General features: G+C 41.6%; 56 protein-coding genes and 2 tRNA genes (2 of these 58 cut by a window edge). 11 read left to right on the forward strand and 47 right to left on the reverse strand.

Annotated features, from left to right (window positions below; all coding sequences use genetic code 11):
• From myaer_RS15825 to myaer_RS21375, 4 genes are all read right to left on the reverse strand, one after another.
• Nucleotides 1–644 carry the 5' portion of an EF-hand domain-containing protein gene (locus tag myaer_RS15825; RefSeq protein WP_046662804.1) on the reverse strand. Its footprint begins 1528 nt before the window's first position, so only the first 644 of its 2172 coding nucleotides appear in the window; its start codon is at nt 642–644; its stop codon lies beyond the left edge, outside the window.
• Nucleotides 645–690: 46 nt separating this feature from the next.
• Nucleotides 691–870 carry a hypothetical protein gene (locus tag myaer_RS15830; protein ID WP_046662805.1) on the reverse strand — a complete coding sequence of 60 codons (180 nt, stop codon included), beginning with the start codon at nt 868–870 and terminating at the stop codon, nt 691–693.
• Nucleotides 871–1142: 272 nt separating this feature from the next.
• Nucleotides 1143–2378 (reverse strand): zinc ribbon domain-containing protein, encoded by a 1236-nt coding sequence (locus tag myaer_RS15835; RefSeq protein ID WP_046662806.1) that lies wholly within the window; start codon nt 2376–2378, stop codon nt 1143–1145.
• Between the two features lie 209 nt (nt 2379–2587).
• Nucleotides 2588–2749, reverse strand: a complete 162-nt coding sequence (locus myaer_RS21375; protein ID WP_158524806.1) for a hypothetical protein — start codon at nt 2747–2749, stop codon at nt 2588–2590.
• A gap of 431 nt (nt 2750–3180) precedes the next feature.
• On the opposite strand from myaer_RS21375, the gene lepB reads away from it, so the two are divergent.
• Nucleotides 3181–3783: a signal peptidase I gene (lepB, locus tag myaer_RS15840; protein ID WP_008201884.1), complete on the forward strand. Its 603-nt coding sequence runs from the start codon at nt 3181–3183 to the stop codon at nt 3781–3783.
• Nucleotides 3784–4069: 286 nt separating this feature from the next.
• Here the strand turns inward: lepB and myaer_RS15845 are convergent, their stop codons facing one another.
• The 6 genes from myaer_RS15845 to myaer_RS15875 all read right to left on the reverse strand — a co-directional run bounded on the left by myaer_RS15845 (nt 4070) and on the right by myaer_RS15875 (nt 10847).
• Nucleotides 4070–4942, reverse strand: a complete 873-nt coding sequence (locus tag myaer_RS15845) for a hypothetical protein (RefSeq protein WP_235614756.1) — start codon at nt 4940–4942, stop codon at nt 4070–4072.
• Entirely contained in the window at nt 4908–5582 is a 675-nt protein-coding gene (locus tag myaer_RS15850; protein ID WP_046662807.1) for a helix-turn-helix domain-containing protein, read from the reverse strand. Before myaer_RS15850 ends, myaer_RS15845 begins: the two co-directional genes overlap by 35 nt.
• Nucleotides 5579–6394, reverse strand: a complete 816-nt coding sequence (locus myaer_RS15855) for a TIGR04255 family protein (protein ID WP_046662808.1) — start codon at nt 6392–6394, stop codon at nt 5579–5581. Before myaer_RS15855 ends, myaer_RS15850 begins: the two co-directional genes overlap by 4 nt.
• A 274-nt stretch (nt 6395–6668) precedes the next feature.
• A complete protein-coding gene (locus myaer_RS15865) occupies nt 6669–7640 on the reverse strand; it encodes a ribose-phosphate pyrophosphokinase (RefSeq protein ID WP_002783137.1) in 972 nt (323 codons plus the stop codon).
• A 557-nt stretch (nt 7641–8197) separates the two neighbouring features.
• Nucleotides 8198–9991 carry a translational GTPase TypA gene (gene typA / locus myaer_RS15870; protein ID WP_046662809.1) on the reverse strand — a complete coding sequence of 598 codons (1794 nt, stop codon included), beginning with the start codon at nt 9989–9991 and terminating at the stop codon, nt 8198–8200.
• A 151-nt stretch (nt 9992–10142) separates the two neighbouring features.
• A complete protein-coding gene (locus tag myaer_RS15875) occupies nt 10143–10847 on the reverse strand; it encodes a DUF1997 domain-containing protein (RefSeq protein ID WP_046662810.1) in 705 nt (234 codons plus the stop codon).
• A gap of 124 nt (nt 10848–10971) precedes the next feature.
• On the opposite strand from myaer_RS15875, the gene myaer_RS15880 reads away from it, so the two are divergent.
• On the forward strand, nt 10972–11631 hold the full coding sequence (locus tag myaer_RS15880) for an SDR family oxidoreductase (RefSeq protein ID WP_046662811.1): 660 nt from the start codon (nt 10972–10974) through the stop codon (nt 11629–11631).
• 327 nt (nt 11632–11958) lie between these two features.
• On the opposite strand, the gene myaer_RS15885 is transcribed toward myaer_RS15880, so the two are convergent.
• From myaer_RS15885 to rimO, 3 genes are all read right to left on the reverse strand, one after another.
• Nucleotides 11959–12393 (reverse strand): DUF4332 domain-containing protein, encoded by a 435-nt coding sequence (locus myaer_RS15885; RefSeq protein WP_046662812.1) that lies wholly within the window; start codon nt 12391–12393, stop codon nt 11959–11961.
• A gap of 225 nt (nt 12394–12618) precedes the next feature.
• The gene (locus myaer_RS15890) at nt 12619–14058 is read right to left on the reverse strand and encodes a DEAD/DEAH box helicase (RefSeq protein WP_046662813.1); all 1440 of its coding nucleotides are present in this window, start codon (nt 14056–14058) and stop codon (nt 12619–12621) included.
• A 41-nt stretch (nt 14059–14099) separates the two neighbouring features.
• Nucleotides 14100–15413 (reverse strand): 30S ribosomal protein S12 methylthiotransferase RimO, encoded by a 1314-nt coding sequence (gene rimO, locus myaer_RS15895; RefSeq protein WP_046662814.1) that lies wholly within the window; start codon nt 15411–15413, stop codon nt 14100–14102.
• A gap of 181 nt (nt 15414–15594) precedes the next feature.
• Here rimO and btpA point away from each other — a divergent pair, with 181 nt between their 5' ends.
• The 5 genes from btpA (at nt 15595) to myaer_RS15920 (ending at nt 21144) form a co-directional block, all read left to right on the forward strand.
• A complete protein-coding gene (gene btpA / locus myaer_RS15900; RefSeq protein WP_046662815.1) occupies nt 15595–16446 on the forward strand; it encodes a photosystem I biogenesis protein BtpA in 852 nt (283 codons plus the stop codon).
• A 178-nt stretch (nt 16447–16624) separates the two neighbouring features.
• Entirely contained in the window at nt 16625–17611 is a 987-nt protein-coding gene (locus myaer_RS15905; protein ID WP_046662816.1) for a vitamin K epoxide reductase family protein, read from the forward strand.
• Nucleotides 17612–17720: 109 nt separating this feature from the next.
• Entirely contained in the window at nt 17721–18905 is a 1185-nt protein-coding gene (locus tag myaer_RS15910; protein WP_046662817.1) for a DNA methyltransferase, read from the forward strand.
• 16 nt (nt 18906–18921) lie between these two features.
• Nucleotides 18922–19833 carry a Bpu10I family restriction endonuclease gene (locus tag myaer_RS15915; RefSeq protein ID WP_039899603.1) on the forward strand — a complete coding sequence of 304 codons (912 nt, stop codon included), beginning with the start codon at nt 18922–18924 and terminating at the stop codon, nt 19831–19833.
• Between the two features lie 72 nt (nt 19834–19905).
• Nucleotides 19906–21144 (forward strand): DNA cytosine methyltransferase, encoded by a 1239-nt coding sequence (locus myaer_RS15920; protein ID WP_046662818.1) that lies wholly within the window; start codon nt 19906–19908, stop codon nt 21142–21144.
• A gap of 195 nt (nt 21145–21339) precedes the next feature.
• Here myaer_RS15920 and myaer_RS15925 read toward each other — a convergent pair whose 3' ends face one another.
• The 27 genes from myaer_RS15925 to myaer_RS16060 all read right to left on the reverse strand — a co-directional run bounded on the left by myaer_RS15925 (nt 21340) and on the right by myaer_RS16060 (nt 47883).
• Nucleotides 21340–21753 carry a PIN domain-containing protein gene (locus myaer_RS15925; protein ID WP_046662819.1) on the reverse strand — a complete coding sequence of 138 codons (414 nt, stop codon included), beginning with the start codon at nt 21751–21753 and terminating at the stop codon, nt 21340–21342.
• A complete protein-coding gene (locus myaer_RS15930) occupies nt 21750–21971 on the reverse strand; it encodes a hypothetical protein (RefSeq protein ID WP_002776915.1) in 222 nt (73 codons plus the stop codon). The genes myaer_RS15925 and myaer_RS15930 overlap by 4 nt, the downstream gene beginning before the upstream one ends.
• Nucleotides 21972–22422: 451 nt before the next feature.
• Nucleotides 22423–22881, reverse strand: a complete 459-nt coding sequence (locus myaer_RS15935) for a hypothetical protein (protein ID WP_046662820.1) — start codon at nt 22879–22881, stop codon at nt 22423–22425.
• Between the two features lie 42 nt (nt 22882–22923).
• On the reverse strand, nt 22924–24537 hold the full coding sequence (locus myaer_RS15940) for an ABC transporter substrate-binding protein (RefSeq protein ID WP_046662821.1): 1614 nt from the start codon (nt 24535–24537) through the stop codon (nt 22924–22926).
• 144 nt (nt 24538–24681) lie between these two features.
• Nucleotides 24682–25602, reverse strand: coding sequence for an FTR1 family iron permease (locus myaer_RS15945; RefSeq protein WP_046662822.1), 921 nt, complete (start codon nt 25600–25602; stop codon nt 24682–24684).
• Nucleotides 25603–25636: 34 nt separating this feature from the next.
• Nucleotides 25637–26071, reverse strand: coding sequence for a ferritin-like domain-containing protein (locus myaer_RS15950; protein ID WP_002731529.1), 435 nt, complete (start codon nt 26069–26071; stop codon nt 25637–25639).
• A 128-nt stretch (nt 26072–26199) separates the two neighbouring features.
• Nucleotides 26200–27060 (reverse strand): tetratricopeptide repeat protein, encoded by an 861-nt coding sequence (locus tag myaer_RS15955; RefSeq protein ID WP_046662823.1) that lies wholly within the window; start codon nt 27058–27060, stop codon nt 26200–26202.
• Nucleotides 27061–27263: 203 nt separating this feature from the next.
• Complete coding sequence (gene ilvD, locus myaer_RS15960) at nt 27264–28949, reverse strand: dihydroxy-acid dehydratase (protein WP_046662824.1); 1686 nt, start codon at nt 28947–28949, stop codon at nt 27264–27266.
• A gap of 619 nt (nt 28950–29568) precedes the next feature.
• Nucleotides 29569–31428 (reverse strand): AAA-like domain-containing protein, encoded by a 1860-nt coding sequence (locus tag myaer_RS15970; RefSeq protein WP_046662825.1) that lies wholly within the window; start codon nt 31426–31428, stop codon nt 29569–29571.
• Nucleotides 31429–31435: 7 nt separating this feature from the next.
• A complete protein-coding gene (locus myaer_RS15975) occupies nt 31436–32374 on the reverse strand; it encodes a hypothetical protein (protein ID WP_046662826.1) in 939 nt (312 codons plus the stop codon).
• A gap of 11 nt (nt 32375–32385) precedes the next feature.
• A complete protein-coding gene (locus tag myaer_RS15980) occupies nt 32386–33483 on the reverse strand; it encodes a hypothetical protein (protein WP_046662827.1) in 1098 nt (365 codons plus the stop codon).
• A 37-nt stretch (nt 33484–33520) separates the two neighbouring features.
• Nucleotides 33521–35515, reverse strand: coding sequence for a dynamin family protein (locus tag myaer_RS15985; RefSeq protein ID WP_046662828.1), 1995 nt, complete (start codon nt 35513–35515; stop codon nt 33521–33523).
• Nucleotides 35516–35783: 268 nt separating this feature from the next.
• Entirely contained in the window at nt 35784–35996 is a 213-nt protein-coding gene (locus myaer_RS15990) for a hypothetical protein (RefSeq protein WP_046662829.1), read from the reverse strand.
• A 986-nt stretch (nt 35997–36982) separates the two neighbouring features.
• Entirely contained in the window at nt 36983–37936 is a 954-nt protein-coding gene (locus myaer_RS15995; RefSeq protein WP_046662830.1) for a hypothetical protein, read from the reverse strand.
• Nucleotides 37937–38054: 118 nt separating this feature from the next.
• On the reverse strand, nt 38055–38393 hold the full coding sequence (locus tag myaer_RS16000) for a DUF4351 domain-containing protein (RefSeq protein ID WP_235614757.1): 339 nt from the start codon (nt 38391–38393) through the stop codon (nt 38055–38057).
• A 214-nt stretch (nt 38394–38607) separates the two neighbouring features.
• Nucleotides 38608–40098, reverse strand: coding sequence for an MFS transporter (locus myaer_RS16005; protein ID WP_046662831.1), 1491 nt, complete (start codon nt 40096–40098; stop codon nt 38608–38610).
• A 22-nt stretch (nt 40099–40120) separates the two neighbouring features.
• Nucleotides 40121–40903: a DNA repair protein RecO gene (gene recO / locus myaer_RS16010; protein WP_046662832.1), complete on the reverse strand. Its 783-nt coding sequence runs from the start codon at nt 40901–40903 to the stop codon at nt 40121–40123.
• Between the two features lie 467 nt (nt 40904–41370).
• Nucleotides 41371–41455, reverse strand: a tRNA-Leu gene (locus tag myaer_RS16015).
• Nucleotides 41434–42321 carry a M48 family metallopeptidase gene (locus myaer_RS16020; RefSeq protein WP_004163593.1) on the reverse strand — a complete coding sequence of 296 codons (888 nt, stop codon included), beginning with the start codon at nt 42319–42321 and terminating at the stop codon, nt 41434–41436. Before myaer_RS16020 ends, myaer_RS16015 begins: the two co-directional genes overlap by 22 nt.
• Nucleotides 42314–42733: a tetratricopeptide repeat protein gene (locus myaer_RS16025; RefSeq protein ID WP_004163592.1), complete on the reverse strand. Its 420-nt coding sequence runs from the start codon at nt 42731–42733 to the stop codon at nt 42314–42316. Before myaer_RS16025 ends, myaer_RS16020 begins: the two co-directional genes overlap by 8 nt.
• Before the next feature lie 119 nt (nt 42734–42852).
• Nucleotides 42853–43590 (reverse strand): sulfite exporter TauE/SafE family protein, encoded by a 738-nt coding sequence (locus myaer_RS16030; RefSeq protein ID WP_002782846.1) that lies wholly within the window; start codon nt 43588–43590, stop codon nt 42853–42855.
• A gap of 31 nt (nt 43591–43621) precedes the next feature.
• On the reverse strand, nt 43622–44389 hold the full coding sequence (locus myaer_RS16035) for a peptidase (RefSeq protein WP_046662833.1): 768 nt from the start codon (nt 44387–44389) through the stop codon (nt 43622–43624).
• Between the two features lie 149 nt (nt 44390–44538).
• A complete protein-coding gene (gene fabG / locus myaer_RS16040; protein WP_046662834.1) occupies nt 44539–45315 on the reverse strand; it encodes a 3-oxoacyl-[acyl-carrier-protein] reductase in 777 nt (258 codons plus the stop codon).
• Nucleotides 45316–45456: 141 nt separating this feature from the next.
• Complete coding sequence (locus tag myaer_RS16045) at nt 45457–46356, reverse strand: lysophospholipid acyltransferase family protein (RefSeq protein ID WP_046662835.1); 900 nt, start codon at nt 46354–46356, stop codon at nt 45457–45459.
• 105 nt (nt 46357–46461) lie between these two features.
• On the reverse strand, nt 46462–46947 hold the full coding sequence (locus tag myaer_RS16050; RefSeq protein ID WP_046662836.1) for a DUF29 domain-containing protein: 486 nt from the start codon (nt 46945–46947) through the stop codon (nt 46462–46464).
• Between the two features lie 228 nt (nt 46948–47175).
• Entirely contained in the window at nt 47176–47580 is a 405-nt protein-coding gene (locus myaer_RS16055; protein WP_046662837.1) for a type II toxin-antitoxin system VapC family toxin, read from the reverse strand.
• Nucleotides 47581–47586: 6 nt separating this feature from the next.
• Nucleotides 47587–47883: a hypothetical protein gene (locus myaer_RS16060; protein ID WP_045362253.1), complete on the reverse strand. Its 297-nt coding sequence runs from the start codon at nt 47881–47883 to the stop codon at nt 47587–47589.
• A 276-nt stretch (nt 47884–48159) separates the two neighbouring features.
• On the opposite strand from myaer_RS16060, the gene myaer_RS16065 reads away from it, so the two are divergent.
• Entirely contained in the window at nt 48160–48417 is a 258-nt protein-coding gene (locus tag myaer_RS16065; RefSeq protein ID WP_046663813.1) for a hypothetical protein, read from the forward strand.
• Entirely contained in the window at nt 48410–49186 is a 777-nt protein-coding gene (locus myaer_RS16070) for a class I SAM-dependent methyltransferase (protein WP_046662838.1), read from the forward strand. The genes myaer_RS16065 and myaer_RS16070 overlap by 8 nt, the downstream gene beginning before the upstream one ends.
• Here myaer_RS16070 and uvrA read toward each other — a convergent pair.
• Nucleotides 49143–52055 (reverse strand): excinuclease ABC subunit UvrA, encoded by a 2913-nt coding sequence (gene uvrA / locus myaer_RS16075; RefSeq protein WP_046662839.1) that lies wholly within the window; start codon nt 52053–52055, stop codon nt 49143–49145. The genes myaer_RS16070 and uvrA overlap by 44 nt on opposite strands.
• Nucleotides 52056–52104: 49 nt before the next feature.
• Nucleotides 52105–52932: a serine O-acetyltransferase gene (cysE, locus tag myaer_RS16080; protein WP_046662840.1), complete on the reverse strand. Its 828-nt coding sequence runs from the start codon at nt 52930–52932 to the stop codon at nt 52105–52107.
• 215 nt (nt 52933–53147) lie between these two features.
• Here cysE and myaer_RS16085 point away from each other — a divergent pair, with 215 nt between their 5' ends.
• Entirely contained in the window at nt 53148–54764 is a 1617-nt protein-coding gene (locus myaer_RS16085) for a choice-of-anchor I family protein (RefSeq protein WP_046662841.1), read from the forward strand.
• Here myaer_RS16085 and tsaB read toward each other — a convergent pair whose 3' ends face one another.
• From tsaB to myaer_RS16105, 4 genes are all read right to left on the reverse strand, one after another.
• A complete protein-coding gene (gene tsaB, locus myaer_RS16090) occupies nt 54765–55367 on the reverse strand; it encodes a tRNA (adenosine(37)-N6)-threonylcarbamoyltransferase complex dimerization subunit type 1 TsaB (RefSeq protein ID WP_046662842.1) in 603 nt (200 codons plus the stop codon).
• A 29-nt stretch (nt 55368–55396) separates the two neighbouring features.
• Nucleotides 55397–55468: transfer RNA gene (locus myaer_RS16095), tRNA-Lys, on the reverse strand.
• Nucleotides 55469–55531: 63 nt separating this feature from the next.
• Entirely contained in the window at nt 55532–56404 is an 873-nt protein-coding gene (locus myaer_RS16100) for an aldose epimerase (RefSeq protein WP_046662843.1), read from the reverse strand.
• A 169-nt stretch (nt 56405–56573) separates the two neighbouring features.
• Nucleotides 56574–57260, reverse strand: a complete 687-nt coding sequence (locus tag myaer_RS16105; protein WP_046662844.1) for a diacylglycerol/polyprenol kinase family protein — start codon at nt 57258–57260, stop codon at nt 56574–56576.
• A 55-nt stretch (nt 57261–57315) separates the two neighbouring features.
• On the opposite strand from myaer_RS16105, the gene yidD reads away from it, so the two are divergent.
• A complete protein-coding gene (gene yidD / locus myaer_RS16110) occupies nt 57316–57546 on the forward strand; it encodes a membrane protein insertion efficiency factor YidD (protein ID WP_004162269.1) in 231 nt (76 codons plus the stop codon).
• Between the two features lie 16 nt (nt 57547–57562).
• Here yidD and myaer_RS16115 read toward each other — a convergent pair whose 3' ends face one another.
• A protein-coding gene (locus tag myaer_RS16115; RefSeq protein WP_002800349.1) for a DUF2993 domain-containing protein crosses the window boundary here: on the reverse strand, nt 57563–57671 show its 3' portion. The gene runs 650 nt beyond the window's last position; the window shows 109 of its 759 coding nt (coding positions 651–759); its start codon lies off the right edge, out of view; its stop codon occupies nt 57563–57565.

Genomic DNA, 57671 nt, shown 5'->3' on the forward strand with positions numbered 1-57671 from the left:
GTGCTATTTAGTAAACCCCTTGGTTCACCGTAAATCCTCTGAACCGGACTCATGGGACAAAAATAATTACACCAAGATTTGCCCCCATACCAATAACCGACAAAGATCGCCGCTAGAATAGTAAAGGTTAAAAAGCTACCCAAGAATAAGCGATCGGAATTATAAAAGAGAATCCGTCCGCATAAACCCAAAAATAACAGACTGAATTGTAGATAGAGATAATTCTGGGCTAACCAAGAGTTTTTCGGCACTTTATAGATTTCAGAGCGGACTTTTCCCGATTTATCGGTCTGTTTTTTCTGACGCTGTTTACCCAAAGCGCGTGGTATTTGAGAAAGAAAGGATAAAGGACAGATACGCCGCCAGAGTTCGTGACCGAATACTAATAAGATAAAAATGCCACTAGGAACCACTATTCCCCAAAAAATCGGCGCACCTAACTGATAGGAGGATTGGGGTAGGCAAACTCCCTGGACTTTAATGCACACATCGGGATCAACTCTCAGGGGACTAGAAAGATTGTTAGGATCGGTTAATTTTGCTGAAATAGGGTCAAAAAACAGAGAAAATATCAGAATTAACCAAGCGATGGTCACAACCCATCGCAGATAGTGCATTGAGCGTTCGGGAATTTGTGCAAACATAGACCTAAGTAGTGATGTAGAAGCGACTTTTAAGGGAGATAGGTGTCTAATTGTTGAATTCTAACGCTTTTCCAGGAATGGCGGCGAAAAACTCTCCTTTTTGATAGACTATATTACCATTAACAATAGTTACTGCTGGCCATCCCGTCAAACTCCAACCCTCAAAAGGACTCCAATCAGATTGAGATAAATTGATGGGTCTGGTGGAAGCAAGGAAACCCGACACAAACCTCTTATTTGTTTACTTAGTACAAATGCTTGCTTATTCCTAGTGCGCTGAGGAAATTTGTCTAGAGGATTCTGAGTCAGCATTTCCAACCAAAACGCAATAGCTTTCTTATTCAACTAATTTCTCTGGCGAGTAGAGAGAGTTTCGTTAACCAATGCGTCGGGAAGCATACCCTACAGTTTCCATTCAACTAATTTCTAAGCGCGAGTAGAGAGTCAATTGCAAGAGTGTCTACCCTCACCTGTAAACTTAAATGCGTCCTAACTTATTTAAGAAGGATTAATATTTTGTGGCGTGCCACAATGATAACAATAGGGCATAAATTTATAAGTTAAATTATGACAATGAGGACATTCGACATATTGAGCATAACCACAATGAGGACAATGTGAATGATCATTATGAATTTTTTTACCGCAATTTAAACAACGAGATTTTTCGACTCTTTTACTAGCTTGAGTTTTAGGATTAAAAACAATTTGTTGGAAAAATTTGATGATACCAAAACCAATGGCAGGGATTAAAAATATATATAAATAATTAATTAAAAATACTAAACCACCGAAAATAACGGTAATAATATCAAAAATAAATTCAAAAATAACTCCTACCTGCAAAAATTCAAATATTTTAATTAGTAATGGAATAAAAAAGATAACTAATAAATGCCAACTCATTAAAGAAAGCAATCCATATCCCTTTTCTATGGATAATTTATGGACAAATAAACTAATAAAGATTAGAGGTAATAAGAAGATAAGTTGGAAAATAATTTGAATAGATGGATACCAAAATGAAGCTTTTTCATAACCTTGTTTAACTTCACTAAATTTAACCTCTGAATTTAATAAAGAAAGAAAACTGACGGTTTCAGAAGTGGCTAATAATTGTTGTTTTAATTCCTTAATTTCTGTCTTGAGATTATTAATATTAAGGTTATTTTTATCTAATTCTTGCTTTGCTTTTTGGGCTTCAACTTCATTGATGGATAAATTACTAGGTTGACCTACAATTTGTTCTAATAAACTAGAGTCATATTGACTGCGAATAGTACGATTTTTTTCTTGAAGGGAAGTTACTTGTTTTTGCTTATCTTCTATGGTAGTGAAAATTAGCTTATTATTCGGTTGATTTATATTATTTTTAAGACTGGCAAAATTAACACAAATAGGAGATACTTTTCCTAAGTGTCTTTCTGGAGATTGGTCATAATTTTCGGGGATATAGGGAACTCTATTTAAATTTAAGATTTCACTTACTATTAAAAAATCTCGATCGCTATTTTTATTTTGTTGATAACTTTGCCATTGATCATAACAAGGATAGGCTTGAGAAGGACTTAAATACCATCTACTAATACTATCTAATCCTAAAAAAACGTTAATGAGAATAAACAAATCAATAACAATAATAACCGTTAAACTGATTTTATTAACTGGTTCATTATTAATGTTTCTTGATTTTGTAAAAAATAGATCAATAAAATTTCTTATTTTTCTGAACATCTTGAGTTTTTAATATGGGTTACATCCAACTAATTTCTCCAGCGAGTGGAGAGATTCCAGCCTTCCAGTAGAGAGCAACATCTCTATTTTGTTTCCATTCAATTAGTTTCTCCAGCGAATGAAGAGGTCAATAAAGCGATTGAAGAAAAAGGAGCTAGACTAATTTATTTACCCCCTTAATCTCCCGATTTTGCCCCGATTGAAAATTTTTAATCAAAAATCAAGTCAATCTTGAGAATAGGACTTTCCTTGATTTGTAAATCTCTTACATCTGCAACCCCCTCCCTTTTAGCAATTTCTTCAATAATATCTTTAACAAAATCGGGTTCTAGGCTGACAATTTCGGCTTCGCTGTTCCCAAAAATACCCAAGGTTATATTCTTCCTTTTTTTACAAAAAATAAGTTTCCATTCAACTAATTTCTAAGCGCGAGTAGAGAGAATGAATATTTACCCTTTGGGGGACATTTGGCTAGAGTCTTTATCCTGCCTACCTTTAAACCTCTTTGTCACCCCTTGAGTCTATTAACACATCTCCCTGACTAAATTCGCCATCGGGGAAGAGTATACGGGCTTGACAAATTAGTAGTGATTTGGTAGACATAGGAAAATTGCCCGAAAAATATTGTTGACGTTGCCAATATAACTATAGCAAAGATCGGGGTGGTTAGGACAATCAATCGCTGAAACCCTTGACCGATAAGAGTTTGAAAATTGAAAGCGTCCTAAATAACCCATTTTTTGCTATAAACTAGAAAATTAAAGAGCGCATTAGCTTAATCCTTCTCAAAAGTTAAAATTCTATGGCTGAAAGCTTGAACCATAAATCCGAAAAACCTTCTCCCCCTCCCGTCCCCCAAGAAAACCCTTGGCTAGAAGCAGTTAAAACCATTGTCACGGCTGGAATTTTGGCTTTTGGCATCCGCACTTTTGTGGCCGAGGCCCGTTATATTCCCTCTTCTTCCATGGAACCTACTCTCCAGATTAACGATCGCCTAATTATCGAGAAAGTTAGCTATCATTTTCATAAGCCAGAACGGGGTGATATAGTGGTTTTTAGTCCGACAGCCGCTCTGAAAGCTCAAAATTTTCAGGATGCTTTTATTAAACGGGTGATTGGACTGCCGGGGGATAAGGTGGAAGTCAAAAACGGTCTAGTTTACGTCAACGGTAAAGTTTTAGCGGAAAAGTATATCGCCGAAGAACCTAATTATGCTTACGGACCGGTGACAGTTCCCCCCGATCAATATCTGGTTTTGGGCGATAATCGCAATAATAGTTATGATTCCCACGCTTGGGGCTTCGTTCCCCGGGAAAACTTAATCGGTCGCGCCGTGGTGCGTTTTTGGCCCTTCAATCGTCTGGGAGGACTTGACAACCCCGACGCTGCCACAAATCAGAATTAATGTCAAGAAAATTTAGTCATTCTCAATAAATTCTAGACATTCTTGACCGGTGAAAGCCTCCACTGGTCTAATATTGGTCTTCTCAATTGCGATCAAAATGACTAGAGATTTTTCAGTATCATGAGGTACAGTAGCTAATATCAGTTATCAGTTTTTTAGCCATCAGACTTGGGCGTGAGCTTTTGTCGAACGCTTGTTTCTCCCCCTTCCCTAAAACTGGAGACTTTGTATCTCACCAGTATCAGAATTGCGACAATATTTGGAAAACTTTTGTAACTCTAGTTTTCTATAAATCTAAATTTTCAATATTGCTTTGGGCCATAGACAAATGATCAAGATCCAGTGGATCACTGTCAACATAATCTTTTGCGGTCATATCTTCTAAGCTTACTACTAAACCATCAGACTGAAAACGTCCAGAGTTAGGTAATAAATTTAACCACTTATCTAGCCATTTGTCCCATCCAATGTCATTATAGTCCTCTTGTTCTTCTTCACGAATAAAATAAAACATAAGTTCAGGATTTTCATCATTCCACGAAGGTCTTGCACTAACTCTAATTTCCCGCAAAGCTCGTAAGGCTTCCCCTTCATCACTTTGTTTAGTATGCTTATCTTGCATCCGTTTTTGAAGTTTACTGACAAATTGAACAAAATCATCTGGAAAAGCAAAACGGATTCTTTTTCTTGCTATCGCTTGTGCTAAGAGTCTTTTTTCTTGATCAGTTACACAACCCTGTTGACGATTCCATTGTAAGATCAATGCTTTTTCGACTGTCATTACCCTATCGAGATCAGCTACTAAGTTTAGTTTGGCAACTCCTTCAATGTAAACGTATTGAGGTCGTCTGCCTTTTTTTATCTCACTAATTTTTTCAGCTTCAATTTCTACCAGAGGAACAACTTCTAGAAAAGGACGTTCACAACAATAACGGACAATATCGCAAGTTTGTGTAACAACAACTAGACCTTTTACTTCCGATTTTACAAGATCATTTTCTTCAGCATCTTGCTTTGTAGAATCAGGTGTAAGAGGAAATTGAGGATTAAATCGATGAACAAACCGCTGTTCTCCTAAAACAAAATCCCCTTGACACCATGTTTGTAACTCATTGTTAATGAGATCAATCTGTTTGCTTTCCACTGCGATTTTGACCACTACTCAATGTTTTAGCAGGTCTAGAACGTCCAACATCATGATGAATAGAATCTTGTAAAGCATCAATTAATATCTCCGGTGGTAAAGGCCTACGAAGCTCACTCTCCTCCTCAGACAAAGGTCTTAATTGCGGTCTTTTGGGTGGATTACCACGCCCAAGATTCTCTCTTACTTTATCATATTCTCCTGATATTAATTGGTCTAAAGGCAGTTCCCCATCAGCATTAGGCTTCAATAATAACTTACGGTTAAGACTTGCACTTCCTCGATCAATATATCTAATCACTCCCAGTAATCTATTTAATTTCTCCTCATTGTCACTAGCTAGAGGCTGTCCACTTGCCCAAAAATGAATGCTTCGACGTGAAACATTAAATAGTTTGGCAACTTGCTCCCAGGTCAGTCCACTGGTTTTTCTGAGTTCATTAATCGCTTTTTGACTATCTTGAAAAAGATGAGGATTGTGCTTCGGAATAACTATTCCGCTATTAGTTCTTTCTGAAATCGCTAGTAACTTTTGAGCGTCAAGACTACCAGAGCTAATGGTACTGGATTCCGCAATACCAGCAAACATTCTAAATGGTTTTTGAGGATTGATTGATCTAAAAGTATTTGAACGTTCAAGCACTGAGTTACTCATTGTTCACCTCCAAAGCGTCTGAGAAATTCTTCGGTTACTGACCATCGGAAAAAAGTATAAATTCTTTCAGAAAATCGTTTTGTATCCTCTAAAATTTTTTCAACGTCAAATTCTTGATTCTCTGAAATAGACATATCTAAATCAAGAAACCAACTCGGTTGATCAATCGGTTCAAAGACATTTGGATCAAAAGTAGCGTTACCTGGAATCAATCCCCATCTTGCTAAAAGTGTCTCTTTGGTATCAGGTAACTGAAACAGAGATTCATTATAACTTTGAATAATATGTTCTTGAAATGTTGACGCGGTGATATTTATCAGTTCTGATCTGACTAAATTAGAAATATTCCCTACATCAATACCCTCAATACGATCAACATATCTAATACCGATTCGCTCAACAAGGTTGGGTTGAATATGTTCATTAACCGCAGTTAAAACTTCTCTCATTCGCTCTAAAAAGTCCTGACGACTGACATACTTTGATGTGTCTAAGGTGACAAAATTAGATGCTAATGAGACTCGCCAATGATTATTGACATCTGTAAATCGCCAGATAACCTCAGCTTGAGATCTGACGGCATCTTTTTCTTGATTATCAAAAGTTAATTGATAAGTTCGTTCCTGCCGTAACTTAGGATACTTTGTTCTAATAGCTTCCTGAAATGGAGTCACAAATTTCCTATCCTCAACGGCCAGAATTTGTGGGAACCGTACTTGTCCAAGCACACACACTAGAGGTGCATTAGTTAAGTGAACCTCTGGAGGAGTTGGATCGATCAGTGGATTGTTAATACCGACCACTTTGGACATTTTAGGCTATTTATCTCCTATATTAAGCGTTTTTAGCTAATAGAACACAATAACTATCGGAATAACTGTTCTGCATCTCCATTGTACGGCAAGACTGTGAAATAACCAGTGAAGTTTAAGAATTGCTATATTTAATTTTCCGATCGATTCTCTCTCTACACCTTCCCCCTCTCTCTGCGAGATGGAGTGGTTGATAATGCCATTAACCCACCCCATTTCCACAGAAAAGGGCTAAATATCAAAATTCCCCCTAAAACTAGGGGGATTCGGCCATCTATTTGAACATATTACTCACGGAATTGTCCTCATGGATGCGCCATATAGCCTCACCCAGAATCGGGGCAACTGGCAAGACTTTCAGTTGCGGGAAAAAATGTTCTTGGGGGACGGGAATCGTGTTAGTAACGATCACCTCCTCGACTATGCCACTGGATAAACGCTCGATCGCAGGGCCGGAAAAAACCGGATGGGTGGCACAAGCATAAACCTGTCGCGCCCCCTTGGCTTTCAGTAACTGCGCCCCTTGAGCGATCGTACCGGCCGTATCGATCATATCATCGACCAAAACCGCCGTTTTATCCTTAACATCGCCGATCAAGTTCATCACTTCCGCCACATTATGGGTTTGCCGGCGTTTATCAATAATTGCTAGGGGCGCATCATTGAGTTTTTTGGCAAAAGCCCGCGCCCTAGCCACCCCACCCACATCGGGAGAAACCACCACGATATCGGGTAATTGTTTACTGAGAAGATAGTCCACCACCACTGGGGAACCGTAAACGTGATCGAAGGGAATATCGAAATAACCTTGAATTTGGGCTGAATGCAAATCCATGGCCAACACGCGACTTGCCCCCGCTTCCGTGATCAGATTAGCCACCAGTTTGGCGGCGATCGATTCCCGGCCGGCGGTTTTGCGATCGGCGCGAGCATAACCATAATAGGGAATTACGGCGGTAATTTGTCGGGCAGAAGCACGACGACAGGCATCAATCATGATCAACAATTCCATCAAATGATCGTTGACGGGATTGCAACAGGGTTGAATTAAATAGACATCACAGCCCCGGATCGATTCCTGAATCTGGATGTACAATTCACCATCGGCGAAACGTTTACGAATCATCGGACCCACATCCATACCCAGATAACGGGCTACCTCTTGGGCAAGAGATACATTAGCGGATCCCGAAAAGAGACGAAGACGATTGCTGTCCGACGCGGCGGGAAACATCGGATGTCGCATCAAAGTAGCAGAATAGCTCACAGCAGATTCTTTACCCTCAAACTCAAGGCACTTTTTTCTATCATCTCAGTTTTGTTGAAAATCTGAGTGGATTTCTTTGTTAGATCTCAATCTTAACCAATTACCGATCATCGGAAATTTTGGGTCTGAAACCCCGCCGTTCTAGGTTGGCTTTACGTTAGAATTAAAAGGCCAGTCTCGAAAACCAAGTGGACGGCGCAGCACCTTGAAAACTCGGCTTAGGGGGTTCCGACCAGAAAAGCTTGGCCGGGTAAAAAGTCGCGCGCAACAAGTACAAGAAGCTATAGGCGGTCAACGTACCGTGGGACACACGGAATCGGGCTTCTGAAATGGGGCGAAAGTCTGTGGACTCTGTGTAAGACAGTACATGGTTTTTTAACTGTGGTATGCGACGGTGGTGGAAGCAGAAACTTAAATCGTGAGGTTTAGGAATCGCCGCACTTTTAGGGCGGCGAGGATGTCAACTTCGAGTCATTGCTGCCCCTTTTAGCGGCAATGGCCATGGCCAAATTGCCGCTGGATTTTGTCAAAACCGATTAACGTTTGGCTAACTTTTTCACTGGTAATTTACGCAGACGGATCGATTTCGGGGTAATTTCTACCAACTCATCTGGTCCAATGTATTCCAGGGCGCGTTCGAGACTCATATCCACGGGGGACTGTAACTGAACCAATTCATCCCCAGTGGCGGAACGATGGTTAGTTAACTGTTTAGTTTTGCAGATATTGATCTCCACGTCCTGGGGCCGGTTGCTTTCGCCGATAATCATGTTTTTATACACTTTTGTCCCCGGAGTAATAAAGAATACCCCCCGGTCCTCGGCGTTTTTGAGAGCGTAGAAAGTGGCCACTCCTTCCTCAAAGGCAGTAATCACGCCATTGTAACGGGTGGCTAATTCCCCGGAGAAAGGACGATATTCGAGAAAACTATGGTTCATAATCCCCTCACCGCGACTCAGACGGATAAATTCGCCCCGGAAACCGATTAAACCCCGGGCCGGAATCACGAATTCCAATTGAGTACGGCCATTGCTGCCCGTCTGCATATCCTGCATTTCCCCTTTCCGTTGGCCGAGACGTTCGATACTGGAACCCACCGCTTCTTCGGGTACATCTAAAACGAGGTATTCGTAGGGTTCGCAGGGTTGACCGTTAATTTCCCGATAGATAACTTGCGGCTGCGACACTTGGAATTCGTAGCCTTCCCGACGCATGGTTTCGATGAGAATGCCTAAATGCAGTTCTCCCCGTCCCGAAACTAGGAATTTCTCGGCAGAATCACTTTCTTCCACCCGTAGGGCGACGTTAGTTTCTAATTCTCGCATCAGACGATCGCGAATTTGCCGCGAGGTGACAAAAGTGCCTTCCTGACCGGCAAAGGGAGAATCGTTAACCGAGAAGGTCATTTGTAGGGTCGGTTCATCGACTTTAATTAGGGGTAAAGCCTGCGGGTCATCGGCTAAAGTTACGGTTTCCCCGATGTTAGCGTCGGCAAAACCAGCCACAGCAACGATATTACCGGCGCTGGCTTCGTTTAGTTCCACCCGTTTGAGGCCTTCAAAACCAAGAAGTTTTGTTATTTTACCCTTGACAATTGCGCCCGTATCCTTTACTAAAGCGGCCTGTTGACCGGCTTTAATTACGCCGTTATGGATGCGGCCGATAACGATGCGTCCTAAGTATTCCGAGTAATCGAGGGTGGTTACTTGCAGCTGTAGGGGTTTGTTAACGTCCCCGGCCGGTGGTGGAACGTGGTGTAAAATCGCCTCAAACAGGGGCTGCATATCTTTGTCTTCATCTTCGAGGCTTTCTTTGGCGAATCCTTGCATCCCGGAAGCGAACAGAGTAGTAAAATCACATTGGTCGTCATCGGCGCCCAGTTCCACAAACAGATCGAAAACTTTGTCCACGGCTAGGTTAGGATCGACGTTAGGGCGATCGATTTTATTAACCACGACAATCGGTCTTAATCCCTTTTCTAGGGCTTTTTTCAGCACAAAACGGGTTTGGGGCATCGGCCCCTCGTTGGCATCGACAATCAGGATACAACCGTCCACCATACCTAAAACCCGTTCCACTTCGCCACCAAAGTCGGCGTGACCGGGAGTATCGACGATGTTAATCAGGGTGTTTTGGTAACGAACGGCGGTGTTTTTGGCCAGAATGGTGATACCGCGTTCTCTTTCGAGGTCATTGGAATCCATGACGCAGGTGGGTACATCTTCCCCTTCTCGAAAGATTCCCGACTGTTTGAGGAGTGCATCGACGAGGGTGGTTTTCCCGTGGTCAACGTGAGCAATGATAGCAACGTTACGGATAGGCAGAGACATAAAATATTGAAGTAGTCTTAGGTTTATTTTTACAAGTAAACATTTCTTAAAATTCTAGCTTAGACTGACCAGCACCGTTAGCAAATCTTTATTTTTCCTTGGTTTCCCATCAGCAAGCTCTACTGATTACTGTTGACAGACTCCCCAAACCCTAGGCAAGCAACCCACCCTCGCAGGAGTCGAGACGATAGAAAAGACGACTGGAGGCAGGGGGTAGGGGTAAATTAAAGCTAGAGTGAAAATCCTCTTGAACTTTGTAGGTTAAGCGGGGGGAAACTTGGCGAACAATTTGTGTCAACAGTTTATCACCGGTTTTTTGGAGAATGGAACGGGGAATCTTATAAATAAACTTGGGAAACTTAACCATAACATTCATACGCAGTTCCCAGGTGACTTGGGTGATAACCGCCGGAATATCCAGTCCCTGTTGCCGAAAAATTGCCTCAATTTCCTGACTAGGAGAAGATAGTGGCATTTCCTCTAGTTTCATAATTGCCTGATAATCCACTAGATAGCCCAAAAACGGTTGATCGGGAATGGGTACACTGCGAGTATGATAGACTCCATTGACGGGAAGTTCCAGAACCACAGCGATTTTCGGCTCCAGTTCATAGCCAAAAGCTCCATATTTACCGATGGTGATAATATAACCATTGTCACCGAAGGGCAGCGTTTTCATCGGTTCGGCACAACGACAAAACCAACCTTCGTGAGCGCCCAGATAATCGGCAACCGTCTCCTGATTGCTATACATATCCATACATCCGGCAAAATGGGTTTGAAAACCGAGAAATTGATTGTCTTCTTTGACTTCTACAGATTCGCGAGCTAGGGAGTTAATGGGGGGACGCTGCATGACTTATAAACCTGGAAAATGATACTGTCAGAAAAATTTGGCGATTAACCGCCAAAGGATCAGGGAAATTTGTAGAATCGAGATTAGTGTAACGTATTGTTAAAAACCATTTGGTCAAGAAGCGATGAAAGCATTTGTAGCAGGAGCCACGGGGGAAACGGGACGGCGAATCGTTGCCCAATTAGTCGAACGTCAGATTCCCGTGCGCGCTTTGGTGAGAAACCGCGAGAAAGCGGCGGAAATTTTGCCAGCAGGGGTGGAAATCGTCGTCGGAGATGTCCAACAGGCCGATAAGTTAGAGGCACTCATCGCTGATTGTAGCGTTTTGCTATGCGCCACGGGAGCCAGACCGAGTTTTAATCCCACGGAACCTTTGTTAGTGGACTACTTGGGAACTAAAAATCTCATCGATGCCGCCAAAAAGAAAGGAATCGAGCATTTTGTTCTCGTTACTTCCCTCTGTGTATCGAACTTTTTCCACCCCCTCAATCTCTTTTGGTTAATTTTATTCTGGAAAAAACAAGCGGAAGCCTATTTAATCAATAGTGGACTAACCTACACGATCGTGCGACCCGGCGGCCTTAAAAACGATGATAATCTTAATGCCATTAAAATGTCATCCGCCGATACCCTGTCTGAGGGCAATATTCCCCGCACGAAAGTGGCCTCGGTTTGCGTAGAATCCCTATTTTATCCCGCCGCTAACAATAAAATTCTCGAAATTGTTGCCCCCTCAGACGCTCCCAATCTCGATTGGTCACAATTGTTTCAAAGTGTCACCTAAACAGTAATCAGTGAACAGTAATCAGTAAACAGTGATCAGTGAACTGATAACTCAAATCTGGAAACTAAAAACTCATATCTGTTAACGAATGCAGGAGGCAGGAGTCCGTTTTTGTAACGGGGATTTATGCCCCGCTCCAAAAACTTTTCGCCTTACAAGGCGAGGTTTTAGACCCGATTTTTTCGATAATAATTAACCTCAGTTCGGGTTAAGGCTATTTTCCTACTCATTCCACAAAAGAATAGGGTTTACAGCGAACGAGAAAATTAGGGTTTTAGCTTATCCCGAACTCAGGTTAATTTATGCCAAAATTATCGGAGATAGGGCTTATTTTAACTCTCTGGTTAAGATTTTCGCCTGTTCAATCCAAGCTAACATCACCGCAATATCGGGACATAAATCGCGTCTTTGCAGATTAGCCACCTGAAAGCGGAGAATCTGTCGGTGCAGTTGCTGAATTGATGTCTGTGCCAATTGCGGGATGGAAGCAATACCAGCATGAACCAGCAAACCGCAGTATTGACAACCCACGGCGGGAATAGAGGCTAATTCCGCCATTGCCACCCACTTATTAATATGTTTAGCCTGAATTTGCATTCTTACTGCTAATTTTTCCTTACCCAATTGCGGACGAACTTTTTGCAAAAGTTGTGCGGTGCTGTCGATACCGCAATCCTTTAATTTTTGGCAATCTTGGTCACTTAACCCCGGCAAATGTTCAATTAACCAGCTTTGCCTGTGGATAAGTTGCGATCGATTCATCGAAATTATTAACTATTGATAAGTAGATTATAGCAGTTATCTTCAGTCCCAGATTAGCTGGTCGATGTCTGGTGAGAATCGATCCCCCTAGCTTCGGCATCTTCTTAAAAAAGGGGAAAAAGGAGGAATTTGATGTGTAGTTTTTATGAATTATACACAGAAAAAAAGTTGATAGAACCAAAACGGTCTATCAACTCTTAAAATTATCTATTCAAGAACTAAAAATTAACGTTCTTGAAAGACGATTTTTTTGTCCAGGGAAGGACGGTTATTCGACTTAGAGGGATACTTATTACCACCACTGCGGGGAGTTTTATTAATCACCGGTTTACTGCTCGTCGGTGCGGGAACTTCCCAATCGGTTTTCATCCACTGGGGACAATTTTGATCGTAGATCATTTGCAGGGCAGCCGCTGCGATCGCTTGGGGATCGTATTCTTCACTTAAATCCCGCACTAAAGGCAAGAAAGAAGCCATACGTTCCCCCGATAAAGCCTCTTTTAGCTGATTTTGCAGCTTGGCCAGACGTTTTGCTTCTACTTCCGCACGACTAGGAATGGGACTAGATTCCAGACGTTGACGCAGACGCTGTTCAATCTGACGTAATAAACGCCGATCGATCGGTTCTACTAAAGATATAGCAGTTCCCGTTTTACCGGCGCGGCCCGTGCGGCCAATGCGGTGAATATAGGTTTCGGCATTATCCGGCAGATCATAGTTAATAACGTGGCTGAGATTTTCCACATCTAGACCGCGGGCCGCGATATCTGTGGCTACCACTAATTTAATTTTGCCCTCGCGGAAACGTTGCACCAGTCGTTCCCGTTGCACTTGGCTTAAGTTACCGTGGTATTCATCCACAGTTTGCCCCGCTTCTTGCAGTTTGCTGGTTAATTCGGCCGCGGTTTGCTTGGTGCGGACGAAAATAATCGCCGATTCTAGGGGTTCGATCTCTAACAGGGGTTGCAGGACTTTTAATTTCGTCCAACCGCGAGGGATCAGATAAATTTTCTGCTCGATCTTAGCAGGAGCGGCCTGGGGTTGAGAAACCGTCACAGAAACGGGAGATTTCAAGAAATTAGCGATTAAATCGCGGATTTCCCGGGGCATAGTTGCCGAGAAACAGGCGGTTTGACGGGTGGAGGGGGATGCTTGCAGAATTTTCTTCACATCATCGATAAAACCCATACTGAGCATTTCGTCCGCTTCATCGAGGACTACCCAGTTTAGGGATTCGAGATGGAGTTTTTTGCGATCGAGCAGATCGATTACCCGGCCGGGAGTCCCGACCACAATCTGGACACCTTTTTCCAGACTGCGGATCTGACGTTCCATGGATTGACCACCACAGACTGTCAGGATAAAGAGACGACGATCATCAGAGAAATCTTTGATGGCGCTGGCCACCTGTTGGGCTAATTCCCGGGTGGGGGTGAGGATTAAAGCTTGAACGTTAGGATTTTTGGTGTCCATGCGTTCCAGTAAAGGCAGGGAATAGGCGGCGGTTTTGCCGGTTCCCGTTTGCGACATTCCTACCATGTCATGCCCTTCTAGAAGGAGAGGGATGGCTTTGGTTTGAATTTCCGTGGGGGTGGTGAATCCAAGCGTTTCTAGGTGTTGAAGACGGCTATCGGATAAACCTAAATTGTTGAAACCAGTGGTCATAGGGATTGTTTTGTGGGAATTAAATTAGAAAAATGGAAAAATTAGACTATTTCGCCGTAGAGATCGTAGGTATCGGCCGCAGTGATTCGGACCGGTACGATCGCACCTAGAATCGCCTCCCCTGTCACATAAACCAAGCCATCTACTTCTGGGGAAAAACGAGCGGAACGCCCGATTAATTCGCCTGTTTCCGGGTTTTCCTGTTCGATGAGAACATCGACAGTGTGACCGATATAAGCTTGATTTTTGCGCTCCGAGATTGGTTGCTGAGTTAACATCAACCTTTCGCGGCGTTCGTCCATAATTGCCTGTGGCACTGGATCGGGCAGGTCAAAAGCGGCTGTACCTTCTTCGGCGGAGAAGGTAAACACCCCGACGTGATCGAACTCATGACGCTTGACAAATTCCAGCAGATGGCTGAAATGTTCCTCGGTTTCTCCGGGGAAACCGACGATAAAAGTCGTTCGTAAAACCGCGTTCGGGATAGCTTGCTTGATCCGCTCGATAATGCCATCGTTGACCTGTCCTTGCCAGGGACGGTTCATCGCCCGCAGGATGTGGGGATGGGAATGTTGTAGCGGCAAGTCTAGATAGGGTAAAACATTCGGGGTCTCTCGGATCGCCTCGATAACCTTTGGCGTTAACCCGGTCGGGTAAGCGTAGTGAACGCGAATCCAAGGTATATCGACTTCTCCCAGCGCTCGCAAGAGTTCCGCTAATTTGGGTTCGCCATATAAGTCTAACCCATAATTGGTTGTTATTTGCGAAATGAGAATTAATTCTTGGACTCCTTGGTCGGCTAATTGTCGCGCTTCGGCCACAATCGACTCGATCGATCTCGATCGCTGATCGCCGCGCAGGTGGGGAATAATACAGAAAGCACAGCGATAATCGCAGCCTTCGGCCACCCGCAGATAGGCGACTCCCTCGCTGGTGGTGCGATAACGGGGCAGATTTTCATCGGCGATAAAAGTGGGATCGGTGCTGACTTCTTTGACTCGTTCTCCCGTCTCTACCCGTTCGACGATCTCGACGATTTTCTGATAATCCCCTGTACCGACAATGGCCACGGCTTCCGGCAATTCCGTCAGCAGTTCATCTTGGAAATGTTGGGCCATACAGCCGGAGATAATAATTTTTTTATTAGCTTCCGCCAGTTCCACGAGGGTGCGAACGGATTCTTCTCTAGCTGCTTGAATGAAACTACAGGTATTAACGATAACGTAATCGGCCAACTCCTCGTCATTATCTACGGGATAGCCGGCCTTGGCCAGCAGTCCTAACATATGCTCGGAGTCGATCCGGTTTTTCTCACAGCCTAGGTGTGAGATAGCGATGGTTGGCTTATTGCCCATGCGATCGAGTATCAACCAAATCTTAAACTTCTTCAATGTTAAGACATTTTAACGGATTCCGGAATTGATAAAATCATTAGCAGTTAAAATAATTTCCCCCCCGGTGGCCCGTGGCTAGGCCTTCACCCTGTTAAAATGGGTGAGCGGCGCATGGTTTGGGACGCTAAGAGTAGTAGACGCTGTGAACTTAATTGCAACTTTCAAGACAAAAAACCCGATTATTGGCGTGGTTCATCTCGCCCCCCTGCCCACTTCCCCCCGTTGGGGTGGCAGTCTCAAGACGGTGATCGAGCGGGCTGAACAGGAGGCGACGGCTTTGGCTGCCGGTGGTGTTGATGGTTTGATTATCGAGAATTTTTTTGATGCCCCCTTTACTAAGCAACAGGTGGATCCCGCCGTGGTTAGTGCCATGACGTTAATTGTTGATCGCATTAAAAATCTGGTGGTCTTACCGATTGGTCTTAATGTTCTCCGCAATGATGCCCATAGTGCTTTAGCGATCGCTACCTGTGTTAATGCCCAATTTATTCGGGTTAATGTGCTAACGGGGGTTATGGCCACCGATCAGGGCATTATTGAGGGTCAAGCCCACGAACTCCTGCGTTATCGGCGCGAATTGGGGTCTGAGGTCAAAATTTTAGCGGATGTTTTGGTTAAACACGCCCGCCCCTTGGGAACCCCTAATCTGACCACGGCGGTGCAAGATACGATCGAACGGGGACTAGCAGACGGGGTGATCCTCTCCGGTTGGGCTACCGGTAGCCCCCCCAGTTTTGAGGATTTGGAACTGGCAGTGGCGGCGGCCAAGGGAACACCGGTTTTTATCGGCAGCGGGGCTGATTTGGACAATATCGGGCGGTTGCTGCCGGCTGCCGATGGGGTGATCGTGGCTAGTTCCCTCAAGCGTCATGGCAAAATTACTGAACCGGTGGATCCGATCCGGGTGTCGCAATTTGTGGAAACGGCCCGACAGATCAACGATCAAAGGGCAAAAATTGATAATTCGCTGCCTTCTTTGCCTCTGTCCACATAACCCCTTGCTAGAATGGCGGATAGTTATCGGCCGTGGTGCGATCGTGATCCTAAGTTTTTAGGAATTGAAAATGCCCTAATTAACGAGATATCGTTACGGAATTTTTCCTTTCAACAAAGTACATTTAGATATCCCTCCTGACCCCTCAATTCTGCTGTAATTTAATCTAAATAATATTATGCGTCGTCGTTCTGTACCTTGGATTCATCGCTACTCTCGTCCTCTAATTGGGGGCGTTTCGATCGTGGGGGCGATTCTGACTGGCTATTTAACCATTACCAAACTGACGGGAGGGGCTGCTGCCTGCACCGCCGGAGCTACTGATGGGGCTGGTTGTAGTGGTGTTCTTAATAGTCCCTACGCTACGGTTTTCGGGCTGCCCTTGAGTTTGTTCGGTTTTTTGGCCTATATTGCCATGGCGGTTTTTGCCCTCAGTCCTCTATTTATTAATGGGGAAACTCAGAAAAATCTCCGCAAAAGTTTAGAAAATAAGACTTGGTTATTGCTGTTAGCGGGGGCGACGGCGATGGCGGTATTTAGTGGTTATTTAATGTATATTCTAGCCACGGAATTAAAGGAATTGTGTCCCTACTGCATTACTTCGGCTTTGTTCGCTTTAACCTTATTAATTCTCACAATTGTCGGTCGCGAATGGGAAGGTTTAGGACAAATTATACTGCCGATGGTTGTAGTGGCGATGATTACTTTGGTGGGAACTTTAGCGGTTTATGCGGGAGTAAATTCCCCCACAGTGACAGGAGGAAAAGAAGAAATTACCCGGCCAATGACAGCGGCTACACCTCCCTACGGTTGGGAAGTAACCACGGTTTCGGGAGAGGCAGAAATTGCCCTGGCTCAACATTTAAAAGCAATTGGTGCGAAAGAATACGGGGCTTTTTGGTGTCCCCACTGTTACGATCAAAAACAGTTATTTGGTAAGGAAGCGGGAGAAATCCTCAAAAAAGAAGGGGTTTATATCGAATGCGATCCCCAAGGGGTTAATGGTAATCCCCAAGCTTGTCGCGATGCCGGAATTAAAGGTTTCCCCACTTGGATTATTAAGGGTCAAGAATATTCGGGAACCCAAAGATTAGAGAAATTAGCGGAGATTTCCGGTTATACTGGCCCGATGAATTTTAAATATACAGTTCCGGGACGTAAGTAGGAAAATATTGAGGGGTTGAACCCTGTTCAGCCCCGACATTTTATGGTGTTTGTTCTCTAGATGAAGTATAACTTTAATTTTGTTCTTAGCAATAGAGGGAGATTGAAAGTTGCCAGATTTTGATCAACCTATACCCCAAGAAAAACTTGACATTATTGAGAAAACTAGAGCCAATTTATTTGTTTGGCGAGGTCAGTTTTCACCCCAACTGATAGAGACTATTTTAAGTTTCTATTGCCCATCTAATTCGGTCATTCTCGATCCTTTTGTGGGTAGCGGAACTGTTTTACTAGAGGCAAGTTATTTATCCCTAGAAGCTTATGGATTTGAGATTAATCCCGCTGCTTATATCATGAGTCATACCTATGAATTTATCAATGATTCTCAAAAAAAAGAAGTTCTTAAAAACCTGAGAAATATCGTCGATCAAGAATTTCCTTTGAGAATTTTTGAAGTCAGTGATCAAGTAGAAAATTTAGTAGATAAATTGCAAAATACTAGGAATATGCTACCGGATCGGTCAAAGGTTTTATTTGATGCTTTGGTAATCCTTCTTGATGTGTGTAACAATAAAATTACTCAGGAATTTATTCAGAAAAAATTTTTACATCTTAGTAATATAATTACTAAGCTACCTTACTCTCAAAAGCCGATCAGGGTTGGATTATCTGATGCTCGTTCTCTACCACTAAAAAATAATCAGATAGATTTTGTTGTGACTTCTCCACCCTATATAAATGTTTTTAATTACCATCAAAATTATCGTCAATCTGCTGAAATCTTAGGATGGGATTTACTCAAGATAGCCAAGTCAGAAATTGGCTCTAATAGAGCAAATAGGAGTAATCGTTTCTACACTGTAGTACAATACTGTTTAGATATGGGTGACATTTTAAAGGAACTGGCAAGAGTCACCAAGCAGCAAGCAAGAATTGTTTTAATTGTAGGACAAGAATCTAACGTTCTTGGCGTACCTTTTTATAATGCTGATATTATTGAAAAAATAGGTGTCAAAACCAAGCTATTCCAGAAAGTATTAAGACAAAAAAGAAAATTTAAGAATAAATTTGGTAAAGTTATTATAGAGGATATAATTAATTTTATTAACTTAAATAATCAAGTTAGCCAAGAGGTAATAGAACAAATTTCTAGAGAGGTAGCATTCGAGGTATTGGAAAGCAGTAGGCTGTTTGTATCTTCAGAAAACCAGCTATGTTTAGAATCAGCAATTGCCAAAGTCAATAATATTCAAAAAACACCAATTTTAGATAAGAGATTATATATTGACCTTTGAACATCAACAAAAATACATGAACGAATTTTCCCGTCCTCACTACACGAAACTAACTGCCTGTCTTAACAATCCTCGGTTGCCAGAAGCTGATCGGGAACGTTTAGAAGAAGCTATTATAAAATATCGCCAGTGGATTATCGAGTTAGAATCGATTAATTCTAGTCAAGCAGATGCAGTAGAAAAGCTAGTGTCAGCTACTAACCGATATAAGCGTTTTATTGAACTTGACTTGATTTTTGATAGTTCAGATAACTTTTTGTATAGACAGAAGGGACAGTTAAAATTAGATAATACTATATTAGAAGAATTTTTACCGCAGCTGATTTTCCGTAGTTTACAAGGAATAGATAACTCTTTTGAATTGGGTCCACGAAATACCTTCTCTGGACTAAGTTTCCTATCCTCTCTCGGCAATATTGGTCAAGGTGGTCAAGCAAATATTAGAAGCAAAAATCAGGATTTTATGCTGGGTAAAAAGTTATATATAAAGTCATCTTTTGACCCAGAATTTCAAAATTATGAATTGATTGAGTCTCATCTTGGCTATGTTTGTGCAGAGTGCAAAACCAATTTAGATAAAACTATGTTTCAGGAAGCTGTAGCCACAAGTAGAGATTTAAAAATTGCCGTTCCTAACTCTTTATATTTTTTGATTTGCGAATTTCTTGATATGACACCAGTTTCAATAATTTCTACTCAAATTGATGATGTGTTAATTATACGAAAAACTAAGCGTATGACCGCTAATCTTCGACAAGAGTATCGCTCCTCAAAAGCAAGACAGCTGCACAGACAGGAATATGTAGATTTTTTGGATGCTTCTCAATATTATCCCGATGTGTTTCAAAGGATGATCGATAAAATACAAACTCATATTGATAATACAAATCCATCACTGGAAAATGTTTTATATCAAGGATATTTCTAGAAATTTTCTCGACATCAAGTTTAGCTACTTTGATGTATAATAGAGAGGTAGATAAGTTGTTAATTATTGGTTATGACTCAGGTAAATCTACAAAAAGCCGCTAATATTCTCGGTGTAACTACCGCAGAAATACTAACATGGCAAAAGAAAAAATTAATCAAAGGTCAGAAAATTAATCAAGTTGATTGGTTATTTGATCTCGAGCAATTAACCAATCTTAAAAATAACCAATCCCCTGGAGAATTGAGAATTTTACAAACTGTTGAGCCAACTAATTACACAGTTATTGAATTATTTGCTGGCTGTGGTGGTATGGCTTTAGGTTTAGAAAATGCGGGACTAAAAACGCAATTACTGGTGGAAATTAATCAAGATTGTGTTAATACTTTAAGACTCAATCGACCGCAATGGAATGTTATAAATCAAGACATAAAAAAGATTAAATTTTCTGATTTTAGAGACAAAATAGATGTTGTAGCTGGAGGTTTTCCCTGCCAACCTTTTAGTTATGCTGGGTTAGGAAAAGGATTAGAAGACTTGAGAGGGAGCCTATTTTTTGAGTTTGCTCGTTGTTTACAGGAAGTGCAACCTAAAATCGCTATGGCCGAAAATGTTCGAGGATTATTAAGCAATAAAAAAGGAGAAACCTTGCAATTAATGCTGGAAGCTTTACAGGAAATCGGTTATTATGCTGCTTATCAAGTTTTATCGGCTCAATTTCTCGATGTTCCCCAAAAAAGAGAAAGATTAATTATTATCGCCACCCGTCAAGACCTAAATATTAAACCCATTTTTCCCCAATATAAAAACTATACTATTTCTCTGAAAAAAGCCTTAGAGAATTGTCCAACTTCTCCAGGAGTAGAATATAAAGAAAGAAAAAAAGAGATTATGTCCTTAGTTCCCGCAGGAGGAAATTGGCGGGATTTGCCGATGGATATTCAAAAAGAATATATGAAAAATAGTCTCAAAAATCACGGCGGACGGACAGGATATGCTAAAAGATTATCTTGGGATGAACCAGCTTTAACTATTACCTGTAGTCCGGCACAAACCCAAACAGAAAGATGTCATCCCCAAGAAACTCGTCCTTTGACTGTGAGAGAATATGCACGAGTGCAGTCCTTTCCCGATGATTGGCGATTTACCGGTAATTTAACCTCTCAATATCGACAGATTGGTAATGCGGTTCCCGTGAATATGGCCTATCATCTTGGTGGCTGTTTAATTAATATGTTGCAAGGGGATTATCTGGGGGAAACACAGCCAAAAACCGAACAGTTAAGCATTCCGGGGTTAGAAGTTAATTAATTTTGACTAAAAGTAAATAGCACTTGCTGAATAAATGTGAAATGTAGGCAAGGTAAGGGTTTTAGGGATCGTCGCCCGTACTTTTTCAGCAAACCCTAACTATTCATAACTACTGACACGCAAAAACTATTGATTTAGGATAACAAAGACAATTATAATACTTTTGAATCACCGATAACTGTTTCAGTTTTATTGTTAGATGGTATAGGGAATCTCAATAAATGGATGTTGATTGAGATCAAAATCTTGGGTATTACGAGTGACTAATTTGAGATTATAGTAAAGGGCGATTGCTGCTTGAATGGCATCAGGCAATTTCCATTGAATAACCTTTTTGTTAGGCTGTTTGGTTGCCTTTTTTTTGATTTGTTCACGACGGATTTGAATGACTAAATCAGTGATGTTGACATCTAAATCTATCAGGGGAAAATGGCTTAACAACTCTCCTGCTTTTTCAAAGGAATTATCATCATCAAAACCAATGAGAACTTCGGCTTTAGTAATGACAGAAATATAACTTTCATCTCGGTGAGCTTTTAGATAAACTGTAGCTTGGGTAATACCATTAAAATGGTCGATTAAAATACAGGAGTCTATTAATCGTTTCATATCCACTCCTCCCGAATTTTTTGCTGATATTCTAAGCCATCTCCTTTAGTCCAGATTGCCTGGGTTTTATCTAATAAAGCTTCAAAATCGGCTTCTGTCTTTTCATCCTCAACTACTTGAATGTTAATGGCTAACTTTGTTCCTGCTTTAAAGGGTAAGTTAGAGAGGATAATCTTCTGAGAATGATCGATGGTTAAATAGGTTTGATAACTATTCATAATTATTGACACGCAAAAACTATTGATTTAGGATAACAAAGATAATTATAATACTTTTGAATCACCGATAACCGTTGCAGTTTCATTGTTCTTAATAAAACTTAATATACTTCAATTTTCTCAAAAAAATCGACTGGCCTTTACAGGACTCGGATTAATGGGACTTCGCAAGAAACGTTAATCCAATAGTTAGGGTTTGCCGAAAGAAGCTAGATACAATTGAGTAACGCACAGAAAACGGGTTTCTCGGAGAAACCCGTTTTCTACTCATGCACTCATGCAAAAAGGGGAATAAATAATCAGTCTTTAATAACCAGATTTAGTATAACTACTTCTTGCATGAGTTCCTATCCTCAGCCAGAAATTGATTTTGTCCGATTTTACTGTCTGGAGTCTGTAGGGTTGATTCATGAATCAACCCTACCCCGGCAGCAATTGATTTTGTCGGATTTTACTGTGCGGGGGGAATAACTTCTAACGGAATACTTTCAGTTTCTCCATCTTTAGATGGATTGACATCGAGACTTTTTTCTGCATCTGGAGTTTTTTCCACCGCTTTAGTTTCTGAGGTGGGGGGATTTTCGGGGGGGACTTCTGGACTGGGGTTATTTTCTGGGATGGGGGTGAATTCCACCGGGGTTTCGCTTTCAGGAGAGGGGGAAACTTCGGGGGAAGGTTCGATATTACGGGTAGTTTCCGGGGGAGTTTCTTCTATCCGGGGAGATTCTGGGGTAGTTGCGGGGGTAGTTGCGGGGGTATCTGGGGGGGTGTCTTCGCTGGTTTTTTGTTCTTCCTGGGGACAGGCTGCCGATTCTAAACCGAGATGACATCGGACTTCCTCCCGTCCCAAAGATACGGCAATTCCCGACACCGACATTAATAAAGCTAGGATGGGTAAGATATTCTTCATAAAATTGACTTGATTCTACTCCTCGACATCACATTGTCTATTTTAGATAGGATCGAACTGATATTGAGAACCCCTTGGCCCTTCATTGCCGCGATTAGCACGCACCAAGGGAACTTGGTTAAAAATGTTAAAATCCGTGGTGCTTCCCTGCAAAGTGATTCCTCGATTTAAAGTTTCGACTACAGTAGCACGGTCAGAACTTTTAGCGATCGCTTCCCCTAATACTTTCATACTATCGTAGGCGGTAGCAGTACGCCAACTGACGCGACCGCGCCAACTTTTCAGCGCATCTTTGGCAAAAGGATCCGTTGCTTGGAAACTCCAAGGTACTGCTAGAACTAATCCGTCGATGCTATCCGCTCCTTGAATAAGTATATCTGGTGTATAAAGTTCATTTCCGCCTAATAAGAGCATTCCAGACGATTCTTGGGCAATAGCCACGGCTTGATCAATGCGATCGCCGTCTTTACTCAGGGCCAAAAATACCACCCTAGCGCCGGCTTGTTTGGCCTGATCTATGGCGGTTTTAGCGTTAAAATTGGCTTTGGTGGTGTCTATTTCCTTAACTATCTGGCCTCCCGGTTCTTTAATCGCTTTAGCAAAGGAATCCTTTAATTTTTGACTATAGGGACTATCGGAATTATAAAAAAGAACCACTGACGGAGAATTCTCTTGCTGACTAGCATAATTAGCCAAAGTTTTGGCCACTGCTTCCAGATAACTGCCTAAAACTTCCTGAGATTTATCCTCAAGGGGAATAGTTTTCAGGGTTGATTTTCCCGTTTGACTAACACTGGTAGTCAGGGGAGAAAGAATCGCTAATCCTTCTTTTTCGTAACTTTCAATCGCTTTTTGACTAAAAGGATCGATTCCGTGGCCCATAACTGCCAAAACTTGACCGGATTGTATCAGGTCATCAGCGATCGCTTTTGATTGTAACCCACCGCCATCATTAGCGATGACTATTTCCAAAGGATTACCCGGATTAGAATTATTAAACTCCTCTTGATACCTGGCCACACCTCGGAGAATTTCCTTAGCGCTGTTGGGGTCGTTAGCGATGGGGACAACGACGGCTATAGTATTTTGATTACCCTTTTCTCTGGCTTTGGCGTTATTGTAATAGATTTTGCCTTCCGGATCGTTTGCTTGGGGAGTGGCCGCTGGTTGGTAATCTGCGATCGCATTTGACCAATCTTCCCTTTTAAAGGCCGCTGCACCTTTTTCTTTGTTAGGAGTGGAATTAAGCAGTATTTTCTCACCTTGGCTAAATAAATCGGGATTTTTAGCCGTATTACTTACAAAAGTTGCCTTCGGTTGCTTGTCTGGGGTTTCTTCCCGGACGACTGGGGAAGCATCGGGTTTGGGAATGAGCATTTGCAATAGACTCCAACCCCCTAAACCTGCGGTTAAAGCGGTAATTATCAAAGCGAAGGGAAGTAACCAGTTAGATTTTTGACCGACTCTAGTTGTACCCCCCGGGGAGACGACAACTGTGGTTTTAACCGTGGTTGTTACGGGATCCATCGCTTCCCTAGGCAGGCCACAGATAGGACAATCAGGAGTAGTATTTTCGCAGGGTTCATGACCTCCCGCAATCGCTTGCGGATAAGTTTTACCATCTTTGGGGATACCGTCACATTGCCAAGTAGTCATAATCAGTTATCAGTTATCAGTTATCAGTTATCAGTTATCAGTGGGTAAGTTATCAGATTTGAGTTTTAAGTGAGCAGTATGTGTTAAGTGAGCAGTATTAAATAGCAGTTTCTTGCCATCTTTTCGCTGTTTACTGATTACTGTTTACTGTTTACTGGTCACTGTTTTAGGACGTTGTCGTAAGCTTTGGAAATAGAGGCCACCGATAAGCAGTAAAAAGAGGATATAAGCAACAATTTGACTGATATAGAGGTTTTGACGATAACCAAACAGGGATTTAAGGAGGAGTCCGGGGAAAGTGCGATCGCTCAAAATTTGGGAACCGTCCCAAACTTGAAAACCGAGAAGACAGGAGGAGGGGAGAGAAGGACAGAAATGGCGATAAAAAGGGTCAATTTCACTTAAAAGACTGATTCCTGCGTCGATATGTTTCAAAACACCGATGAGTAATCCGGCAACGATTAAGAGGAGGAAAGTCCCCATAATTTGGAAAAAGAGACGGATATTAATTTTTACTCCCCCCGCAAATAGGAGAATTCCCAACAAAGTCGCCATACTTAATCCTGCCACTGCACCGAGGGTTTGTAGCTGCCAATCTTTTTGGAATTGGGCCAGGATAAAGAGGACAGTTTCAAATCCTTCCCGCAAGACAGCGATAAAAACGAGCAGAAAAATCGCTTTTCCTGCCCCATTTTCCGCTTTTAAACCCGCTTTTACCGCACTTTCTACCTCATATTTCAAAGATTTGGCCTGTTGAGTCATCCAAATTAACATCCAACTCAACATCAAGACGGCAATCAGTCCAAAAGTGGCGGCCAGCAATTCCTTGAGCATTGGTACGAATGGACTAGGAGAGGCATCCACTTGAAAAAGGATTCCCCCTAGCAAAATACCGACCAAAACACTAGCCACTACTCCCGCACCGATACCACGATACACCCATGAGTTAAGTTGCGATCGACCCGATTTTTGTAAACAAGCGAGGACAATTCCCACCACTAAAGTGGCCTCGAAACCTTCCCGGAGAGTGATGATAAAAGTGGGTAAAGCGGAACTAAGATTCATAAGCTAGTGGATAAACTCTAGCTTTGATCCTAGCTCAAGCAAAATCCCGCAGCATCTTGCGAATTTCCAGATTGTGTAATTCTTCTTGTCCGATCATACCGCGAGCGAATTCTTCTAGGTAAATACTGGCATCTTCGACGGTTTCTAGGAGTGCTTTGTACAAATCAAGGGATTTTTTCTCATGATTGAGGCTCTCACTCAAGATTGCTTTGATATTGTGTTCATAGCTCTCCTCGATGGGGGCAATTTTTAAGCTAGGATGACCTTCTAAACCGGTGAGAATTTCCCCAACTTGTTGCGCGTGGGTGAGGGATTCCGTGGCCTGGGTCTGGAAAAATTGGACGATGGGGATGCGATGGGGACCTGTCACCATCAGGGAATAGTGGGTGTAACGGACAACTCCCGCTAGTTCAAATTCCATGATTTCGTTCAGTTGTTCGATGGTTTTGTCTCTGTCTAGTTCTCGCATAATATTCTCAATAATTTTTCTCTAATTGCAATTGTAGCTAATTGACTCCTGACTCCTGAATACTGATGGCTTAGATGTATAATTAATTTTTCTTAGGTATTGATCAGGGCGATCGAGTCAAAAAGATTTTAGTCGGGGGAATAGCAACTCAAGAGGTCATTAAAGGTTTCATTTTGTCTTAAACCATCGAAAACAAAGTTATTACGCACTAATTCGCCACATATATCCGGTTCTATGTCTAGAGCTTCGCGTAAACAGTCGATCGCTTTTTCTTGTTGACCGAGGGCAGCATAACAGCAGGCGGCATTATACCACGCATAGCGATCATCTCGATCGATTTTTAACAATTCTTCATAACAGGCGATCGCTTCTGGTAGGCGCTGTAATTCCTGTAGGATCACACCCTGTTGATACCAGGACCAGTAATCTTGCGGTCGGATATCGAGGGCGGTACGATAATTAAATAAAGCCTCTTGGGGATTGCCCCAATCCCGGAAAGCGTCGCCGCGACGATACCAGGCCCAATAATCCCGAGGTCGCGCCCCTAGGGCCAAGTCATAGGAAGTGATAGCGCGTTCGTAATTTTTCAGCAATCGATAGGCCTCCCCTTGCCGGTAGGCTGCCCAATAGTCCCCCGGACTATGACTTAGGGCCTGTTGAAAACAAGCGAGCGCTTTTTGGTAGTCTTTTAATTCCTGTAGATAAACACAACCTTGATCGTACCAAGCCCAATAGTTATCATCCTTTACCTGTGCAGCGTTAGAGTAACTTTCAGCCGCTTCTTCATACATTCCCAAGTCTTCTAGTATCATACCCCTTTTGTACCATGCCCAATAATCATCTGGATAATATTCTAAGGCTTTTTCGTAGCTGATTAAGGCTCCAAAATAGTCCATTCTTTCTCTTAAAATATTGCCTTGGTCATACCAATCCCGATAGGTATCCGGACGGCATTCGAGCGCTCGATAGACAGTGAGTAGATAGGTCATAGTTATTAATCTATAGTAATTAGGTTCGTCAGTCTTATCAGTTATCAGTTATCAGTGGGAGTGTTGGGTGAGCAGTGGGTGCTTTTTCCCTGAAAATTAGGTAGTTGACCACCTGAAAATCGATAAAACCCCACACCCTACACCCCACACCCCACACCCTGCCACCACCGAAAAGCTTTTTGCCGCAAACCCTAGTTATACTTTTAGAACAGATTCAGATCCGTTAAAGCGCCGAGACTGCTAGAGGAGACTAACTTGGCGAATTTGCCGAGAATTCCCGTTTTATAGCGTGGGGGGCGCGGTTGCCAATGGTGACGACGACGGGTTAATTCTTCCTCCGATACATTTAACTGCAAGAGACGCTGACGAGCATCAATAGTGATTTGATCCCCTTCCTCTACTAGGGCAATTGTACCACCCACCGCCGCTTCCGGAGCGACGTGACCGACCACCATGCCATAGGTTCCCCCGGAAAAACGACCATCGGTAATTAATCCCACGGAATCCCCTAAACCAGCGCCGATAATTGCCGAAGTGGGGGCTAACATTTCCCGCATACCCGGTCCGCCTACCGGTCCTTCGTAACGGACAACCACCACATCCCCGGCTTGAATTTTTCCGGCTAAAATTGCCTCTAAACAGGTTTCTTCCGACTCAAACACCCGCGCAGGCCCAGTGATGACCGGAGTTTTCACGCCGCTAATTTTGGCCACGGCCCCCTCTGTGGCCAGATTTCCTTTTAAAATGGCTAAATGGCCCTCTTTATAGACAGGATTGCTAAAAGGACGGATAACATCTTGGCCTGAGGGCGGTTGGTCGGGAATATCGGCTAAAATCTCGGCGATAGTCTGACCGCTAATGGTGAGGGCATCCCCGTGTAGCAAACCATTAACCAGGAGAATTTTCATCACTTGGGGAATACCGCCGGCTTTATGCAGATCTACGGTAACGTAACGCCCAGAGGGTTTAAGATCGCAGATAACCGGTACACGCTGCCGGATGGTTTCAAAATCATCGATCGATAATTCTACCCCGATGGTGCGGGAAATGGCTAAAAGGTGCAGCACAGCGTTAGTGGAACCCCCCACCGCCATAATTACCGAAATGGCGTTTTCAAAGGCTTTACGCGTCAAAATTTGGCTAGGGAGAATCTGTTTTCTAACCGCCTCGACCAAAACCTTGGCCGATTCTTCGGTACTATCGGCTTTTTCCGCATCTTCGGCGGCCATGGTCGAGGAGTAGGGTAAACTCATCCCCATGGCTTCAAAAATGGAAGACATGGTATTAGCAGTAAACATTCCACCACAGGAACCGGCCCCGGGGCAAGCGTTGCGTTCAATTCCGATGAGGTCTTCTTCACTGATTTTACCGGCGCTGTACTGTCCCACGGCTTCAAAGGAACTGACCACGGTTAAATCGCAATCTTTGTAGCGCCCCGGTTTAATCGTGCCACCATAAACGAAAATAGCGGGAATATTCATCCGGGCCATGGCAATCATTGCCCCCGGCATATTTTTGTCACAACCCCCGATAGCGAGGACTCCATCGAGACTTTGACCATTACAGACGGTTTCAATGGAATCGGCGATTACTTCCCTAGAAACGAGAGAATATTTCATCCCTTCTGTTCCCATGGAAATCCCGTCACTAATGGTGATAGTCCCGAAAAGTTGCGGCATTCCCCCCGCTAATCTGGTTCCTGCTTCGGCACGCATTGCTAAATCATTAATTCCCATGTTACAGGGGGTAATGGTGCTAAATCCGTTAGCGATGCCGATGATGGGTTTGCTAAAGTCCTCATCGCCAAAACCTACCGCTCTTAACATAGCCCGATTAGGACTGCGTTGGGTACCTTGGGTAACAATGCGACTTCTGTAGTTATCTGCCATAACTTTATCTTTCTCCAATGGCGGCTGACGGGTGCGATCGCGGCTCAAGTTCTCCAATCGCACCTTTATTTCTATTTTCTGACTTTTGGCCGCTCTGAGCAGGTTTTAGGACAGTCCATCTCTAAAGAAAATATAAAACTGTGGGATGATTCAGGGAACAGGAGGTAGCAGCGAGATTCTATCATCGATTTGAAAAAAGCTCTAAATCCTGTTTAAAAGGTATAGAAAATGGCGTTGCTGAATCAAGATATGAATACTAATTGTACATCCTATCCACAAGTTAGCTTAGTCCTAGGTTTGGAACAGTACCTAAAGGACAATTGATACCAAATCCGACTTATAAAACCCAGTTATGAATTAGTTATATTGAAGCCAACTATGATTGATAGGATAGGATGAGTTTTTAATTTTTCTCCTTATTTGTTGGTATTCAAAGAGAAGTGATCGTAAAGATTTCCAACTTAGTAAATTTACGAAGAGGAAATGCACACGATAATATCCCTTAAACATAGGAATTTGAGGTACTTTTGACTGTGGTTAATCAAGCGGATTTTATATCAGAAAGAGCAAAGGAATATAACTCTGATAGAGCAAGCTGTCTAGCTACATCGTCACTCAGTCAGCTTGAAAGCTCTTTATCAAAAATCTCAATAATATTAGGCATTGTATCAAATTTTTCAAAGACAATAATGTCACATGGCTCGCCATTTCTATCTTTATTAGAACGAGCATTCTCATCTAAATATTCATAAAATGTAGGTCTGTCAATGATGTCACTTCCATAGCCAATAATAATCATCTTGAGTTCATCCTGACTATTCAGCCTTTTACAGGTTTCATGAACCAACTTCTCAAAATCATTTTTATCATTTAATTCGCCGTCAGTGTATATGATAATAAATCCACCTTGATCAGGATCTCGAGTCAGAAACCAGTCATCAATGATGGTTCTCAGCGTAGGGACAATAAAAGTATTACCATCTGGCTGATTTTCCTTAAAAAGACCAGCTACTTGTGAATCGTCTTGTATCTGTGTTACTACACGAGCAAAATTTGGACTAAAGAAAGCAACTGTGATCTCATGGCAAATTTTTTCTTGGTCCATTCCTTCCTGATGCAGAATTCTGTAAATATGACCTTGGATTAGTTCTCGCAGTGCAATCCATCGTCTTTCATTCGCTAACTTAGGATCTCTTTCGGCCATAGATCCACTTTGATCAATTAACATATAAACCTTACGATTATAAATTTTAACACTAGGCATACTAGACCTCCTTAGTCCATTTAATTGGTGTTTAATTTCAAGAATCCATTGTTGATTGAACACTTCTTGATAAATCGGATTAGCGGGAAACAGAAATGTTTTTGATTGCAAAATCAATCCAGACATTAATAAATCCCATTGTAGCATACTCTCACTATCAAACTTAATCTTATTAGGATTACGGAGAATACGATGATATAAGTTGAGTGTTGGTAGAACACTGTTAGAATCATTATGGCTATTCCCTAAGCTAACAAAGTAATCATGAATTTGTTGAAAGTGGGAGTTCAAGGAAGGCAACCTTTCAGGCTTAAGAAAATAACATCTAAACAAGTTTTCAATCTGAGGGAGAATCTCTGAATCTTCTAGTATTATATTCTGATCATGGATGATTTTACATAAAATTTGTGTTAAGAACGGTTGACCTTGAGTCCAATCAATTATAGTTTCCGCAAGCGAAGAAGGATGATTTTTCAAGACCTTCTTGAGCGGCCCACACTGGCTACGGTGAAAAGGAGAGATTTCAATAATGGATGCTTGTGTCAATAAACTCTGACAGTCATCTTGAAAAAAATTTAAATGGTTAACGCACCCTGCTAAAATAAATTTAATATAAGGCAAGAAACTTTGATGATTTTCTGACAATAATTTCAGAAAGTTTTTTAAATATTCGTAAAATTCTTCATCCATCACATTTTCAAGGTTATCCAGAAAAATAATAATAGTTTTATCGGTAATTTTAAGGATTTCTTGTAAAGAGTTAATAAATTTTAGTTCAAAGCTATTTTCTTGGGTATTTTGCCATATCTGATTTAAAAGATTGAGTAGTTGGTGATCTTTGTCATCAAGTTTACTGTAGATTATTGTAATGATTTCTAAATAAAATGAACGTTCTGATAAGTTTTTTGAAAAGTTTTTAAAGGCAATTCCTCCCCATTTATATTTTAGCGAAGAAAAGTGTTTTTTCATTCGGAAAACCAAGCTTGTTTTGCCCACTTTAGGGGGAGCAAATAGACAACAAAAGGCTGAATGATCTTGACTATTCTGGAGAAACTTAAAGAGTTGTTCATCTGCTTGACGAGTAATATAAGTAGGATCATTAGGGAGTAAGATTTGACCAGGAAGATTAGGATAAGAATTTTCAGTAAATTTCTTGAAGTTATTCCATATATCTTGAATAAGCGAAGCTCCAGAATTAAATTGTATTTCTTCCATTGTTTACTCACTCCTCTGGTTTTTCAAGATTTTGTTTTTGGTTAGACTCAGAATTGTTAGTATTTTTAGATGCAGAGAAAAGTGATTGAAAAAAATCTTGCCAAGTTTCTAGTACAGTAGTAAATAAATCAATGGGGAGTAGAATTAACTTATTCAAATCAATTTCTGAAGATTTTTGGTTGATGCTTTGAACTTCCTCCCAGTGATCCTGATCAACTAATTCAGATAAACTTCGCCATCCACCAGCGTCTTCTAGGGTTTTTCTTTTTTTAGAGCCAGTAACGATTACTAAAATATCATAGTCAGAAGGTAAGTAACATCGACCAATTTCTTCAGATAGTTCATTTTTCATCTGAGGCACATTTTTACCAATTTTTTTGATTAATTCTGGGGCTTCACCAGTAGGAATTGTGTAAAAACTTTCTGGGAAAACTAACTGGTATAACTCTTCAAAACGGGGATAAAACCCATATTGATTATTTTGAATATCGTCGGATAATTGAGTGTCAATATCTTTTAAAAAAAGAACGGCTCTGTCAATTTTTTCCGCTAAAGATTCTTGATTTTCCTCTTTTAAAGTGAAAGCGGCCATTTGACGAAAGCCAAAATCAGTTTTCTCATTATCTTCTGCAAGCCATACTACATCAACTGTGATCTGACGGGGTTCAGAATCTTGACGAGGAATTTTTTTAGGTTGCATTTGGCTTGTTATACTATCAAATGACTCTTGAATTTTGTAAGGCTCAATTCCCGTTATCATTAAAAGAAGTTGGTTTGTTGGTAATCTTTCTAAGACGAGAGAGGGAGAATCTTGTGCAATTAAATTGGTCGCTGTTGAAGATAACGGTGGAATTCGAGTATTAATCTTCCCGTCCTGACTAACTTCTAGCCAACGGTAGTCTTGTTCAGGTTGATAATACCCGCGACTTTGAACATAAATCTTCATGATTACCTCCTCTATTTAGGTCTTTTTAAAAAGAGTAGTGGATGACCCTGTATGATCGTGAAACCGTCTATATTTTCTTTGCGGCTTTGAGCAAAGGTTTTAACTGCTTGGCCAAAAGGAGTTTCATCTCCACCAAACAATTCACGAATTGTTCTCAATATGGGAGAACGTTCAACTAATAATTGATCATTACAAATCTTGAATAAAAAACTCAGAAGATAGCGAAGTAATTGATCTCCATTTTCGGGTTTATAACGAGCGTCTATACTCGTTTTACGAAACCAAAATCGAGGTTTATTACCATCTTCTACTTCATATTTCCAAAAATGCAAACATCCAACTGTTTGAACTGGGGCTGTAATGACTGCTATGTTCTCAGAGCGGCCTTGCAAAAAGGCTAGTAAAGGCTCATATTTTTCCTGAATATGAGCTATCAGTTTTTGACTAGGTTGTTTTTCTTGTACATAGTAGTTGCCGTCTTTGTCTTCGATTTTTTGTACATAGGTTTCGCATTTAACAGGAGCTAAAATAACTAGCTTAGGGTTTCTAGGGTTGGCACAAGCGGCTTTTAATAATTCAAGGACTTCTTTAGGTTGGTTTCTTGATTGATGCCATTTTCCACTGTCATTAGATATATCCCAATCTTTACGGTTTTGAAAATTTTCTCTTTTGGGTTCTAACATAGCGGGTGTATCAATGGTGACGATCACTCCATAGGACTCTTGAATTAACTTTTTAACAAATTCCCTTTCCATCTTATCTTTTGAAGTCAGATATCCCCCTGGATAATCTCTAAAAATAAGCCTTATTTTACTATTCTTATAAACTAAATCAAAAACATATTTCGGTAAAGAATCAGGACCAGCAATTGCCTTTGTACCTTGGAGTCCTTTATCTCGCTCATCTGCTCTCATTTGATTTTGTAAACTTTTTAATTGTTCCAAGTATTTATCCAGAATTTTTTTAGTTTCTTCATCAGGAATTAATTTAAAATCAATATCTTTGGCAATACGTTCCAACTTTTCATACATCGCCAACAGAAGCGTTGTTTTGCCTACACCACTTGCTCCTAACATCGTAATTTGAAATTCGTTTCCTTTTGGGTTCATAAGAATGAGTTCCTTGTAAAGTTAAGTTTGACGATAATTAATTGACAAATTGTAATGCTTGCAGTTGATTGACTTGAGCAACTTGTTCAACTGCATTGAGCCACTGTTGACGATGATTTTGTTCGGTATCTCCTCCAAATTCTTCTGGCCAAATATAAAATTTTTGATCATACTGGAAAATCTCCCATGCTTTTCTGACACCTTCTGAACGAGTAATTTGATCAACAAATTCTTCAATTTCGATCAAGATTTCTTTTCCAGGCTTAGAAGATATTTTCGAAGGTAATTCAACTTCACAATGAAAAATCACTTCGCCATGAATGATTTCTAAATTATGTTGAATTTCTTCCGCTTTTTTTTGCTTAATTTCTGGGGTATCTTCGTTCCCGCCTGGTATTTTGGTTAACTCCATATTAGTTTTATTAGGATTAAAATTGTCTAGGTAATCTCTGACTACGGAACGAATATGATTTCGATAAGTCATCTCAAAATTAGCCAAGGCTTCAAGAGGTTGTTTCAGAGGTTTTAAAGAGTCATCATCTGGGATAATTTCTACTAATTTTTTCAAGAATTGAGATCCTTGAAGATTAACTAACTGAGGAATATTCCCTAAATTAAGAGACTCTCTTAAACTTTGACTTACTTTTTCTTTCGCTTCTTCTACTTTTCTGCTCATTCCATTTTCCATTGAAGTAAAATTACGAGTTAAATGAGTACGAACATCATGTAAGTAATTAGAATAAGTTATCTTCCAATCTTTTTTTTGTTTTATGTACCCTACTAAAATTTGTTCAATATCAGGAATTCCTGTATCATTTTTACAGTTTTCAATAACGGAAATTACTTCTTGCCTAAAATTATTTTCATCTTCATTTTTTTCTGAGTTTAAATTATCCACCAATCTATCAAGATTATATGTAATAGCAAACCAAGAATTTTCGTATAAACTAGACATTTTATGCTGTTCATTGACATATGACTTAGATAAACCAGTAGTCCAATCTTGTCGAGCTTTTGCTAATTCTTGGGCCACTCTCTGTTGAAGTTTATTCAATTCCTCTTGATAAGTTCTAACGTATTTTTCATCTAACGAAGTAATGTTATCTATCATATAGTCTAAAACTAGATCAAGAACACGATTAGCTTCGTTAGAATCATTGCAATTAGCAATTTCACATCTCACAACATCAATGTGTTTGCTTTGAATAGTGTCCTTGTGATCCTGACAACCTTCTAGATTACTATTATCATAGTTAAGAATCATAAAAGAACGCCTATTCAAAGAATCTAAAGCTTGATAGGCTGTTTTATATAAATCTGTATCTCTCGGTTCCCATCCATAACGTTTGTCGTCACGATCAGGACGACGAATAAAAAGAACTATATCAACTTCTTGTCCTAAAGTTTTGAACATTAAATCCTCATCTCCCAGTCGAGTATCGCCTAAACCCGGAACATCAACCAAGGCAATCTGTTGTACATCTTGATTGGGAAAAGGACAAGAAATTTTCACGGAATTGACCGCTAAATGATCGAAAAAAATCAATTTTTTTTTCTCATCTCTTGGTTGAGAAACATATTTATAGATTTCAGATTTAGGAACACTCGATAAGATTTTAGGTGAGCCTGTTTGTAAGTGAGGTTTGTATGATTGTAAATGGTCATGATAATCATCTTTTAAGTGTCCATAAATGCTTTTTAAAGTCGCATTGCCCTGTTCGTAAGAAAAGTCAGGAACAGGGAGAGGTTTTTCAAAATCTTCAATCGTCCGGGGAGGAGTCAGTTTTAAGGCTTTATAATAAGGAGTAATGACAGTTGTCAAAAAGGATTCTTGTGTGTGAAAAGTCACCTCACCTTCGGTTTCTCCTTCCTTATACTCAATCTTACTCTTACACGCTGTACAAGCTGCTCCTTCTTTTGCTGGAATTACATCATTGCCCAATCCACTAATCCTTTGTAAAAAAGTGCTTTTTCCTTGACCCATTAAGCCAACAACACCAATATTGATCGTTCCTCGTTGATAGCGATTCATTAGATCAGTTAAACGATTTATTTGATGGGAAATGTTAACAGATATATCTGCCAAGTTAACCTGACAGGGGGACAAGACCTCTCAAAGCATTGTCCACAAAGGTTTTGAGGCTCCTCAGTTACAAACAGATACATCGCTTTCAGCCAAAAAGCTAACGAAATAATCAGGGATTTGGGCGAGCTTACTAGAAATATTTATCAACAACGGGGGGTGAGCTGCATCGAACTTTTTCGCTCCAACACCCCAAAAAGCTTGTGATGTAAGGAGTTCAGCCAGCTTGTCCCCCTGTCAGCAAGTTAACAGTTCTTAAGAAATCAATTACTGCGGCTTCCTTTGATTCTCCCATCAGTCTAACTCTGAGACTTTCGAGCGTGTCTATATTTCCTTTAAGGGTTGTTAAGTTGTTATTGACTTGTTTAATCTTAGAAACGAGAGGTTCTCTTTTTTGGACAATTTGTTGAATCTTGGTGCGTCTTGACATGGTGATATTCTCAGTACAGGATAAAAAGCTTAAAAAGTAGATAAGAGTAGGATTTTCTAAGAAATAGAACTGATCTCAAAAACCCCCACAAGTCAGTATAGCGAATTAAAGCAAGCTCTTAAACCCCATTTGGTATGGCAGGTCGCCAGACTCTCATTTTTGACCTTGGTAAATTGTTGTAATTTGCCAGAAATTAACAGCATTGCCTGTTGTAGCGCAGGAATAATATCTGAATCGAGGGGTAACGCAGATTCTAGGGTTACGTTGGTTGTGAGGTTGTAAAGGGTATTAGGCATGGGATGAACTGGGGATAAAAAAGAGAATTAAACAGGATTCAGCGATATTTTGGTGGCAAAATCGATAAATTTGCACAACAATATCCCAAATATCCCAATGGACAACAAAGCCAATCGAGAGATTAGGAGAATAATTGGTTAGGGAATATCAAATTGATCTAAAAACTCATCCGCGAGTCTAGCATAAGCTACCTAGCTATGTCAAGAAGTTTTCTGTAATTTCACAGAAACTTTAGAAAAATTTAAGTAATTACCCCGTGTGCAACTATATTTTTAGTCTTGATTTACAAGGCTTTCAGAAATCAGCAGAGATAAAGTATCCTCTGTAACCCTGATTCTGTCGTTTTTAGTTGCACATCGCGTGCAATTATTCCTTCTATGTCCTGGGTTATAACTTTTGAGATTGTCTGGGCTGCTACCGGTAAGGCGATGTTTATATTGTTAAGTTGTGTTAATAGCTTAATTTCTATGGTTTTCATAGTCTAAAAACAATGGTTATCCTCTTGTGTGAATAGGAGGAAAATCTAAGCTGGTATCTCCAATTCAGTCGCTCATAACTAGACAAGAGAAACTGTAGCGATTAATAAGTGCCTAAGCAAAATTAATTACACATTTAAGCCGCTACTCTGTCACTAAACACAGAAAACGGGTTTCTTGAAGAAACCCGTTTTTTTGGGCGACAAACCAGAATTATTCAGGTTGGATTAACTGATTTAAATAGCCTTGAAAATCTGAGATTGAGTCAAGAGTAATCGCTTGTCTGTGGAGATTTTTTAGAAGAGAAGTGTCTTGAATTTGGCTAATCTTATTAACCAGTTCAGAAGGCACATTCTCAAACCGAATCTCAAGGGCATCAATGACAGATTCTCGAGCTTTTTGAATCATCCCTTTTTCCATTCCCATTCTTTCAACACTGGTAATATAAGGCATTCTTTTTTCCTCCTCGTACTGATTTAATTCCTGTTGAAACTCCTGTTCTAATTCAGCGGGTAAGCTCATCAGCCAATCGATAAACTTAAAGAGGTTGAGAATATCCTCTCGTTGATAACCCTGTTCGTACAACCGTTTAGTTAATGTTAGTTTCGCTTCCTTGCGCTTTTTTCGGTTTTGCCGAGTTTCTAAAGCTTGGAGATGCGCCATCACGACTGTAGCAAAAGGGTTACGGCTGGCTGCTAAAGCTGACCACTGCTGCTTAAATTCTAGCAACTTGACGACCGGAAAGCGAAAACTCACTTGACAATCAAATAACTCACGCTCAAATTGATTGGGTCGCCAAGAAGCATTATCATCACCTAAAACTGCCAAACTCGCTACTGAACGCCTGTAACGATCATAAATGCGATAGTAATAGACAAACATCCGTTCAGCAAAGTCAATTTCTCGCTGACCCTGGATTTCTATGTGGATTAAAACCCAGGTCTCTTCTCCCGCCATACGATAAATTTTCACCAACTTATCGACGAGACGTTTGCCTAACTCAGCATCGCGCACCACTTGTTGAAGTTCTTTGTCGAGAAATTCAAAGCCTTGATTCCAATCAATACCCGCGTGAGCTTGAGGAAAAAAGAAGGAAACAAAGTCTTCAAAGTAGATTTCTAAGACATCTTTCCAAGGAGTATCAAAATCAGTATTTGGGTTATTCATTTCAGTTATCAGTTCTCTTGAACCACCGAAGTAATTTTTGTGATATACTGTACTTACGCAGAAAACGGGTTTCTTTGAGAAACCCGTTTTCTCCAAAAGGCGATCGCTAACGGAAGAGCTAATCTGTTAAAGTATTTAACCAATTGATTAAATCTTCAACCGCAGAGAAGTCGAATAAAGCTTCTCCTAATGCTTCGACATCATCAATACTTAACTGCATAATTTTAGTTTCTAATGCAGGATTAATCTCCCCTAACTTGCGTTTAAGTTGACGAAGAATCAATGTCTTTTCGCGTTCGATACCTTGTTCGATACCTTGACGCATCCAACTGGTAGTAATTTGCATAACTCCCTCCTGTACGGGTTGACTAAATGTGCTAATCTCTTCTTGGAATTGTATCTCTTCCACTGGATTAAGATTGAGATATGTATCAATAAATCCAGAAATTAATTGCATTCTCGCCGCATCTAACCTTAAAGTAATTAACAAGCGCAGACATTCCGCCTTAACCTTAGCTCGCTCTTTGTCTGCAATAGGGTGATCCAGAAAACGGGTTTCTTCAAGAAACCCGTTTTCTATTCAATCTCCTGACTCCTGACTCCTAACTCCTGACTCCTAACTCCTAACTACTGATAACTGATAACTGATAACTGATAACTGAAAAGTTTCGCTAATCTTTAGATAAATTGCCAGAAACATACCAAGTAAAACCGCCGCCGATAACTGCCATAACTGCTAAAGCTAATAGTACTGGTCGGAGTCCGAATTGAGTTTCGGCGATACCCGCGACAGCTAGGGGTAAAGAGAGGGCAATATTAACGGCATTGTTTTCTAAACCAAAGACTTTACCGCGCATTTCAGGGGGTGTATCTGCCTGTAGGGTAGTTTGCATGGGAACCCCGACTAAAGCGGCAAAAATCCCTAATAAAGCGGTCATAGCGAAGGCTAAAATTAAACTCTTTGTGGCTAGAGATAAACCGATTAAAGCTGCCGCCATACCCAGGGAACCCCAGAGACTTAATTGGGTGTGGGAGAATTTTTGGCCCCAATAACCCAAAGTAATGGCACTAACTGCCATTCCTGCACCACAGGAGGCTAATAAAAAGCCGAATTGAGAAGCTTTTAACCCGGGTAGTTTTTCCGCCATACTGACAGCTAATACCGATAGAGCAGCAAAAATACAGAATAAGATGACTAATTGAATCAGAGCGTTACGAACTTTATGATTTTTGTTGAGGTAACGAATGCCGTCGCGGATGTCTTCCCAAACATGGGGCTGTTCTGCGGTAGGAATAACATATTTTTCGTTAGTTCGTAGGATAATTAGAATTAAACCAGCAATTACATAAAAAGCACCGACAATCATCACTTTGCCAATATCAAATTGTCCGGCTCTCGTGCCGAAAATGCTATCGGCAAAAGCTAATACTGGTTCACCGATGGCAAAACCGATAATTAATACCGCCATGGTGGTTAAAGTGTTGAGGGAATTAGCCGGTAGAAGATGACGACGTTTTACCACTAATGGCAGGGTAGATTGTTCGGCGGGGGCAAAAAATTGGGTTAGGGTGGAGACAAGAAAAGTAATGACTAACAATAGGAAAAAACCGAAGGGTAAATTAAATTCTCCCTGTAGCCGGTAATGCCAATTTCTTAAACCGTCAGGCAACCAACCGAGGGGAACGGCTAAAGTTTGCTCGCGCACTAACCATAATAATAGGGGAATGAGGAGGACAAAAGCCCCGCGTAAAAGGTTAGAAATAACTAAAACTTGTTTTTTTAACCATCTATCAACATATACACCCGCCACCGAACCCACTAACACCGCCGGAATTGTATTAGCAATCATTATCGCCGATACCCAGCCACTAATCGACTGATCGGCTTCTTGGTAATGGGTGGCAATTAGGGATATCATCAGGACTAAATAGAATTTATCCGCTAATTGGGAAAAAATTCCCCCCGCCCAGAGAATGAGAAAGCGCGGGTTTTTTAGCACTGGGGCAAAACCCTGACTAGGATTGGATTTGGGCGCACGTTTAGGCAAGCGGTTCATGGTTTCTGTGTTGGATTGCCTCGGTGAGGAATCGGAAGAATTAAAAACAGGTGTGGAGGAGTCGCTAGAATTAGCGTCGCTAGTTTCTGAGTCAAACAGTTGCATTATGATAACTTTTACTATCTGTTTAAAATTCTAAGGGAGATAAACCCTCAACTAATGCCGAGGAGCGAAAAGTTTTTCCCAGATGATATTGAGTATAGCGGCGCAGCAGGCGATCGAGGTTAATCCAAGCTAGTTCTGAGGCAAGGTTTTCTGGTGGGGGAAAATCGGTTTTTCCTAGGCATTGCAGTAATTGCAGTTCTTGCAACGTCAGTTTACTATCGATTTTGGGTGGGTTGATTATTTCTGTTAGGGCAGCTAGATCTATTATTCCCCCTGCCTCGAAACTAAATCCTAGGCAATTGTTCCCAATTAAAGCTTTTCCCGTCAACAGGCAGTTATGGACTTGCGGCACTAAACCGGCAATTATTAAGAAATGAAAAATTGCTTGACAAAGATAGGGAAGTATGTATTGATTCTCGTCGAGGACTTCAATTCTGGCCAGATGGCCGCAGATTAATTCGTATAATTCCCTCTGGGGTTGTTCACTCAGGGCGATCGCCAAAACCAGTTCGCAGAGGTATTGGCTAACGGTGAGTTTGGCGAGATTTTGACTTAATTTGGGATAAGATTCAATAGTTTCGGCTTGAACGACCTTATCTAGGGATTTTCCTGCGACTATTAACAGATTATTGACCACAAATAGTTCACTTCTACCCCGGAGGGAAGATTTATACTTGCGCGCACCGGGGGCAATGGCTCTAATTAAACCATATTCGGCGGTCAAAATAGTTAAGAGGCGATCGGCCTCTCCGAAGGCCATTCCTTGTAGATTGATTCCAGTAGCTTGATAGGTACGAGACATCATTGATAGCAGTTATCTTAATGGTGAGGTAGGAAGTTTTCGTTTGGGGGAGACTCCGAGAGGACTCCCTCTAAAACCTACACCCTGCTCCCACGAAAAACTTTTTCGGCAAACCCTAGCTAATTGTCTCCCCAAGAAGACTTGAGCTAATCGCCAAGCAAAAGGGGAACTATGGAGGAGATGCTATGGGGGTTAGCGGACTCGAACCGCTTTAGCAATCTCAAAACTGGCAACTACATTATCTGAATTTCTCTCCCAGTCAACCATTGAATAAAAATGGGAGAGAAATGGGAGAAAGTTTAATCGGGGACAAGGTAATTTCGATGAGTATAATGACTTATTGAAGTTTTGGGACAAGAAATAAGCGGAGTTAAGGGAACACAAGGGAGTTAACCTTAAAAACGAAAAAGGTAAAACTATCAGTCTGAGATTCACTTTAGCAGGTAAGATAGTCGCTAAGTTATATGTAATGGGCGGAGTCGGACTCGAACCGACATGAGGGGCTGCCTCGCCACATTTTGAGTGTGGTGCGTCTACCAATTTCGCCATTCGCCCTTGGCATTAGTTTTATCATTATAACCTATTTTTGGCCCCTTTAACAAATTTTGATAATCGGGGGAACTGGCCCAACGATCGATTTCTCGCGCACGCAGGACGGGGAGGGGATGGGTTAACTGTTGGGTTTGCAAACCCTTTAACATTTCGCCCATTTCCGAGGTGCTGACGGCATCGTAGGACTTGGCCTGATCGATAAAAGCCTCTAAATTTAATAAAGGTGCGAGACTGGGGGAACCCCCGGCTAACTTCATTAACACCGACATGACGATTTTTGGGTCTTGAACTGCCAATAAAGCCGCTCGATCGCAACTAAACTCGGCGCAGCGCACCCATGCTAACATTCTCTCCTGTAGGGATCGTGCTAACATTGTCCCCCAATTGGGCAGTAATCCCGCCGCTAGGACCATAATATTGGCTAAAGTCAGATAAACGCCGTGTTCACATTTGAGATGACCTAATTCGTGGGCCATTACCGCTTGAATTTCTGCGGGAGTCAGCATTTCAATTAGGGAAGTGTGCATCACCATAAACGGTTTTTTGCCGCGCATGGCGAAGGTATAGGCGTTAGGAACGGGGTTTTGTTGAATGTATAATTGAGGTGGTTCTAAGTCGAGAACTCGGCAAGCTTCTAGGAGGAGATTATGCAGGTCGGGTAATTGTTTTTCTCCCACCAAAACACTAGCAGCAATATTATTTAAGTAAAAGAATTCCTCAGCAACGGAACCTAATAAACTTCTTACGGCTATATCTAACCCAGGCAATTGTTTAAGGGAATTAGTGGCCTCTAGGTCGATGGGATGCCGAAAATCATTGGCTTTTAAGCCGAGTAATAACTGTTTTGATAATTCCATATTCTTATTCATTTAACCAAACTTTAACGCGTTCTAAACTTTTCCAATCGGGTTTTCTAGCTAAACCATCGGCGATATTTTCATCCACTTCTTGGCGAACTTCTTTGTTTAAACTAATTAATTGTTGCACCAGTTCGATATGTTCCCTAACTCCGGCGGTTTTGGTTTCCAACATAGCTAAAACCAAATTGATCCGGTTTTGGGGGGAAACTTTATCGAGTTTAACGGCTTTTTGGGCGGCTTTTAGGGCTAATTCCGGTTTATCGGTGAGCATATATAACCAAGCCAAACAGGACCAAACGGCGGCATTTTTAGGAGTGCGATCGCTTAATTCTTTAAATTCGGGCAATAAACTGGCGGCACTTTCTCCCTGTTGGTAGCGTTCTAAACCTTGTTCGAGGGTAAAATTGGCGGTTTCTGTCATTTTCAGTTGCGGGGTTAATCAAGGAGCAAATTTAACGGTTATCGGTGTATTAGCCATGGTTAATACAATTCACCTTCATCTAGTATTCTAGCAAAATTTGTCCCCTTGTCAGTAAAATTTTAAAAGACGATGCCCCGTTCTCGCCAGATCATCAATAGGCCACTCATCGAAACGAATAACATCACTGCTTGTTTAAATTGTTGGGGACTCATTTTTTCTAAAACTTTTTGTCCTAACCAATTACCTGGCCAGGCCGCTAATCCTAATAATAAACCGTAACCGAGAAAGGGCAGATGTAAAACTCCAAAGGCTGCGTAGGCGATTAATTTGGCCACATGAACTACTACCATGTGAACGGATTTCGTTGCCACCATTGGTTCTTTAACTAGCCCATAGTTGATATAAAACAGGTTCATCATCGGGCCGGTACTACCGACTAATCCCGACAGGAAAGCGTAGATAAATCCCGAGGGCATAAAATACCAAGTTTTAATCTCAAAAAAAGGATTTTCTTCTTGGGGAAATAATTGTTTAAGCGAGGAGAAAACCAGAAAAATTCCCAAAACTAGCGGCAACCATTTGAATTGTAAATGGGCAAAGACAAAAGCACCGAGGGTAGATCCCATAATTGCCCCGGGTAAATACCACACCGTCGAGGGCCAGTCAATGGCGCGCCAATACATTCCCATGCGTTGGACGTTACCGAGTAGCATCCCCGTGGTCAAAACCGGAGGAATGACGGCAGCATCGAGAAACCAACCTAAAACGGGGAGTAGAATCAGGGGACTGCCCCCACCAGCAAGGGTACTAAAAAACCAAGCTAGACTACCTGCCAACATCAAGGTAACAATGATCATCGAGTTGTAAAGTTAAGTTAAAAAGAGCTACTTAATCTATTATGATATCCTCTTTGGGGTCTTCATCAGTATAATGCCATTCCACATTGGGCATAGCCTCGAAAGCTTGCCGGACGTAATCCTCCCAGAGTTTCCGCATTTTGGCTAGGTAGGGATCTCCTAGGCGCAATTGTAACTTATGACGTAGGCTTAGGCTATTCGCTTCATACATACTCAAATAGATAGGCGGTCCGACGGAAATATTCGATTTCATGGTCGAATCGATGGAAAGTAAGGCACATTTAGCCATTTCCTCTAGGGGTGTATCATAGGTAATAGTGCGATCGAGAATCGGTTTACCGTATTTAGTTTCACCTATCTGTAAAAAGGGCGTTTCTTTGGTGGCTTGAATATGATTTCCCTGGGGATAAATCAGGAATAATTGCTGGTCTTCTCCTTTAATTTGTCCCCCAAGAATAAAGTTACATTTAAAATCAATATTATCTTGTTCTAGCCAAGTTCTTTCCCTAGCTTGTACTTGACGACTTTTATCACCGATATAGTGGGCGATATCGTAGAGATGATTCAGAGAATGGAGATTTTTATCCTCTTGATTGTGCAGGTCTCTTTTTAGTTCGTGAATCACTCCTTGGCTAATCGATAAATTGCCGGATGTGCAGACCATAATTACCCTTTCTCCCGACACCGAAAAATCAAATAATTTCCGATAGGCCGAGATATAATCGACTCCCGCATTTGTACGAGAATCCGCCCCCATAACAATGCCAAAACGATTGATAATTCCTAAACAGTAAGTCATTTTCAGTTATCAGTAAACAGTAATCAGTGAACAGTAATTAGTAATTAGTAATCAGTAATCAGTAAAGAGTGATCGGCGAATAATACCATTTAAAACTTAAAACTTAAAACTTTAATCTGATAACTGATAACTGATAACTGATAACTGAATTAAGCCATAACCATACCACCATCGACGTTAAAGACTTGACCAGTGATATAAATAGCGGCGGGATCGGCGGCTAAAAAACGCACCATTCCGGCTACTTCTTCCGGTTTTCCATAACGGGAGAGGGGGATATATTTGAGAATTTCATCTGCTTTGAGGTCATGAGTCATATCGGTTTCAATAAAGCCGGGGGCCACGGCATTAACAGTAATGCCTCGACTGGAAAATTCTTTGGCTAAAGTTTTCGTTAAACCGATAACACCAGCTTTAGCGGCGCTGTAATTAGATTGACCCGGATTACCCATCAAACCGGATACAGAAGTGATGTTAATTATGCGGCCGCTTTTCTGTTTTAACATCAATTTACCGACGGCGCGAGTGCAGAGAAAAACCCCGGTTAAATTGAGATCGATGACCGCTTGCCAGTCTTCTAATTTCATTCTTAACATTAGGGTATCCCGGGTAATACCGGCATTATTAACTAAGACATCAATATGACCGAATTTTTCCTTGGTACTGTCCACTAAATTATCCACTTCTTCGCTTTTAGCCACATCTGCTTGTAGAGCGATTGCCTTTCCCCCAGCCGCGGTAATTTCTTCGACAACGGCATCGGCAGCACTGCTAGATTTAGCATAGTTCACCACTACAGTAGCACCCTGGCTGGCTAATTCCAAGGCGATCGCTTTACCGATTCCTCGCGAGGCCCCGGTTACTATGGCTACTTTGTCTTGTAAATGCTGGCATTCTGCGGGTAATAGTTTCATAATTTTCTGCATTCCCCAAATAATCGTCAAATCTCAAGAGAAAACTCTGTACTGATAACTTTGCTCAAAACAATTCATTATCTCACAAGCGGGTTAATTTGACCGCAGCCATCCTCAAGTGCGATCGCTCTGTCCCCACTTTCCTGTATAGTATCAGGGAGAATTGGCCGCCACTAATTGATCGAGTTGTTGCTGCATCAAATAACAGACTTTCTCATAACATTCGCGTACATAACGGCGGTCCCGGGCCGCTTTTTTGCCGTAACGTTCAAAAATAATTGGGGGACAAACCCGCGTCTGTATCGGCACAGGTAAGGGAATATTCGGCAAGGGACCGATAGCTAGTCCCCAGGGTAAACCGAAATAGATGGGACAGGTCCCGGGGTCAATACCGAAGGGCCAAGGCATACCCTGTTTATGCAATTCTTTTAATTGAGGATAAATATCGTCGAGGACAAACAGGGTCGAGTGAGCGCCGTGGGAAATGGCGGGAATAATCGGCACTTCGTACTGTAAAGCTAGTTTAACAAAAGCTAGATTACCGGCAAAATGAATTTTATTTCTTAAACTGTGGGGACGGAAAACATCCGTAGCACCTCCTGGATAAATTAGTACACTAGCACCACTATTCAAAGCTGCAATCGCCATTTTCGGATGTGCATGAACGGCCCCCATTTGGGCCGCTAGATTAGCTTGGGATGGAAAAACTCGCCAGACTCGCGAATCCATCAAACCATAGATTAAGCGCTCGCTGCCAAAGCGCTGAAACCAATCATACATCATCATAAACATATCGGGAGCCGCTAAACCGCCGTTATGGGAGCCGATGAATAATACTTGTCCTGAGGGGGGAATATTTTCCCAACCATCGGTTTTAACGCGAAAATAATGGTGATAAAACCAATCCAGAAGGGGGACAAATTTTTCGATCACTTGCGGATCCCGATCCTCTAATGACCAACCGGTGAGGGTATCAACAGGGGCCTTGGCCGCTTGTAGGGATAATTCGGCAAAAGTCGCCGTAGATGAGACAAAAGAACTAAAAATCTGCATTGATGCCCAGTTGATAATTTAAGCGCACCTTATTATCGCAAATTTCTGTTAAAAAACCCATCGTTTTAGAACGGCTTTCCTCGATAATTCTATCATTTTTAATGTCTAATCTTCACAGTTGAACCAATTTTTATCTAATAATTGCTCTAAACTGTAAGGACATTCTGAGGGAAAATCGCCAGAAAAACCAGTTTTTTGTTGAACATAATCGAAAGCATCCTGATAGATTATCGGTAATTCCTCAGCCAAATAATTCTGTAAATTCGTCGTTAAATATTTTCTTAATTGAGTGCGAAAACTGATAATTTCCGCTCGCCAATGATTCCGATTTATTTCGGCTTCTGTTGTCCAATATTGTAAAAGTAATAAATGCCTGATCACTTGTTCAAGTAAGCTACTGACTCGGTTTTTATCTCTTTTACTCAAGCTTTCTAATTCCTCAATTAAATGGATTACATCTAATTCATCTAAGCGATTTTCCTTGAGGATTTTTATTGTTTCCTCTAACCAGAGATGTTGATCGATTTCGTAAAGTAGAGGCAGGGTTTCTCCTCCCTCTACTTGCCAGGGATTCTGATTTAAAGTTTTCATTGAGTTGTTGGCGGTTTTTAATAGGAAATAAGCACCCTCATATATATATTAGGCCACTTTCTCCTAATTTTGATAGTGACACAGGAAAAATCACCGTCCCGCCAATTCTCGTTCATAGTATCATTAGTGCATAGCCAATTTTGTAGGGTGCGTTAACGTAGTGTAACGCACGTCTTTACTGACTCAAGCTATTAAAATATGTCGGATGACTTAAAGATTGGGTTTAATTTATAACTCTACCCAATTCTCTAAACTTAATCCTTCAACCCTCAATAAATCACTGTCATTAGAAACAACAATTAAACTTTTAACTATAGCAGTAGCAGCAATTAAAATATCTTCTGTTTGTATGGGTAATCCTCTTAATCTAAGATCAGCATGAATTTCGGCTGCTTTTTCTAAAATAGCTAAATCATCTAATAAAATAATTTGATAATCCTGAGAAAGTTTGTTAAATCTTTCTCTTTGTTTAGGTGCAGCAACTGCCAAAAATCCTCTCTTAATTTCAAAATAAGTAATGCAACTGATAAAGATACTTTTTCTTTGAGCTTTGACATCTTCAATTTTTTGATAAACTTTAAGATCACGCTTAATAATCAAAGAAACGATATTAGTATCTAACAAATAACTCATAATTACCTATTTACGCTTAATTGCTTCATCGAAAATAGCCATTTGTTCAGGAGTAAAATCACCGCCAATTTTTGACAGGATTTCTGTGGACATAATAAAGCTACAATGCTCTTTCAATTCTGCCTCTGACATAGTGTTAAATTCCTCAAAAGGTAAATTTTTTTCAAATAATTCAACCAAATGTTTCACTATTTCTGAATAATTAAGCTCCTCTTTAAAGAAAGGACGGTCTTCCATTAAAATAGAAACAACTTGCTCAATTCTCTTAATCATCGATTTTTGTCTGACATCAGTTGATAACATATTTATGCCGCCAGTAAATTTTCAATAATATTTATCAACTGCCAATATATCAAGTTTCTCGTGGTTATGCAACATCGTGAGTTCGATCTCGAATAGATCCCTGTAACGGTGTCTTGAGTGGGATGTATCACCATTCTCATCCGATGGTGATTTCTACCATGTCGAAACTGTTTGGGGTGAAGATGTCTTTATGGTTAAAAGACCCCAAGGGACGCACCTTGTCAGACGAGGACATATCACACTATCCTTATGATAGTAGTAACCTTAGCCGAAACCATGAAAACAATTAGTTTTAAAACCCATGTAGGAGAAGATGGAACATTACAAATATCTTTACCGCCTGAACTTAAAAACACAGATTTAGAAGTTACCTTAGTTTATCAGCCAATATCTCTAAAAGAACAAGAAGAAAAAACTACATTTAGCCAATGGCAAGAAGGCTTTTTTGAAGAAGTAATTGGCGGTTGGGAAGGTGAATTATTAGTAAGAGAAAAACAGCCAGATTATGAGGAAAGAGCGATCAAGAATGATTGAGGATAAAAATCAGCAAACCTATAGAGACCCTAGTATTGTCGGTTATTATGCCCAATTAACCGCACTACAGCCAGCAGAAAAGACAATTTTAACTCTGCTGCAAGAGCGTTTATCAACCATGAAAATGCTTGATTTAGGGGTAGGTGCGGGACGAACTACGAAGTATTTTGCCCCTCTTGTGGGAGAATATATCGGTGTTGATTATTCTGCGGAAATGATCGCCGCTTGTCGTCAAAAATTCCCCCATTTAGTCTGGCAAGTGGCCGATGCTAGAAATCTAGAACAATTTGCCGATAATTATTTTGATTTTATTCTCTTTAGTTTTAATGGCATTGATTATATTTCCCCTGCTGACCGTTTTCTAGTTTTAGAGGAAATTAGCCGCATCGGTAAAGCGGGTGGTTATTTTTGTTTTTCTAGTCATAATCTTCAGGGAATTATCCCAGAATTCGATTGGAAAAAAAAGATTAGTTTGAATCCTTTTAGTAGCTATGTAAATTTAGTCCTCTGGGTGATTTTGCGTGCCTGTAATCCCTCTCTTAGCTACCAACAGTTATTGACTGCTGACTATGCAATTATTCGGGATGAACCCCATAATTTTCGTCTCCAAAATTATTACGCCACCCCCAAAGAACAATTAAGACAGTTAAGGTCTTACTTTCAAGAGATTAAAATTTATTCTTGGAAAACCGGTCAGGAAATTAAAAGCGAACAAGAGTTAAATACTAATCTTGATCATTGGCTTTATTATCTCTGTGTTCTTCCCTAATATTATCCCGCTTTTTTGGGGGATATTGAAGTAATGCTTGGGCAAGATAATGACCGGTGTAGGATTTTTCACATTTAGCCACGGTTTCCGGTGTTCCCACCGCGATTAATTCTCCTCCCTTGTCCCCTCCTTCCGGTCCCAAATCAATAATCCAATCGCTACAGCGAATCACGTCGAGATTATGTTCGATGACGATAATCGAATTACCTTTATCGACCAATCTTTGTAACACATCTAAGAGATGATGCACATCATAAAAAGATAAACCCGTAGTCGGTTCATCGATCAAATATAGAGTTTTTCCCGTGGCCCGTCGGGATAATTCGGCCGCTAATTTTACCCTTTGCGCTTCCCCACCGGATAAAGTGGGCGCACTTTGACCGAGTTTACAGTATCCTAAACCCACATCCACGAGAGTTTGTAATCTGGTGGTGGCCCGGGGGACATTTTCAAAGACCTTTAATGCTTCCTCGATCGTCATATCTAAGACATCGGCGATCGAATAACCTTTATACTTAACCTGTAGGGTTTCCCGATTATAACGCGCCCCTTTACACACATCACACTGCACATAGACATCGGGGAGAAAATTCATCTCGATGACGTTTACCCCTTGGCCTAGGCAAGCTTCACAGCGTCCTCCCTTAACATTAAAAGAAAACTGCCCCGCTTTGTAACCCCTAGCTTTTGCTTCGATGGTTTCGGTGAAAATCTCGCGAATAATGTCAAAAACCCCCGTATAGGTAGCAGGATTTGACCGAGGAGTGCGTCCTATCGGTGATTGGTCGATGACAATTACTTTATCAACCGCGTCCAATCCTTCCACTTTCTCTAACTCTTTGGGGAAGGGAGTTAAACGGGTTAAATGATGTTGTAAAGCCGGATATAATAACTCATTAATTAGGGTAGATTTGCCCGAACCAGATACCCCCGTAATCGAGACTAATTTTCCTAAAGGAATCGTTACATCAATATTTCTTAGGTTATTTTGATGGCAATTTTTTAAGACTAAAGCATTACCATTCCCAGACCTTCTTTGGTGAGGAGTTTCAATAACTTTGCGTCCCGATAGGTAGGCCCCTGTTATCGATTTTTTGGACTTTAAAAGGGTTTTAAAACTGCCTTGACAGATGATTTCTCCGCCATGAATCCCCGCTTTCGGCCCGATATCGACCACATAATCGGCTGCCCGAATCGTTTCTTCATCGTGTTCAACGACGATTAAAGTATTACCTAAATCTCGCAATCTTTGCAGGGTTTCTAACAGTTTACTATTATCTCTTTGGTGTAATCCGATGCTAGGTTCATCGAGAACGTATAAGACTCCTGTTAATCCCGAACCGATTTGGGTGGCTAATCGAATTCGTTGGGATTCTCCCCCAGATAAAGTCATTGCCGGTCGATCGAGGGTAAGATAATCTAATCCCACATCGATTAAAAATTGTAGTCTCGCTTTGATTTCTTTGATGGCTAATTCCCCAATTAATGCTTGTCTTGGGGTTAAATGACAATCATTAATTCTCTGCAAACAATCCCGAATGGGAACTCTGGTAAAATCCGTGATCGTATATTGTCCTAAACGTACCGATAAAGCTTCTGGTTTTAATCTTTTTCCGTGACAAACTTCGCAGGTTTGGTTAACAATATATTTCTCTAGTCTTTGTTTGATAACTTCCGAGGTGGTTTCTTGATAATTTCTATCTAAGATATTGATAACTCCGGCAAATTCTCGATAGTAACCGCGACCAGTATCGTAACGGTAATCATCTTCAAAATAGATCGGTTCTTTACTACCATAGAGAATGATATCTTGCTGGGTTTTTGTTAGTTTCTGCCAAGGAGTTTGGATTTCAAAACCTAAAGCTTGCCCTAAACCGTAGAGGAGAGAAAGATAGTAGGAATTATCCTTATCTGACCAGGGGGCAATAGCAGAATAAACCGGTTGTTTCGGGTCTGGAATGACTAAATCTGCTGAAAATTTCCGTAAACTGCCCAATCCGTGACAGTTGGGACAAGCACCATAGGGAGAATTAAAAGAGAATAAACGGGGGGATAATTCTTCCATAACTGCCCCGTGTTCGGGACAGGCAAATTTTTCGGAAAAGACAATTTCTTTGGTAACTTCGGGATTATCTTCGTTCTTCTCATCGAGAATTTCCACAATCGCTACACCGTCGGAATGCTTTAAACAAGTGGTTAAAGAATCCACTAATCTTTCCTGTAAACCCTCTTTTTTGATCAGGCGATCGATAACAATTTCAATATCATGAAGATGTTTTTTATCTAACTCGATGCCCTCGGATAATTCTACTACCTTGCCGTCAATCCGCACCCGGGCAAAGCCTTGGGAGGCCAAACTAGAGATTAATTGCTTATGGGTGCCTTTTTTGCCGCGAATTACTGGGGCCAAGATTTGAAACCGGGTTTTATCGGCTAATTCCATCACTCGATCGCACATTTGATCGATGGTTTGGGGGGCAATATTGCGATCACAATGGGGACAATGGGGTTCACCGGCACGACCGAACAATAAACGCAAGTAATCGTAAATTTCCGTAACAGTTCCCACACTAGAGCGGGGATTGTGGGAAGTGGATTTTTGGTCGATGGAAATAGCCGGACTTAAACCCTCGATCGCATCCACATCGGGTTTATCTAATTGTCCTAAAAATTGCCGTGCGTAGGCGCTGAGGGACTCCACATAGCGGCGCTGTCCCTCGGCAAAAATGGTGTCGAAAGCGAGGGAAGATTTGCCCGATCCCGAAACTCCCGTAAAAACAATCAACTGATTGCGGGGTAATTCGAGATCAACATTTTTGAGATTGTGTTGTCGAGCGCCACGGATACGGATTGAGTCAGTTTGAGCCATCGGACGGTGCCAAGTAGTCCTTAACAATCATAGCCTTGATGAATGGGTTTCAGCTACTAGAAAACGAGTCTTCTATCATATCAGAAGATTCCAGGGGATAAACCGCTCTTTCGAGAAAATCGCGGATATCCCGATCGGCCCCAGGACAACAGCTATGACTCGCTTCTTCTTCTTCTTCTAAATGGGCTAAAACTGGGCAATTAATCCGATAATCTGGTTCTTTTGACCGTTCTAGCCGCAATTCGTACACTTGTTTTTCCAGTTGTTCGATGCGGTCCACCAGAGCGCGAATAGCCACCGCTTCCGAGTCGGGTAAATCACCGTGTTCGAGAGGTTGCACCCGCGTCCCGGCCCGATAGATTAAACGACCGGGTACACCAACAACGGTACAATCGGCAGGAATATCGCGCAGCACCACAGAACCAGCACCGACGCGAACGTTATTACCCAGATAAATATTACCTAAAACCTTGGCCCCAGCGCCGACGACCACATTTTCCCCTAGAGTCGGATGACGTTTACCGCTTTCTTTCCCCGTCCCTCCTAAAGTAACTCCTTGATAGATGAGGGCATAATCACCGATAATGGCGGTTTCTCCGATGACAACTCCCATGCCATGGTCGATAAAAACACCCTGACCTATTTGGGCGCCGGGGTGAATTTCGATACCAGTCAGAAAACGGGCAAAATGGGAAATTAAACGGGGAATAAAGGGAATCCCGATCTGATATAGCCAATGGGCGAAGCGATGGCACAGTAAAGCCTGTAATCCAGGATAACAAAACAGTACCTCTAACCAGTTGCGGGCAGCGGGGTCACGTTCAAAAATGATCTTGAAATCGGCTAGGAGAGTAGATAACACGAGTCTTGATTCCATATTGATCGAGCTTATACTAAACCATGTTATCACTCCGGTACAATCAGCCGTTCAACTAAAAATCGATCGAGGAGCCTCTTTTCCTAGTTCGCTTTTACTGTTCTCGGCCAAATTTTGAAGATATCCTTAATTTCTCTCCTGTTTAATCTTCCTTTAACTTGGGGCTGAAAAAATGCTATTGTTTAGCGTTTTTTTGCAAGGTTTCAGCTAAAAATATGATACAGGCTATCTATCGTCACCAGTGGAAATTTTTATTAACCTTGCTGTCAATTGCTGGCAGTATCAACATTGTTACCGAATCGGCCTCAGCTTTAAATATCACCCGATTGAGCAGTCTTGGCAATACTACAAATAATTTTGGGGCAGAAATTCCCGCTTATGACCCCTCTAGTCGCAGATTATTCGTGACCGGTCCCAATAATCGTCTAGATATTGCCGATATCAGTAATCCCGCTAGTCCTATTACCTTATCATCGCTCGATCTTAGCTCCTACGGTGCGGGGGTTAACAGCGTTGCCATCAAAAATGGTATCGTGGCCCTGGCCATGGAAGCTAATCCGATTACCAATAACGGCAGTGTAGTATTTTTCGATACTAATGGTGTCTTTCAGAGTCAGGTTACTGTGGGCGCTTTACCAGATATGTTAACCTTTACTCCTGACGGTAATCGGGTTTTGGTCGCTAACGAGGGGGAACCAGCTAATGGTGTCAATCCCGATGGTTCTATTAGTATTATTGATCTTAGTGCTGGTGTTCTCAATCCCACCGTCAACACTGCTACCTTTACCAGTTTTAATGGTCAAGAGAACACTTTCAGAAGTCAGGGAGTCCGTATTTTTCCCGGTCAAACGGTTTCCCAAGATGTGGAACCAGAATACATCACCGTTTCCGACGATGGAACCACTGCATGGGTGTCTCTACAGGAAAATAATGCTATTGCAATAGTCAATATTGTTAACGCTCAAGTCACCAGTATTTTACCCCTAGGAGCCAAAAATTTTAACGCACCGGGTAATGGTTTGGATCCTAGCGATCAAGATGGAGGGGTAAATATTAATAATTGGCCGGTTTTTGGCTTATATCAGCCGGATACGATTGCCACCGTTACCATCGCCGGACAAACCTATTTAATTTCTGCCAATGAAGGGGATACTAGAAATGAGGCCCGACGAGTTTCTACTCTAACTTTAGACCCCACTGTTTTCCCTAATGCTGCCCAATTGCAATTAGCCCAAAATCTCGGCCGTTTAGATGTTTCCACCATCGACGGACGTAACGACCAAGGTCAATATAGCCAACTTTTTGCCTATGGTGGTCGTTCTTTTTCGATTTGGAATGTCACTAATGGACTGTCCCAAGTCTTCGATAGTGGCGATGATTTTGAACAAATTTTAGCGGCTTTTTCGACAACTCCCCTAACTCCTAGTATTTTTAATTCCGATGGCACTCCTAGCAGTTTCGATAGTCGTAGCGATAACCGTGGGCCAGAACCGGAAGGTTTAGCAGTAGGAAGCGTGAGGAATCGTCTCTATAGTTTTGTGGGAATAGAAAGGGCTGGCGGTTTCATGGTTTATGATATCACCAACCCTAGTAATCCTTTGTTCGCTAATTATATCAACGATTCGCAATTAGGCGATATCTCTCCCGAAGGATTATTATTTATCCCCGCTGCCGATAGTCCTAATGGTACTCCCCTGTTAATTGTTGCCAATGAAGTGAGTCGTAATGTGGCGATTTATTCCGTTGAACCCGTACCCGAACCTAGCGCAGTTTTAGGATTAGTAACCCTCGGATTAGCTGGTTATAGTTTGAAAAAAAGAGGCAATTGCTAATCACATCGCGTAAAATGGGAGCGCCTCCGACCAATGGGGGCGTTTTCGCGTTTGCCAGTCCAAATAGGCTAAATCGAGGATATCGGGGGCATTTATGCCTAAATAGCTGGGTGTAGCTAATCTTTGATAGGGAATAGTTAAGTTTTCTAAAGTCTGCTGCCATTGTTCCGGAGTCATCAGGCTATCAGCTAAATAAACCCGATTACCCCGATAGATGCCCACATACAATTGTCCCCTAGTGGCGGGCATTTCTAGGGCGAGATGGGTATCGACGGGGTAAAAATCCCGTTGTGACCAAGCAAAGGCCGCTAAACTGGAGACGGTAAAAATCGGTAGCTGTAATTGTTGTGCTAGGGTTCTAGCGGTGACTATACCGATGCGGGTACTGGTAAAGCTACCCGGCCCCTTAGCGGTGGCTAGAAAGGCTAAATCTGCCCATTTTTGCGGAGCCAGGAACTGTTTTAGATAGGGGTGGAATAGGTTCGATAAATCCCTGTCTAAGTCCCAAGTTTGTTGACGACTATCATCGCTGAAATTAGAGATGGCTAGTCCTAGTTGGGGACTGCTGGTATGTAAGGCTAATCCGTAAACAGGGGAAGACAAGTCAATCTTTCTGTATTAGTAAGTTTTTATGGGTCGCCTGGGATTCGAACCCAAGACCAATCGGTTAAAAGCCGAGTGCTCTACCGCTGAGCTAGCGACCCGTTTCGTGTTCTGCACACGATTTATCAATATAACATCTTATCGGGGCTAAGTCAAGGGGAAATTTAAATTTGATTGACTCGCATTTCCACGATCGCCTCGCGGCTACTCTGGGGTTTTAGGTAGGTCAAATGTTCGCCTGTGTTGAGGGCGTTGCGGGGGGCGCTCCAGGGTTCGAGACAGATATAATTTTTATCTTTCAGGGTCCAAAAAACTAGAGTCGTATAGAGATCGTCGTAACCGAGGACAATTTGACGCTGATGATAGGAATCACTAAAACTACTTTGATGGCGCGTAATTTGCGGAAAAGCGGCATCAATTTCTTCGAGATTAAAATCAAAGTTGCCGGAGTAGGAATGGAGGGTTTTGCTCCGTTGGTCGAGGTATTGGGAGGAGGGAATATCAAAGGATAATCGGGTTTTATCGGTGACTTGAAAGTAGGGATGGAACCCGATAGAAAAGGGCATTTTTTCGGGTGAAAGATTAATCACTTTTTGGTGAATTTTGAGGCTGTTTCCTTGCAGTTGATAGGTAAAGATTAATTGAAAATCAAAGGGATATACTTGACGAGTGGCTTCATTACTGTTTAATTCTAGGGTTAAACTAGCGGCGGTTTCGCTGCTTTGTTTGCTCACTTGCCAGGGTAAATCACGAGCAAATCCGTGTTGTTTGAGGCTATAGTTTCGGCCTTGATATTGATAGGTATTATCGGGTAAGTTGCCACAGATAGGGAATAAAATCGGGACTCCTCCGCGGACGCTGAGGTTAGGATCTTTGAATCTTTCTGTGTCCAGATATAAAATATCTTCTCCGCAAATTTGCCAACGGGTGATGATTCCTCCCCTAGCGGGAACCACTTCCAGATAAGCGTCAGCTTCTTCATCCTTGAGACAATAGGTAAGATATTGATTTTGGTTTTGAGTGATCGTAAAAGTCATATCAGTTATCAGTTATCAGTTATCAGAACGTAGGTTGGGTTGAAGCATGAAACCCAACACCCGCTCATGTTACGCTACCACTAACCCATCCTAACAAATAATTGTGCCTCCCTACTTAGCTTAACCAATGAGGTTTTAGATTCGGCCCTTGTGAATAAGCTGAGATAGCCTAGATTGAGATGAAAATTTGGGTAAGAAAATAGGCAATGGCGGCGCTACCAATCGGTACAGTGAGATTATCTATACCTAGTTTCGAGAAAGTTTCTAGAATAGTAGCTCCGATCGCTGTTAATAAAGATACTAAAATAATTGGCGGATTCATGCCATTAATAAAAGATAAAATAATCAAGCTGACTAAAAAGCTGATTGCTAACATAGTCAGGGAACCTTCCAGACTTTTGCCACTGCCGAAAATTTTGTAGGGATGTTGACCAAAATTTTGTCCGACTAGGGCTGCTAATCCGTCTCCCAAAGCCATAATTAAAATACCCATTGCCGCGTATTCGGGGTGAGAAATTGGCCAAAAATAACCCACGAGAACACCGATACTAACAGCATAAAAAAAAGTTCCCCAACTGCGGCGACCGACACTATTAAGACTGGGTAAAATGGGGAAAAAATAGGATAGTATAGCGATAGTTGCCGCTAGGATCGCCGCGCTTATTCCCACCCAAGCGGGGATATTTAACCACCAGGCAAAAAGGATGACGTTTCCCGTGCCAATGTGGACAACCTTGCGGGTAATTTCGCCATTGGTGCTGAAAAGACTTTTTAATTTTTCAGCGATCAGAATCAGAACAGCTAGGTAACAGGCGACTAAACCGATCGAAAATAGGAGAGAGTGGGATAGTTCCACGTGGCAAAAGCGAAAATTGACTATCTATTTAGTTTAGGTGATCGAGGTGACATTGTTGAAAGGAATTTTTATTGGCTTAATTGAGGGATATCGACGGTTTATTTCGCCGCTATTTCCCCCTTCCTGTCGTTTTCAACCCACCTGTTCCCAGTATGCCATGGAAGCGATCGATCGCTTTGGTGTGCTGCGCGGTTCTTGGTTGGCAATTAAGCGTATTCTCCGTTGTCATCCCTTTCACCCCGGAGGTTACGATCCCGTGCCTCCCTGTCACCACAAGCACGATTAAAAGGCAAAAATACTGCCTATTTTCTTTGGGGAAAACGCTCGATATCGGCGATACCATAAAAGATGATCTGTTTATCTTTTAAACGTAGTCGATCGACTCTTAATTGAGTACCATCGAGGGCAAAT

The organism is Microcystis aeruginosa NIES-2549 (genome assembly GCF_000981785.2).
Classification (GTDB): domain Bacteria; phylum Cyanobacteriota; class Cyanobacteriia; order Cyanobacteriales; family Microcystaceae; genus Microcystis; species Microcystis aeruginosa_C.

Coding starts and splice junctions, on each gene's coding strand:
- myaer_RS15835 (WP_046662806.1), bottom strand. CDS start 2,378: ATGTTCAGAAAAATAAGAAATTTTATTGATCTATTTTTTACAAAATCA.
- lepB (WP_008201884.1), top strand. CDS start 3,181: ATGGCTGAAAGCTTGAACCATAAATCCGAAAAACCTTCTCCCCCTCCC.
- myaer_RS15850 (WP_046662807.1), bottom strand. CDS start 5,582: ATGAGTAACTCAGTGCTTGAACGTTCAAATACTTTTAGATCAATCAAT.
- myaer_RS15855 (WP_046662808.1), bottom strand. CDS start 6,394: ATGTCCAAAGTGGTCGGTATTAACAATCCACTGATCGATCCAACTCCT.
- myaer_RS15865 (WP_002783137.1), bottom strand. CDS start 7,640: ATGCGACATCCGATGTTTCCCGCCGCGTCGGACAGCAATCGTCTTCGT.
- typA (WP_046662809.1), bottom strand. CDS start 9,991: ATGTCTCTGCCTATCCGTAACGTTGCTATCATTGCTCACGTTGACCAC.
- myaer_RS15875 (WP_046662810.1), bottom strand. CDS start 10,847: ATGCAGCGTCCCCCCATTAACTCCCTAGCTCGCGAATCTGTAGAAGTC.
- myaer_RS15880 (WP_046662811.1), top strand. CDS start 10,972: ATGAAAGCATTTGTAGCAGGAGCCACGGGGGAAACGGGACGGCGAATC.
- myaer_RS15885 (WP_046662812.1), bottom strand. CDS start 12,393: ATGAATCGATCGCAACTTATCCACAGGCAAAGCTGGTTAATTGAACAT.
- myaer_RS15890 (WP_046662813.1), bottom strand. CDS start 14,058: ATGACCACTGGTTTCAACAATTTAGGTTTATCCGATAGCCGTCTTCAA.
- rimO (WP_046662814.1), bottom strand. CDS start 15,413: ATGGGCAATAAGCCAACCATCGCTATCTCACACCTAGGCTGTGAGAAA.
- myaer_RS15905 (WP_046662816.1), top strand. CDS start 16,625: ATGCGTCGTCGTTCTGTACCTTGGATTCATCGCTACTCTCGTCCTCTA.
- myaer_RS15915 (WP_039899603.1), top strand. CDS start 18,922: ATGAACGAATTTTCCCGTCCTCACTACACGAAACTAACTGCCTGTCTT.
- myaer_RS15920 (WP_046662818.1), top strand. CDS start 19,906: ATGACTCAGGTAAATCTACAAAAAGCCGCTAATATTCTCGGTGTAACT.
- myaer_RS15925 (WP_046662819.1), bottom strand. CDS start 21,753: ATGAAACGATTAATAGACTCCTGTATTTTAATCGACCATTTTAATGGT.
- myaer_RS15930 (WP_002776915.1), bottom strand. CDS start 21,971: ATGAATAGTTATCAAACCTATTTAACCATCGATCATTCTCAGAAGATT.
- myaer_RS15935 (WP_046662820.1), bottom strand. CDS start 22,881: ATGAAGAATATCTTACCCATCCTAGCTTTATTAATGTCGGTGTCGGGA.
- myaer_RS15940 (WP_046662821.1), bottom strand. CDS start 24,537: ATGACTACTTGGCAATGTGACGGTATCCCCAAAGATGGTAAAACTTAT.
- myaer_RS15945 (WP_046662822.1), bottom strand. CDS start 25,602: ATGAATCTTAGTTCCGCTTTACCCACTTTTATCATCACTCTCCGGGAA.
- myaer_RS15950 (WP_002731529.1), bottom strand. CDS start 26,071: ATGCGAGAACTAGACAGAGACAAAACCATCGAACAACTGAACGAAATC.
- myaer_RS15955 (WP_046662823.1), bottom strand. CDS start 27,060: ATGACCTATCTACTCACTGTCTATCGAGCGCTCGAATGCCGTCCGGAT.
- ilvD (WP_046662824.1), bottom strand. CDS start 28,949: ATGGCAGATAACTACAGAAGTCGCATTGTTACCCAAGGTACCCAACGC.
- myaer_RS15970 (WP_046662825.1), bottom strand. CDS start 31,428: ATGGAAGAAATACAATTTAATTCTGGAGCTTCGCTTATTCAAGATATA.
- myaer_RS15975 (WP_046662826.1), bottom strand. CDS start 32,374: ATGAAGATTTATGTTCAAAGTCGCGGGTATTATCAACCTGAACAAGAC.
- myaer_RS15980 (WP_046662827.1), bottom strand. CDS start 33,483: ATGAACCCAAAAGGAAACGAATTTCAAATTACGATGTTAGGAGCAAGT.
- myaer_RS15985 (WP_046662828.1), bottom strand. CDS start 35,515: ATGAATCGCTATCAACGAGGAACGATCAATATTGGTGTTGTTGGCTTA.
- myaer_RS15990 (WP_046662829.1), bottom strand. CDS start 35,996: ATGTCAAGACGCACCAAGATTCAACAAATTGTCCAAAAAAGAGAACCT.
- myaer_RS15995 (WP_046662830.1), bottom strand. CDS start 37,936: ATGAATAACCCAAATACTGATTTTGATACTCCTTGGAAAGATGTCTTA.
- myaer_RS16000 (WP_235614757.1), bottom strand. CDS start 38,393: ATGCAATTAATTTCTGGATTTATTGATACATATCTCAATCTTAATCCA.
- myaer_RS16005 (WP_046662831.1), bottom strand. CDS start 40,098: ATGCAACTGTTTGACTCAGAAACTAGCGACGCTAATTCTAGCGACTCC.
- recO (WP_046662832.1), bottom strand. CDS start 40,903: ATGATGTCTCGTACCTATCAAGCTACTGGAATCAATCTACAAGGAATG.
- myaer_RS16020 (WP_004163593.1), bottom strand. CDS start 42,321: ATGAATAAGAATATGGAATTATCAAAACAGTTATTACTCGGCTTAAAA.
- myaer_RS16025 (WP_004163592.1), bottom strand. CDS start 42,733: ATGACAGAAACCGCCAATTTTACCCTCGAACAAGGTTTAGAACGCTAC.
- myaer_RS16030 (WP_002782846.1), bottom strand. CDS start 43,590: ATGATCATTGTTACCTTGATGTTGGCAGGTAGTCTAGCTTGGTTTTTT.
- myaer_RS16035 (WP_046662833.1), bottom strand. CDS start 44,389: ATGACTTACTGTTTAGGAATTATCAATCGTTTTGGCATTGTTATGGGG.
- fabG (WP_046662834.1), bottom strand. CDS start 45,315: ATGCAGAAAATTATGAAACTATTACCCGCAGAATGCCAGCATTTACAA.
- myaer_RS16045 (WP_046662835.1), bottom strand. CDS start 46,356: ATGCAGATTTTTAGTTCTTTTGTCTCATCTACGGCGACTTTTGCCGAA.
- myaer_RS16050 (WP_046662836.1), bottom strand. CDS start 46,947: ATGAAAACTTTAAATCAGAATCCCTGGCAAGTAGAGGGAGGAGAAACC.
- myaer_RS16055 (WP_046662837.1), bottom strand. CDS start 47,580: ATGAGTTATTTGTTAGATACTAATATCGTTTCTTTGATTATTAAGCGT.
- myaer_RS16060 (WP_045362253.1), bottom strand. CDS start 47,883: ATGTTATCAACTGATGTCAGACAAAAATCGATGATTAAGAGAATTGAG.
- myaer_RS16065 (WP_046663813.1), top strand. CDS start 48,160: ATGAAAACAATTAGTTTTAAAACCCATGTAGGAGAAGATGGAACATTA.
- myaer_RS16070 (WP_046662838.1), top strand. CDS start 48,410: ATGATTGAGGATAAAAATCAGCAAACCTATAGAGACCCTAGTATTGTC.
- uvrA (WP_046662839.1), bottom strand. CDS start 52,055: ATGGCTCAAACTGACTCAATCCGTATCCGTGGCGCTCGACAACACAAT.
- cysE (WP_046662840.1), bottom strand. CDS start 52,932: ATGGAATCAAGACTCGTGTTATCTACTCTCCTAGCCGATTTCAAGATC.
- myaer_RS16085 (WP_046662841.1), top strand. CDS start 53,148: ATGATACAGGCTATCTATCGTCACCAGTGGAAATTTTTATTAACCTTG.
- myaer_RS16100 (WP_046662843.1), bottom strand. CDS start 56,404: ATGACTTTTACGATCACTCAAAACCAAAATCAATATCTTACCTATTGT.